At 64.5% G+C, this 56978-nt stretch carries 51 protein-coding genes, 1 other RNA gene and 1 pseudogene (1 of these 53 running past the window's edge); 37 read left to right on the forward strand and 16 right to left on the reverse strand.

Annotation, left to right across the window (positions count from 1 at the left end):
- Positions 1-82 precede the first annotated feature (82 nt).
- On the reverse strand, positions 83-595 hold the full coding sequence (locus tag AC5ZG1_RS33035; RefSeq protein WP_496135323.1) for a thioesterase family protein: 513 nt from the start codon (positions 593-595) through the stop codon (positions 83-85).
- 86 nt (positions 596-681) lie between these two features.
- On the opposite strand from AC5ZG1_RS33035, the gene AC5ZG1_RS33040 reads away from it, so the two are divergent.
- Positions 682-2097 (forward strand): FAD-binding oxidoreductase, encoded by a 1416-nt coding sequence (locus AC5ZG1_RS33040; RefSeq protein WP_496135324.1) that lies wholly within the window; start codon positions 682-684, stop codon positions 2095-2097.
- Positions 2098-2303: 206 nt separating this feature from the next.
- Here the strand turns inward: AC5ZG1_RS33040 and AC5ZG1_RS33045 are convergent, their stop codons facing one another.
- Both AC5ZG1_RS33045 and AC5ZG1_RS33050 read right to left on the reverse strand, forming a co-directional pair.
- Complete coding sequence (locus AC5ZG1_RS33045) at positions 2304-3992, reverse strand: SulP family inorganic anion transporter (protein ID WP_496135325.1); 1689 nt, start codon at positions 3990-3992, stop codon at positions 2304-2306.
- A gap of 94 nt (positions 3993-4086) precedes the next feature.
- Positions 4087-4818, reverse strand: a complete 732-nt coding sequence (locus AC5ZG1_RS33050; protein WP_496135326.1) for a cytochrome c biogenesis CcdA family protein — start codon at positions 4816-4818, stop codon at positions 4087-4089.
- Between the two features lie 294 nt (positions 4819-5112).
- On the opposite strand from AC5ZG1_RS33050, the gene AC5ZG1_RS33055 reads away from it, so the two are divergent.
- The 5 genes from AC5ZG1_RS33055 to AC5ZG1_RS33075 are packed head-to-tail and all read left to right on the forward strand — an operon-like array spanning position 5113 to position 11029.
- A complete protein-coding gene (locus tag AC5ZG1_RS33055; RefSeq protein WP_496135327.1) occupies positions 5113-6309 on the forward strand; it encodes an ABC transporter substrate-binding protein in 1197 nt (398 codons plus the stop codon).
- A gap of 23 nt (positions 6310-6332) precedes the next feature.
- The gene (locus AC5ZG1_RS33060; protein WP_035689052.1) at positions 6333-7190 is read left to right on the forward strand and encodes a branched-chain amino acid ABC transporter permease; all 858 of its coding nucleotides are present in this window, start codon (positions 6333-6335) and stop codon (positions 7188-7190) included.
- Positions 7190-8989, forward strand: coding sequence for a branched-chain amino acid ABC transporter ATP-binding protein/permease (locus tag AC5ZG1_RS33065; RefSeq protein ID WP_496135328.1), 1800 nt, complete (start codon positions 7190-7192; stop codon positions 8987-8989). Before AC5ZG1_RS33060 ends, AC5ZG1_RS33065 begins: the two co-directional genes overlap by 1 nt.
- Positions 8970-9719 carry an ABC transporter ATP-binding protein gene (locus AC5ZG1_RS33070; protein WP_496135329.1) on the forward strand — a complete coding sequence of 250 codons (750 nt, stop codon included), beginning with the start codon at positions 8970-8972 and terminating at the stop codon, positions 9717-9719. Before AC5ZG1_RS33065 ends, AC5ZG1_RS33070 begins: the two co-directional genes overlap by 20 nt.
- The gene (locus AC5ZG1_RS33075; protein WP_130230761.1) at positions 9719-11029 is read left to right on the forward strand and encodes an MFS transporter; all 1311 of its coding nucleotides are present in this window, start codon (positions 9719-9721) and stop codon (positions 11027-11029) included. Before AC5ZG1_RS33070 ends, AC5ZG1_RS33075 begins: the two co-directional genes overlap by 1 nt.
- A 41-nt stretch (positions 11030-11070) precedes the next feature.
- Here the strand turns inward: AC5ZG1_RS33075 and AC5ZG1_RS33080 are convergent, their stop codons facing one another.
- Positions 11071-11709 carry a TetR/AcrR family transcriptional regulator gene (locus tag AC5ZG1_RS33080; protein WP_028161781.1) on the reverse strand — a complete coding sequence of 213 codons (639 nt, stop codon included), beginning with the start codon at positions 11707-11709 and terminating at the stop codon, positions 11071-11073.
- A gap of 138 nt (positions 11710-11847) precedes the next feature.
- Between AC5ZG1_RS33080 and AC5ZG1_RS33085 the strand changes: the two genes are divergently transcribed.
- Together AC5ZG1_RS33085 and AC5ZG1_RS33090 are read left to right on the forward strand one after the other, a co-directional pair.
- On the forward strand, positions 11848-13077 hold the full coding sequence (locus tag AC5ZG1_RS33085) for a cytochrome P450 (RefSeq protein WP_456642471.1): 1230 nt from the start codon (positions 11848-11850) through the stop codon (positions 13075-13077).
- Between the two features lie 131 nt (positions 13078-13208).
- A complete protein-coding gene (locus AC5ZG1_RS33090; RefSeq protein ID WP_456642472.1) occupies positions 13209-16898 on the forward strand; it encodes an AsmA family protein in 3690 nt (1229 codons plus the stop codon).
- A gap of 213 nt (positions 16899-17111) precedes the next feature.
- Here the strand turns inward: AC5ZG1_RS33090 and AC5ZG1_RS33095 are convergent, their stop codons facing one another.
- The 6 genes from AC5ZG1_RS33095 to ssrA all read right to left on the reverse strand — a co-directional run bounded on the left by AC5ZG1_RS33095 (position 17112) and on the right by ssrA (position 22122).
- The gene (locus tag AC5ZG1_RS33095; protein ID WP_456642473.1) at positions 17112-18686 is read right to left on the reverse strand and encodes an ABC-F family ATP-binding cassette domain-containing protein; all 1575 of its coding nucleotides are present in this window, start codon (positions 18684-18686) and stop codon (positions 17112-17114) included.
- A gap of 117 nt (positions 18687-18803) precedes the next feature.
- The gene (locus AC5ZG1_RS33100) at positions 18804-19067 is read right to left on the reverse strand and encodes a ribbon-helix-helix domain-containing protein (RefSeq protein ID WP_035688975.1); all 264 of its coding nucleotides are present in this window, start codon (positions 19065-19067) and stop codon (positions 18804-18806) included.
- The gene (locus tag AC5ZG1_RS33105) at positions 19064-19252 is read right to left on the reverse strand and encodes a DUF4169 family protein (protein WP_028161785.1); all 189 of its coding nucleotides are present in this window, start codon (positions 19250-19252) and stop codon (positions 19064-19066) included. The genes AC5ZG1_RS33100 and AC5ZG1_RS33105 overlap by 4 nt, the downstream gene beginning before the upstream one ends.
- A gap of 327 nt (positions 19253-19579) precedes the next feature.
- Positions 19580-21001 carry a class II fumarate hydratase gene (fumC, locus tag AC5ZG1_RS33110; RefSeq protein WP_456642474.1) on the reverse strand — a complete coding sequence of 474 codons (1422 nt, stop codon included), beginning with the start codon at positions 20999-21001 and terminating at the stop codon, positions 19580-19582.
- A gap of 72 nt (positions 21002-21073) precedes the next feature.
- Positions 21074-21595: an SspB family protein gene (locus AC5ZG1_RS33115; RefSeq protein WP_456642512.1), complete on the reverse strand. Its 522-nt coding sequence runs from the start codon at positions 21593-21595 to the stop codon at positions 21074-21076.
- A gap of 164 nt (positions 21596-21759) precedes the next feature.
- Positions 21760-22122, reverse strand: a transfer-messenger RNA (tmRNA) gene (gene ssrA / locus AC5ZG1_RS33120).
- Between the two features lie 88 nt (positions 22123-22210).
- Between ssrA and AC5ZG1_RS33125 the strand changes: the two genes are divergently transcribed.
- From AC5ZG1_RS33125 to AC5ZG1_RS33180, 12 genes are all read left to right on the forward strand, one after another.
- Complete coding sequence (locus tag AC5ZG1_RS33125; protein ID WP_456642475.1) at positions 22211-22822, forward strand: chromate transporter; 612 nt, start codon at positions 22211-22213, stop codon at positions 22820-22822.
- On the forward strand, positions 22819-23352 hold the full coding sequence (locus AC5ZG1_RS33130) for a chromate transporter (protein WP_130227615.1): 534 nt from the start codon (positions 22819-22821) through the stop codon (positions 23350-23352). Before AC5ZG1_RS33125 ends, AC5ZG1_RS33130 begins: the two co-directional genes overlap by 4 nt.
- 87 nt (positions 23353-23439) lie before the next feature.
- Complete coding sequence (locus AC5ZG1_RS33135; protein ID WP_456642476.1) at positions 23440-24204, forward strand: tripartite tricarboxylate transporter TctB family protein; 765 nt, start codon at positions 23440-23442, stop codon at positions 24202-24204.
- A 7-nt stretch (positions 24205-24211) separates the two neighbouring features.
- Positions 24212-25729, forward strand: a complete 1518-nt coding sequence (locus AC5ZG1_RS33140) for a tripartite tricarboxylate transporter permease (RefSeq protein ID WP_028161791.1) — start codon at positions 24212-24214, stop codon at positions 25727-25729.
- Between the two features lie 125 nt (positions 25730-25854).
- On the forward strand, positions 25855-26838 hold the full coding sequence (locus AC5ZG1_RS33145) for a tripartite tricarboxylate transporter substrate binding protein BugD (RefSeq protein WP_130227617.1): 984 nt from the start codon (positions 25855-25857) through the stop codon (positions 26836-26838).
- 329 nt (positions 26839-27167) lie between these two features.
- The gene (locus AC5ZG1_RS33150; protein ID WP_456642478.1) at positions 27168-27962 is read left to right on the forward strand and encodes a thymidylate synthase; all 795 of its coding nucleotides are present in this window, start codon (positions 27168-27170) and stop codon (positions 27960-27962) included.
- A gap of 10 nt (positions 27963-27972) precedes the next feature.
- Positions 27973-28458, forward strand: coding sequence for a GNAT family N-acetyltransferase (locus AC5ZG1_RS33155; RefSeq protein WP_496135330.1), 486 nt, complete (start codon positions 27973-27975; stop codon positions 28456-28458).
- Positions 28458-28970, forward strand: a complete 513-nt coding sequence (locus AC5ZG1_RS33160) for a dihydrofolate reductase (RefSeq protein WP_496135360.1) — start codon at positions 28458-28460, stop codon at positions 28968-28970. The genes AC5ZG1_RS33155 and AC5ZG1_RS33160 overlap by 1 nt, the downstream gene beginning before the upstream one ends.
- Positions 28971-29131: 161 nt before the next feature.
- A complete protein-coding gene (hflK, locus tag AC5ZG1_RS33165; RefSeq protein WP_130227623.1) occupies positions 29132-30274 on the forward strand; it encodes an FtsH protease activity modulator HflK in 1143 nt (380 codons plus the stop codon).
- On the forward strand, positions 30271-31191 hold the full coding sequence (hflC, locus tag AC5ZG1_RS33170; protein ID WP_456642480.1) for a protease modulator HflC: 921 nt from the start codon (positions 30271-30273) through the stop codon (positions 31189-31191). Before hflK ends, hflC begins: the two co-directional genes overlap by 4 nt.
- A 74-nt stretch (positions 31192-31265) precedes the next feature.
- Entirely contained in the window at positions 31266-31466 is a 201-nt protein-coding gene (locus AC5ZG1_RS33175; protein ID WP_130227625.1) for a DUF2065 domain-containing protein, read from the forward strand.
- A gap of 263 nt (positions 31467-31729) precedes the next feature.
- A complete protein-coding gene (locus AC5ZG1_RS33180; RefSeq protein ID WP_130227626.1) occupies positions 31730-33235 on the forward strand; it encodes a Do family serine endopeptidase in 1506 nt (501 codons plus the stop codon).
- 105 nt (positions 33236-33340) lie between these two features.
- On the opposite strand, the gene serB is transcribed toward AC5ZG1_RS33180, so the two are convergent.
- Positions 33341-34234 carry a phosphoserine phosphatase SerB gene (gene serB, locus AC5ZG1_RS33185; protein WP_130227627.1) on the reverse strand — a complete coding sequence of 298 codons (894 nt, stop codon included), beginning with the start codon at positions 34232-34234 and terminating at the stop codon, positions 33341-33343.
- Between serB and miaA the strand changes: the two genes are divergently transcribed.
- The 8 genes from miaA to ilvC all read left to right on the forward strand — a co-directional run bounded on the left by miaA (position 34233) and on the right by ilvC (position 42278).
- The gene (gene miaA, locus AC5ZG1_RS33190; protein WP_456642514.1) at positions 34233-35171 is read left to right on the forward strand and encodes a tRNA (adenosine(37)-N6)-dimethylallyltransferase MiaA; all 939 of its coding nucleotides are present in this window, start codon (positions 34233-34235) and stop codon (positions 35169-35171) included. The genes serB and miaA overlap by 2 nt on opposite strands.
- Positions 35172-35555: 384 nt before the next feature.
- Positions 35556-37331 carry an acetolactate synthase 3 large subunit gene (locus tag AC5ZG1_RS33195; RefSeq protein WP_496135331.1) on the forward strand — a complete coding sequence of 592 codons (1776 nt, stop codon included), beginning with the start codon at positions 35556-35558 and terminating at the stop codon, positions 37329-37331.
- Positions 37332-37340: 9 nt separating this feature from the next.
- Positions 37341-38324 (forward strand): threonine dehydratase, encoded by a 984-nt coding sequence (locus AC5ZG1_RS33200; RefSeq protein WP_496135332.1) that lies wholly within the window; start codon positions 37341-37343, stop codon positions 38322-38324.
- 25 nt (positions 38325-38349) lie between these two features.
- Positions 38350-38892 carry an acetolactate synthase small subunit gene (gene ilvN, locus AC5ZG1_RS33205; protein ID WP_028161804.1) on the forward strand — a complete coding sequence of 181 codons (543 nt, stop codon included), beginning with the start codon at positions 38350-38352 and terminating at the stop codon, positions 38890-38892.
- A 3-nt stretch (positions 38893-38895) separates the two neighbouring features.
- Positions 38896-39591 carry a class I SAM-dependent methyltransferase gene (locus tag AC5ZG1_RS33210; protein WP_028161805.1) on the forward strand — a complete coding sequence of 232 codons (696 nt, stop codon included), beginning with the start codon at positions 38896-38898 and terminating at the stop codon, positions 39589-39591.
- A 28-nt stretch (positions 39592-39619) separates the two neighbouring features.
- The gene (locus AC5ZG1_RS33215; RefSeq protein ID WP_496135333.1) at positions 39620-40495 is read left to right on the forward strand and encodes an EamA family transporter; all 876 of its coding nucleotides are present in this window, start codon (positions 39620-39622) and stop codon (positions 40493-40495) included.
- A gap of 8 nt (positions 40496-40503) precedes the next feature.
- Complete coding sequence (locus tag AC5ZG1_RS33220) at positions 40504-41109, forward strand: LysE family translocator (RefSeq protein WP_496135334.1); 606 nt, start codon at positions 40504-40506, stop codon at positions 41107-41109.
- A 149-nt stretch (positions 41110-41258) separates the two neighbouring features.
- Positions 41259-42278, forward strand: a complete 1020-nt coding sequence (ilvC, locus tag AC5ZG1_RS33225) for a ketol-acid reductoisomerase (RefSeq protein ID WP_028161808.1) — start codon at positions 41259-41261, stop codon at positions 42276-42278.
- Between the two features lie 216 nt (positions 42279-42494).
- Here ilvC and AC5ZG1_RS33230 read toward each other — a convergent pair whose 3' ends face one another.
- Positions 42495-43607 carry a DUF2336 domain-containing protein gene (locus AC5ZG1_RS33230; RefSeq protein WP_245474853.1) on the reverse strand — a complete coding sequence of 371 codons (1113 nt, stop codon included), beginning with the start codon at positions 43605-43607 and terminating at the stop codon, positions 42495-42497.
- Positions 43608-43868: 261 nt separating this feature from the next.
- Between AC5ZG1_RS33230 and AC5ZG1_RS33235 the strand changes: the two are divergent.
- Both AC5ZG1_RS33235 and AC5ZG1_RS33240 read left to right on the forward strand, forming a co-directional pair.
- Positions 43869-44301, forward strand: a pseudogene (locus AC5ZG1_RS33235) (SDR family oxidoreductase).
- A gap of 49 nt (positions 44302-44350) precedes the next feature.
- Positions 44351-44596: a hypothetical protein gene (locus tag AC5ZG1_RS33240; RefSeq protein ID WP_028161811.1), complete on the forward strand. Its 246-nt coding sequence runs from the start codon at positions 44351-44353 to the stop codon at positions 44594-44596.
- A 140-nt stretch (positions 44597-44736) separates the two neighbouring features.
- On the opposite strand, the gene AC5ZG1_RS33245 is transcribed toward AC5ZG1_RS33240, so the two are convergent.
- Both AC5ZG1_RS33245 and AC5ZG1_RS33250 read right to left on the reverse strand, forming a co-directional pair.
- The gene (locus AC5ZG1_RS33245; protein ID WP_496135361.1) at positions 44737-46587 is read right to left on the reverse strand and encodes an ATP-binding protein; all 1851 of its coding nucleotides are present in this window, start codon (positions 46585-46587) and stop codon (positions 44737-44739) included.
- A gap of 288 nt (positions 46588-46875) precedes the next feature.
- Positions 46876-47493, reverse strand: coding sequence for a hypothetical protein (locus tag AC5ZG1_RS33250; RefSeq protein WP_496135335.1), 618 nt, complete (start codon positions 47491-47493; stop codon positions 46876-46878).
- A gap of 114 nt (positions 47494-47607) precedes the next feature.
- Here AC5ZG1_RS33250 and AC5ZG1_RS33255 point away from each other — a divergent pair, with 114 nt between their 5' ends.
- Together AC5ZG1_RS33255 and AC5ZG1_RS33260 are read left to right on the forward strand one after the other, a co-directional pair.
- On the forward strand, positions 47608-48279 hold the full coding sequence (locus tag AC5ZG1_RS33255; RefSeq protein ID WP_496135336.1) for a TetR/AcrR family transcriptional regulator: 672 nt from the start codon (positions 47608-47610) through the stop codon (positions 48277-48279).
- Positions 48280-48437: 158 nt separating this feature from the next.
- A complete protein-coding gene (locus AC5ZG1_RS33260) occupies positions 48438-50147 on the forward strand; it encodes a sulfatase-like hydrolase/transferase (protein WP_496135337.1) in 1710 nt (569 codons plus the stop codon).
- Between the two features lie 111 nt (positions 50148-50258).
- On the opposite strand, the gene AC5ZG1_RS33265 is transcribed toward AC5ZG1_RS33260, so the two are convergent.
- Both AC5ZG1_RS33265 and AC5ZG1_RS33270 read right to left on the reverse strand, forming a co-directional pair.
- A complete protein-coding gene (locus AC5ZG1_RS33265) occupies positions 50259-51818 on the reverse strand; it encodes an ABC transporter permease/substrate-binding protein (RefSeq protein ID WP_496135338.1) in 1560 nt (519 codons plus the stop codon).
- Complete coding sequence (locus tag AC5ZG1_RS33270; protein ID WP_496135339.1) at positions 51815-52603, reverse strand: ATP-binding cassette domain-containing protein; 789 nt, start codon at positions 52601-52603, stop codon at positions 51815-51817. The genes AC5ZG1_RS33265 and AC5ZG1_RS33270 overlap by 4 nt, the downstream gene beginning before the upstream one ends.
- A gap of 124 nt (positions 52604-52727) precedes the next feature.
- Between AC5ZG1_RS33270 and AC5ZG1_RS33275 the strand changes: the two genes are divergently transcribed.
- From AC5ZG1_RS33275 to AC5ZG1_RS33295, 5 genes are all read left to right on the forward strand, one after another.
- Positions 52728-53564: an ABC transporter ATP-binding protein gene (locus tag AC5ZG1_RS33275; protein WP_496135340.1), complete on the forward strand. Its 837-nt coding sequence runs from the start codon at positions 52728-52730 to the stop codon at positions 53562-53564.
- Positions 53564-54349 (forward strand): ABC transporter permease, encoded by a 786-nt coding sequence (locus tag AC5ZG1_RS33280; RefSeq protein WP_496135341.1) that lies wholly within the window; start codon positions 53564-53566, stop codon positions 54347-54349. Before AC5ZG1_RS33275 ends, AC5ZG1_RS33280 begins: the two co-directional genes overlap by 1 nt.
- 161 nt (positions 54350-54510) lie before the next feature.
- A complete protein-coding gene (locus AC5ZG1_RS33285; RefSeq protein ID WP_456642492.1) occupies positions 54511-55536 on the forward strand; it encodes an ABC transporter substrate-binding protein in 1026 nt (341 codons plus the stop codon).
- Between the two features lie 10 nt (positions 55537-55546).
- The gene (locus AC5ZG1_RS33290; protein WP_456642493.1) at positions 55547-56248 is read left to right on the forward strand and encodes an NUDIX hydrolase; all 702 of its coding nucleotides are present in this window, start codon (positions 55547-55549) and stop codon (positions 56246-56248) included.
- A 10-nt stretch (positions 56249-56258) separates the two neighbouring features.
- Positions 56259-56978, forward strand: the 5' portion of a protein-coding gene (locus AC5ZG1_RS33295; protein WP_496135342.1) for a polyphosphate kinase 2 family protein. The gene runs 228 nt beyond the window's last position; only the first 720 of its 948 coding nucleotides appear in the window; its start codon is at positions 56259-56261; the stop codon falls past the right edge of the window.

Below are 56978 nucleotides of genomic sequence, written 5' to 3' on the forward strand. Positions count from 1 at the left end.
CAGCATGGTGAATCAGAAACTCACTGATTTGGGAATCCCAAATCGATTCAACTTAACCCCATCCCGCTTTAGGCGGCCCGGCCTAACGTGCGGGCATCGCCACGCTGCGCCCGATGCCCTCGGGCCGGGGGATGGATGCATGGATATCCGCGATCGCCTTGATGCGGGCGCGGATATCGGATGGAAACGGGGCGACCTTGCGCGAGTTCATGTCGATATGCAGCGACATGTTTTCGGAGGTGGCTGAGATCCAGCCTTCGGTCGCGTGGCGCAGCTCCTCGAACGTGTGCAGCCGCTTGTCGTCGGCGCCGAGCAGATAGACCGTCACCTGGACGGGATCGCCGAGATGGACCTCGCGCAAATACCGCACATGGCACTCGGCGGTAAAGGTCGAGCCGTGGCGCTCTTTCTTGTAGGTGGGGCCGATGCCGAGCTGCAGCCAGATCTCGTCGATGGCGCGGTCGAACATCACGTTGTAATAGGCCATGTTGAGGTGGCCATTATAGTCGATCCATTGCGGCTCGATCTGCATCACCGAGGACAGAAACGGGGCTGAGGGCAACTTGATGTCCCTGGCGGCATTAATGGTCGTCATTATTCCATCCCTGTTAGTTCGATTGGCGGTCTTGACCCGTTATATAACGTTTGCCACGGTCGGCTGAAGCCGGGAGGATATTTCACGTGGCGACTACGATTTCGAACAATCCAGCGCGTCCGGAGCCGCCGGCCCTCAAGGCCGCGATCGACGCGCTGGCGGCGCGCTTCGGCAACCGCCTCATCACCTCGCAGGCGGTGCGCGACCAGCACGCCCACACCACGACATGGCTGCCGCCGCAGCCGCCGGACGCCGTGGTGATGGCGCAGGAAACTGCCGACATCCAGGATGTGGTGCGGATCTGCGCCAAACATCGCGTTCCCGTGATCGCCTTCGGCACCGGCACCTCGCTGGAGGGGCAGGTGAATGCGCCGGCCGGCGGCATCTGCATCGATCTGCGCGACATGAACCGGGTGCTCGCCGTCCACGCCGAAGACCTCGATTGCGTGATCGAGCCCGGCGTGACGCGGAAGGCGCTCAACGAGCATCTGCGCGACCAGGGCCTGTTCTTCCCGATCGACCCCGGCGCCGATGCCTCGCTCGGCGGCATGACCTCGACGCGCGCCTCCGGCACCAACGCGGTGCGTTACGGCACGATGCGGGAGAACGTGCTGGCGCTGAAGGTCGTGCGCGGCGACGGCGAGATCATCACGACCGGCACGCGGGCGAAGAAATCGTCCGCCGGCTACGACCTGACGCATCTGTTCATCGGTGCCGAGGGCACGCTCGGCATCATCTCCGAGCTCACGATCAAATTGCGCGGCATTCCTGAGACGATCGCGGCAGCCGCATGTTCGTTCGAGACCGTGCGCGGCGCCTGCCAGGCGACGATCCTGGCGATCCAGACCGGCATTCCCGTTGCCCGCATCGAGCTCTTGAATGCGGCGCAGGTCAAGGCGTGCAACGCCTATTCGAAACTGACGCTGCCGGAGACGCCGCTGCTGCTGCTTGAGTTCCACGGCAGCGAGGCCGAGGTCGCCGAGCAATCGAAGAACTTCAAGGAGATCGCCTCCGAATGCGGCGGCCTGGGTTTCACCTGGACCACCAGGCCCGAGGACCGCACAAAGCTCTGGCAGGCGCGGCATGACGCCTATTGGTCGGTGAAGGCGCTGCGGCCCGGCTCCGGCGTGGTGGCGACCGACGTTTGCGTGCCGATCTCGCGATTGGCCGATTGCGTCACCGAGACCGAAGAGGATCTGAAGCGGCTCAATCTGCTCTCGCCGATCGTCGGTCATGTCGGCGATGGCAATTTCCATTGCTCGCTGGTCTGCGACACCGACAATGCCGAGGAGATGGCGCGTGGCGAGGAATTCATGCATCGCCTGGTCGAGCGCGCGCAGGCGATGGGTGGCACCTGCACCGGCGAGCACGGCATCGGGCAAGGCAAGCAGAAATATCTCGAAGCCGAGCTTGGGCCCGAGGCGATCGACGCCATGCGGGCGCTGAAGAAGGCGCTCGATCCGCTGAACATCTTCAATCCAGGCAAGATCGTGCCGGCCTAGAGCGTGATGAGATATGGTCGAATTGTGTTCCCATGGGCGCTGCCTCTTCTCACCTCTGCCAGAGGGAGAGGTCGGCGCGTAGCGCCGGGTGAGGGGATCTGCTCTATCGAGGGACCGTAACCCCTCACCCGCGCCTCCGGCGCGACCTCTCCCTTCAGGAGAGGTGAACTTGCGGCCAAGCCGATTCAACCAAATGACATCGCGCTCTAGCCAGCCAGCGCGCGAACGGCCTCGGCGACGCTATGGAAGACGTGGTTCTGCGGCAGCGTGCGATAGAGGCCGAAGCGCTCAAATGCCTGTTGGGCGCGGGTCGATTCGAGGCGAGCGATCGCGACCGTCACGCCTTCCTCGCTGCATTCACGGAACAGCGCGAGCAGCGTTTGGGCGGCGGTGAAATCGATCTCCACGATGCCGCTGGCTTCGATCACCAGCAGCCTGGGCGTCGATGTTGCCGTCTTGATGATCTTCAGCGCGTCGGTACGAAAGCTCGAGGCATTGAGAAACGACAGCGGCGCCTGCAGGCCGACCACGGCAACTTTCGGGTCGCGCTCGCCCCTGATGTTCGGATTGGCCGGCCACCAGATCGTGGTGTCCGGTACGCGGTCGAATACGACGAGCCGCGCCTGCGTCGTGCTCCAGATGCCATGCAGCAGCGAGAGCGCGATGCCGACGGCGACGCCTTGCTCGATCGGCAGGATGATGATCGAAGCTGCCGTTGCCACCACAAGCAGAAACTCGCCGACCGACTGGTGAAAGATCGCTTCAATCTGCCTGAAGCGAATGATGCGCAACGCCACGAAAAGCAGGACGCCGCCCAGCGCAGCCTCCGGAACGTGATGGAGCAGCGCGGCGCCGAACGCCAGCAGCGCCAGCACGATCGATGCGGCGAACAGTCCCGATAGCTGCGTGCGTCCGCCGGTCGCGGCCACGATGCCGGTTCGCGGCGGGCTCGCGTCCACCGGAAAGGCACCGAACAGGCCTGCAAGAAGGCTGCCGGCCCCGGCGCCGAGAAAATCGCGATCGACATCGGCAGGCTGGTCCGGATCGGAAGGAAATGCCCGCGTCGTCGCCGCGGTCTGCACCATCACGACCATTGCGATCAGGAGAGCCAATGGCAACAGCTTGACCCATCGTTCCGGCGAGATTTCAGGAAACGTTGGCATCGGCAGCGTGCCCGGTACGGTGCCGACCACGCTGACCCCCTTGCTCTCCAATCCGCCCCAGATCACCGCAGCGGTCGCCGCCACCAGCGCGACGAGTGCGCCGGGAATCTTGGCGCTGATGGCCTCGGATCCGGCAACAAAGGCCAGCACGAAAAGCCCGATGCTGACGCTGTAGAGATTGGCGGCAGGAAGATGCTCCGCAATCTCGGCGATCCGCTCGATCATCGGTCCTTTCGGTGGCGGTGCGCCGAGCACGACGGGGAGTTGCGAAACCATGATGTGGATGGAGATGCCGGCAAGAAAGCCGACGGTGACCGGGGTCGACAGCAGATTTGCAATCCAGCCGAGGCGAAACAGGCTACCGACGACCAGGATCGCTCCGACCATCAGCGCCAGGGCCGCGGCAAGCGCGAGATTCTCCGGGGAGCCGGCGGCTGCCATCAGCGCAAGCCCGCCGGCGAAGATCGGCGTGATCGTGGAGTCGGCGCCGCACGACAGAAGACGGTTGCTGCCCAGTATGGCAAAACCGAGCGAACCTGCCATGAACGCGAAAAAGCCGATCTGGGGGGTGAAGCCGCCAAGGCGCGCAGTCGCCATCTGCTCCGGTATCGCGATCGCGGCCAGTGTCAGGCCCGCGATAAGGTCGCCGGGCAAATCGCCCGGCCGGAACGCGGCCAGCGAGCGGAAGATCGGCCAGGAGCGGCCTGCTGTCCCGGGCGTGTCCTCGGCCATCGGTCCTCGGTGCGATCAGCGCTAGCGTAAGGGCCGCCCACTATTCGACATCGTGATGCCAAAGGCCAGCCTTGCTTTGGCGCTGGCACAAGCCTCAGCCGATATTCTGCAGCGCCGGAAACGTCTCGAGCAGCCAGATGCTGACATTGGTGACGGCACCGGTGAGAAAGCCGATGCCGGTGATGATCATCAGCACGCCCATGACATGCTCGACCGTCCGCAGATGCCGCTTCATCCGCGTGAACAGTGACGAGAACTGTTCGACCGCAAATGCCGCGAGCAGAAAGGGGATGCCGAGCCCGGCGGAATAGATCGCAAGCAGCATGGCGCCCTTGGTCACAGTCGCCTCGGCTGCTGCGACCGAAAGGATGGCGGCGAGGATTGGGCCGATGCAGGGCGTCCAGCCGAAGGCAAAGGCGAGCCCCATCACATAGGCGCCCCACAGCCCGATCGGTTTCGGCATGCTCATCCGCCCCTCGCGCATCAAGATCCCGATCCGCGTCAGCCCGAGGAAGTGCAGCCCCATCACAATGATGACGATGCCGGCGACGATGGAGAGCTGCGCCGACCAGGCGCGGACCAGCCCGCCGATCAGGGAGGCGCTGGCGCCGAGCGCGACGAACACGGTGGAGAAGCCGAGCACGAACATCAAGGCCGCCGACATCACCGCGCGCCTCGAGGCCTTCATGCTCTCGTCATGGGCGACATGCTCGATGGTCGCGCCCGTCAGATACACCAGATAGGGCGGCACCAGCGGCAGCACGCAGGGCGACAGGAAACTGACTAGTCCGGCGATCAAGGCTGCCGGGATCGAGACATCGTGCATCAACTGACCTTCGAGAGCGACATCTGGCGTGGCAACCTATTGACGTGGACGGCGACAAGTTTCCAGAGATTTCATGCGCTCAAAGCCCAAGAGATCGGTCACAGGCCCGTGTCCGGGCAATGTTCGCGAATCGTCTCCGCAATTCTACGGGATAAACGCTGGACAAGCCGGTGCCGTCAGGCTCAAACTTCAATCCCGCGACAAGCCTCGGCCGCCAGCCGGGAAATAAAAATCATGCGGACGCCTGCGATTCAGAGATGGGCGCCGCAAAAAGGAAACGAACGGGAGCATCACATGGCTGTTTCACGCCGCAACCTGCTGTTGGGAAGCGCCGGCGCCTTGGGCGCCGCATCATTTTCATTCCCGAAGCCTGCCATTGCCCAATCCGAGCCGATCAAGATCGGGTGCCTCGCGGCGATCACCGGCCCGAGTTCCGCGCCGACCGTCGGTTTCAACCGCGGCATCAACTTTGCGGTGGACAGCATCAATGCGGGTGGCGGTGTCAAGGGCCGCAAGATCGAGCTCGTCATGCGCGACACGCAGGGTGATCCGACCAAGGCGGTGAACGCGACGCAGGAATTGATCAGCCAGGCCAAGGTCCACGCCATCTGGGGGCCGGTCAATTCCGGCGAAGCGCTCGCCACCACGCCGATCATGGCGCGAGCGAAGATTCCGGACATTCATCCTTGCGTGGTCGAAACCCTGATCGACACCACCAAATATCCGAACGCTTTCCGCATGGCGCCGTCCAACAGCCAGTGGGACGACGCCGTCCGCATTTACTGTCTCAACGTGCTGAAAGTGAAGAAAGTTGCCGTCATCGGCGATACCACGGGCTATGGCGTGACCGCCGTCGGCGCCTCAGTGGCGGCGTTCAAGAAGGACGGCGCCGACGTCGTCTACCAGGCCAATATCGATGCGACCCAGCCGGACATGACGCCGGACATGCTGCGCGCCAAGAATGCGGGCTCCGAGGCCATCGTGGTCTGGAGCGTCACCACCGGCATGGAGGCGCGGATGTTCAACACCCGTGCCGCTATGGGCTGGGACGTGCCGTTCGTCGGCCATCCCTCGCTGGCCTCGGGAGAGCTCGCCGGCCTCGTCGAGAAGCCGGAGAACTGGAAGAAGGTTTACGCGGTCGGTTACAAGAGCTGCAGCTACGATGCAGCCGGCAAGCTGCCGCCAAAGAGTGAGGAGTTGGTGGCGCGCCTGGCCAAGGCGAATATTGCGCTCAACGACACGCTGTTGTGGTGGGTCGCTGGTGGCATCGACGCGATCGAACTGATCGCCAAGGCGGTTGCCGAGAGCGGTTCGACCGAAAGCGCCGGACTCATCAAATACTGGAACACGCTGTCGAAATATCCCGGCTATTTCGGCACCTACACCTTCACGCCGACGCAGCATAACGGCTATCCGACCGAAGAGATCGTGATGTCGGAGGCCTCTACCGCCAAGAACGGCACCTTCGCACTCGCGCCGGGCTATACATAGGCCGGCGGCAGAGGGTGCATCCCATGCTCGCCTCGATCCTCGCATCCGGTCTCGCGGCGGGCGCGATCTACGCGCTCGTCGGCGTCACCTACAACACGATGTTCTCGACCTCGCGGGTGATGAGTTTCACCGCAGGTCAGCTTGCCATGCTGGGCGGCGTGCTCGGCTCGATGTTCACCTTGAAGATGGGCATGCCCATCATCGTGGGCTTCGTGCTGACGCTGGCCGCGTGCGCGATCGTCGGCATCATCACCGAATTCGTCGCGGTGCGGCCGGTTTTGAAGAGTCTCGACCAGCATCTCTATGTGCTTTCGACGCTGGCGCTGGCCTTGATGATCCAGCAGGTCGCGGCGATCAAATGGGGGACCGAGCCGCAGCCGTTCCCGCGCGTGATCGGGCTCGGCAGCGGCGTCTGGGACGAGAAGTTCTGGCTGCCGGTGGTTGCCTGCGCGGTGACGATCGTGGCGCTCGAATATCTTTACCGCCGCACGCTGGTCGGCCGCGCCTTCGTCGCGATCGCGGAGGATAATTTCGCGGCGAGGGCGCTCGGTCTTCCCGAACGCAATCTGCGGGTCGCAAGCTATGCGCTTGCCGGCGTGATCGGCGGCATCGCCGGTTTCTCCGGCGGCCAGCTTCTGCTGGCGTTCTTCGCCAACGGCGCGCTGCTCAATTTCTACGGCTTCGTGCCGGTGGCGCTCGGCGGCCTCGGCAACAACCGCGGCGCCATCTTCGGCGGGCTCGCGCTCGGCCTGTTCCAGCAGGCGGCGAATTTCCTGGTCGGCGGCATCTTCTCTTCCGTTGCCGTGTTCACTCTGTTCATCGTGGTCCTCTTGGCGGCGCCCCAAGGCCTGTTCGGCGGAACCACGGCGCGGAGGGTGTGATGACGGCTGTCACTGCAACCTCTGCCCAAACTGAAAGCGGCGCCTGGCGCGCCGCCTTGCCGCACGTCGCGCCGTTCCTCGGCATCCTCGCGCTCGCATTGCTGCTGCCGTTTGTCAGCAACGACTATTGGGCGCTGATCGGCACGCGCATGGCGATCTATTGGGTGCTGGTCTCCGGCCTCAACCTCGTGGTCGGCTTCGCGGGCCATCTTGCGATCGGCTATGTCGCGCTATTGACGCTAGGTGCCTACACGACGAGCGTGCTCGTCGCCGGCAATGTCACGCCGGCAGTGCCGGCTTTCCTCGCGCTGCCGATTGCCGGCTGCGTCGGTGCGCTGTTCGGCGTGATCGTCGGATTGCCGGCGTTGCGCCTGCGCACCTTCTATTTCGCGATGTCGACGCTCGGTTTCGCCACCATCGTGACGCAGATCGCGCTGGCCTGGCAGAGCGTGACCGGCGGCGGCATCGGCATCGCCGGTCCGGAATTCCCGCCGCCGTTCGATACGCCGTGGGGCTTCTACGCACTCTGCGTCGCGTTCGCGGCGGTCGCCACCTGGATGAGCGCCAACATCGCCCGCAGCCGATTCGGCCGCGCCCTGATCGCGGTGCGCGACGCCGAGGTGGCGGCGGAAGCGACCGGCATCTCCAAGCCGAAGATGCTGATTGCGATCTTCCTGTTTGCGGGCGCGCTGGCCGCGATCGCCGGCGGATTGTTCGCGACGCTGCAGACCTACATCACGCCCGATGCCTTCACCTTCGACCTGTCGGTCCTGTTCTTCATCGCGATCCTGATCGGCGGCCGCGGCTCGATCCTGGGGCCGATGCTCGGCACCATCATCCTGACCATCCTGCCCGAGATTGCCGCGCCGCTGGCGGCATGGTCGACATTCCTCTACGCCGTGCTGCTGCTCGTGATCGTGCTGGTGATGCCCGGCGGCATCGCGGCGCTGCTCGACTTCCGCAACCGCCGTCCGCTTGCCAGCAACCGCGCCATCGTGCCGCGTCCGGCCGTTCTCGCCGACATCGTCCGCCGTCGCACTGGCGGCAAGCACCTCGAGCTGCGCGACATCGCGCTGAGCTTCGGCAATGTGAAGGCGATCGACGGGCTCGACCTCGATGTAGCGCCAGGCAAGATCCACGGTCTGATCGGCCCGAACGGCAGCGGCAAGACCACGACGCTCAACGTCATCTCCGGCTATTACGCCGCCAAGGCCGGCACGATGACGCTGGGCGATGACATGCTGCCGCCGGGCCAGCCGGCATTGCGCGCAGCTTGCGGCATTGCGCGGACGTTCCAGACCCCGCGCGTGATCGGCGAGGCCTCGGTGCTGGAGAACGTGATGATCGGCGGCTCGGTGGAGGGCAGGGCGACCTTCGTCGAGGCGATGCTGTCGGCCCCGCGCAATCGCGAGGACGAGCGGATGCTCGCGGCGAAGGCGCGGGCGCTGCTCGGCGTGGTCGGGCTGGAGACGCTGGCGGAGGTGCGCGCCGACCGCCTGCAGCACAGCGAACTCCGCTTCATCGAGATCGCGCGTGCCTTGATGCTCGATCCCGATTTCCTGCTGCTAGACGAGCCCGCGGCCGGCCTCTCCAATGACGAGATTGAGCGGCTGGCTTCGCTGATCAAGGCGATCAGTGCGCGCGGCACCGGTGTGTTGCTGGTGGAACACCACGCCGATCTGATCTTCGACATCTGCCACCAGGTCACCGTGCTCAATCTCGGCCGCACGCTGGCGGCGGGCACGCCGGCCGAGATCCGCGTTCACAAGGAGGTGGTCAGTGCGTACCTCGGCGGCTGAATCCTTGCTTTCCGTGACCGCGCTGGAATCCGGTTACGGCAAGATCCGCGTGCTTCATGGCATCGATTTCCAGGTCGCCGCCGGCGAGGTGGTGGCGCTGCTCGGACCCAACGGCGCCGGCAAGACCACGATGCTGCGCGCGCTGTCCGGATTGCTGCCCGTAACCGCGGGACAGGTGCGCTTCGACGCCCGCGACATGACCAATGCGACGCCGCGGGATGCCGCGCGCGCCGGCCTCGTGCATGTGATCGAGGGGCATCGCGTGTTCACGCAGATCTCCGTCACCGACAATCTGCTGCTTGCCGGCTACGACGTGCCGCGCGCCGAGCGTGCGCAGCGCGTCGAGGAAGCGCTGGCGTATTTCCCCGAGATCGCCGAGAAGCGTCACGAGCGCGGCGGCGCGCTGTCGGGCGGACAACAGCAGATGCTCACCGTCGCGCAAGGCCTGGTACGCCGCCCGCGGCTGTTGATGCTCGACGAGCCCTCGGCCGGCCTGTCGCCGGTGCTGGTCGATCGGGTCCTCAACGTCATCGGCCGCTTGCGCGGACAGGGCACCGCGGTATTGCTGGTCGAGCAATTGCTGGAGAAGGCGCTGGCCACGGCGGACCGCGTCTACGCCCTGGTGCAGGGGAATATCGTGCTGGAAGCGTCGACCGAGGAAAGCAATCTGGCGCAGCGGCTGGAGCGCGCCTATTTCGGCCATGAGAGCCACGCGCTGGTGACCCCTTGATGCGGCTTCCCTTCTTCTACGGCTGGATCATCATCGCGGTGACCTTCGTCACCATGGCGATCGGCGTCAATGCGCGCACTGCGTTCTCGCTGTTCTATCCGCCTGTTCTCAGCGAGTTCGGCTGGGATCGCGGCGTCACCGCCGGCGCGTTCTCGTTCGGCTTCGTGGCCTCCGGCATCGCCAGTCCGTTGATCGGCCGCCTGATGGATCGCGCCGGCCCGCGCGCGGTGATGGAACTCGGCGTCGCGCTGATGGGCGCAGGGTTCCTGCTGGCGCCGCTGACGACGCAGCCCTGGCATCTCTATCTCAGCATCGGCGTTCTCGTCGGCGCGGGCAGCGTCTGCCTCGGCTATTCCGGTCAATCATTCTTTCTGCCGAACTGGTTCATCCGCCGTCGCGGTCTCGCGATCGGGATCGCCTTTGCCGGTGTCGGCATCGGCTCGGTGACCTTGCTGCCGTGGGTGCAGCACATGATCGAGGGTACCGGCTGGCGCACTGCCTGCACGGCGATCGGCATCCTCGTGCTGGTCGTGCTCGCGCCGATCAATCTATTGGTGCGAAAACGCCCTGAAGATATCGGGCTACTGCCGGACGGCGACGCCGCGCCGACCGCCACTTCGGCAAAGCCGGTGTCGAACATCGTCGATCCCGTCTGGGCCGGTACCGACTGGACGCTGTCCCGGGCGCTCCGCACCGCGCGCTTCTGGTGGATCGCGCTCGGCTATTTCTGCGGACTTTACATTTGGTACGCGGTGCAGGTGCATCAGACCAAATTCCTGCTCGACATCGGCTTCAGCCCGAATGTCGCCGTGTGGTCGCTTGGCGTCGTCAGCCTGCTCGGCATTCCCGGCCAGATCTGGCTTGGCCATCTCTCCGACCGGATCGGGCGCGAAACGGTGTGGGCGATCAGTTGCGCTGGCTTTGCGATCTGCTTTGCGAGCCTGATGGCGTTGAAATATGCGCCTGTGTTGCCGCTGGTCTATCTGATGGTGTTCACGCAAGGCGCGCTCGGCTACGGCCTGACCTCGGTGATGGGGCCGGTCGTGGTCGAGATCTTCCAGGGCAGGCATTACGGCAGCATCTTCGGAACCATCATGCTGGCCGCGCTTGCGGGGGGCGCCGCCGGCCCGTGGGCGACGGGACTATTGTATGATTTCACCGGCAGCTACACGGCGGCCTTTGCGATCAGCATTGCCGTGAGCGCGTTGTCCGCCTTCGCGATCTGGCAGGCTTCGCCGGGAAAGGTCCGTGCCGTGGCGGGCCGTTTGCACACGTTGCAAAGCCGTAGCCCGGGTGAAGCGTCAGCGTAACCCGGGGCCGCTCGCGCGCTGACGCAGGGTCCCGGGTTACGCTAGCGCTCCACCCGGGCTACAGCTACGGCGCGGTCGGCGCTCCCGATCGTGCGCTGCAGATCGCCGATCGCGCGCAGGAAGCTGTCGGCGGGCGTGGTCTCCGGATCGATCAGGCGGTGCAGGCGAAAGCCGTCCTCGAGCGCCAGCACGATTGCGGCGGTCCACGCCGCATCCAGCCGGCCGTTCCTGCCGCTATCCTTCCGCGCGGTCTCGATGATGTCGGTGACCAGCTTGCGCCGGGCGCGCAGGCGCTTCGCAAGTTCGGGCCGGCGCTTCTCCGCGCGTGCGACGAACAGGATCATCTCCATGTGCAGAAGCGGCGAGCGGCCGAGCGGATCCTGCCTGGTGCGGTCCATGTGCTTCAGCGCGTCGATGAAGTCGGCGAGGTTGGTGTGTTGAGCAAGCAGGTCGAGGTTGCGCCGGATCGATTGCTCGACATGGTCCTCGAGCATCGCGATGATGAGTTCTTCCTTGCTCTTGAAGTTCGAATAGAACGCCCCGCGCGTGAAACCGGCGGCGGCCGCGATCGCCTCGATGCTGGCGCCGCCGATCCCCTGTTCCTCGAACACGCGCGCCGCCGCCTCGAACAGCTTTTCGCAGGTATCGTCCCTGGTCGGTCTGGTCCTGACTCTTGACATCGGCCCTGTTTAGGCCACAATGCAACTCGATACAAGAGTGTATCGAGTTTCAGGGGGAAACGCTTGGCTCCGCACGAAGCGGCGGCCGGTAGCGTTCAATGTGAAATCGTCGCAACGCGGCAACCGATTGAGGTCACCATGAACGAGCAAGCTCGGCCGGCGAACAGCGATCCGCTGTTCAATCCCCTGGCGCCGGAATTCATCCGCAATCCCTATCCCCATTACGAGCGGCTGCGCACCGAGGACCCGATGCATGTCACGCCGTTCGGCGCTTTCGTCGCGAGCCGTCACGCGGAGGTGAGCTTCGTGTTGCGCGACAAGCACTTTGGCAAGGACTATGCCGGCCGTGCCATACGCCGCTACGGGCCAAAGGCCATGGAGGACCCGGTCTTCCGCAGCATGAGCCAGATGATGCTGCAGCAGGATCCGCCCGATCACACCCGTCTGCGCGGCCTTGTGGTGAAGGCATTCACGGCGCGCCGGGTCGAGGACATGCGGCCGCGGATTCAGGAGATCGTCGATCAGACGCTCGATCGTGTCATCCCGCAGGGCAGGATGGACCTGATCGAGGACTTTGCGTTCCGCCTGCCGGTGACGGTGATCTGCGACATGCTCGGAATCCCCGAGGAGCATCGCGAAACGTTTTATACCGGCGCGCGCGACAGCGGGCGCATCCTCGAACCGGTGCCGTTGTCGCCTGAGGAGATCAAGCAGGGCAACGCCAGGACCAAGATGTCGGAGATGTATTTCCAGCAGCTCTTCGAGCTGCGGCGGAAGCAGCCCGGCGACGACCTGACGACGCAGCTCGTGCAGGCGGAGGAGGATGGCCACAAGCTCAGCAACGAAGAGCTGACCGCCAACATCATCCTTCTGTTCGGGGCCGGGCACGAGACGACCGTCAACCTGATCGGCAACGGCCTCTTGGCGCTGCACCGCAATCCCGATCAGCTCGCGCTGCTCAAGGCCAATCCCGGCCTGATCACCAACGCGATCGAGGAATTCCTGCGCTATGATTCCTCCGTGCAAATGACCGGGCGCGCGGCTCTGGAGGACATCGATCTCTGCGGCAAGCGCATACCCAAGGGCGAGGCCGTGCTGTGCCTGCTGGGCTCGGCCAACCACGATCCGGCTGTCTATCCCGACCGCCCGGAACGGCTCGATATCACCAGGCCCAACGTGAAACCGCTGTCCTTCGGCGGCGGCATCCATTTCTGTCTCGGCGCCCAATTGGCGCGGATCGAGGCCGAGATCGCGATCTCGACGCTGCTCCGCCGCCTGCCGGAGCTGCGGCTGGATGACGCGGAAAATCCACAGTGGCGGCCGACCTTCGTGCTGCGGGGGCTACGGCGCCTGCCGGCGAGCTGGTAACCTTCTCGACCCTCGCCAGCGGGTGCAGCGCGATACCGCTGTGACTTCGCCATACTTCTCTCTATATACTGGGCTGCTCCGGCGCTGTATTGGCCACGTGCGCCGCGGGGCGGGGCTCAAAGGGAGACACCGTGCAGACGACGCTGCTCGGCCTGGCAATCGCGTTCATTCTTGCGCTGATCGCCGCGCTGGTCGGACCGTACTTCATTGACTGGAACCAGTTCCGTCCGCAATTCGAGGCAGAGGCGACGCGAATCATCGGCGCGCCCGTGCGCATCGGCGGCGAGCTTGACGCGCGGCTGCTGCCGGCGCCGCAGCTTCGGCTGCGTTCGGCCGTGGTCGGCGGCGGCAATGATCGCGGCAAGATCCGGGCCGACAAGCTCGACGTCGAATTCAGCCTGGGTTCGCTGATGCGCGGCGAATGGCGCGCTACGCAGCTCACCGTCAATGGCATGTCGGTGGATCTCGGTCTGGACCAGAAGGGACGGATCGACTGGCCGGCCTCGCAGGGCACGTTCGACTTCGCCTCGCTGGCGATCGATCGCGTCAACCTCACCGGCCGCATCGCCCTGCATGACGCCGCGAGCCGTGGCACGCTGGAATTGAGCGACATCGCGTTCAGCGGCGATGTCCGGTCGCTTGCCGGCGCGATCCGCGGCGACGGCAATTTCACGTTCGACGGCTCCCGCTATCCGTTCCGGATCTCCTCCGGCCAGAGCGCCGACGGCAATGGCACCCGCGTGCATGTCAACATCGACCCCGGCCAGCGCCCGCTCTCGGCCGATCTCGACGGCATACTCACCTTCGAGGCCCGCGCGCCGCGCTTCGAAGGCGTGCTGGCGCTGGCCTCTCCGCCCGCATCAAAGAACGACGCGGCCGCGCCGACGCCCTGGCGTGTCGGAGCCCGGATCAAAGCCGATTATTCGGCCGCGCGGCTCGACCAGATCGAGGTCAGCTATGGAAATGACGAGCGCGCGCTGAAGCTCGCGGGCGCAGGCGACATCCGTTTCGGCGCTTCGCCGCTGCTGCGCGCCTCACTCTCGGCGCGACAACTCGATGTCGACCGCTTTGCCTCGAAGGACAACAATGCTGAGCCGATTCATGCGCTGCCGGCGCTGCGCGCTCTGCTGTCGGGCGTTCCGCACATCGCGCTGCCGTCGCAGATCGAATTCTCGTCCGAGCAGATCATGCTCGGCGGGCGGCCCTTGCAGGATATCGCCGCCGAGCTTCACGGCGACGACAAGGGCTGGACAGTGCGGCGGCTCGACTTCCGCGCACCGGGCGCCACGCGCGTCTCGCTCAGCGGTGCTGGCCCGCAAAGCGCCCAGTCGGACAGCTTCAAGGCGGCGCTCAATGTCGAGTCGTCCGATCCCGATGCGCTGATGGTATGGCTGCAGGGCCGTAGCGATCCGCCGTCTCGCAATCAAAAACCGCTCAAGCTGCGTGGCGACGTCACGCTCGCCGCAACCGGCTTTGCGGTCGATGCCATGAAGGCCGAGATCGACGGCGGTGCGATCGCCGGACGTGTCGCGGTGTCGTATCCCACCGGCAATCGTGGCGCGAAGGTCGACGCCACCGTGAAGGCCGACCGGCTGGATCTCGATGCGGCCACCGCGGTCATACGCTCGCTGGCGGGACCGCAGGCCGAATGGCCGGAGGAAGCGCAGCTCTCGCTTGACATCGCTCGCGCGACGTCGGCCGGGCAGGAGCTGCGTCCGCTGCAGGCCAAGCTTGCCTTTGGACCGAAGATGGTCTCGCTCGAGCGACTTAAGATCGGGCAGCCGGACAGCGTGACGATCGAGGGCACCGGCAATTTCGATCGCATCAACGCGACCGGAAAGCTCGCGCTCGACGCAAACGCGGCCTCGTTCAGCCAGTTGACCGGTCTGGTCTCATCGTTCGCACCGTCAGCCGCATCGCGCTTCAACACGCTGGCTGCGATCCCCGGTCCGGCGCGGCTGAAGCTCGCGCTTGATCTCGACAAGGGACAGGCCGATCGCGGCAGCCTTCGCGCCGCGTTGGAGCTCGACGCGGTGCAGCTCAAGGGCACCGCTACGGTGACAGCGAAGCCGCAGGTCGCAGCGATCCGCAGCACCGATCTCGATGCCCTCAGCCGCAGCGATCTCGGCGTCGACGCCAGATTTTCAGCGGGGCAGGGGCGTGCAATGCTCGCGCTGCTCAACCTCGATCGAGTCATCGCCATCGGCGACGGCCCCGCGCAATTCGAAGGCTCGATCAACGGCGCCTGGCGCGCGCCGTTGCGGCTGAAGGCGAGGATCTGGGGCGCGGGGCTTGATGCGGACGCCGAAGGCGCAGCCGAGCCATGGGACGAGGCGAAGAAAGCCAGCATCAACCTGCGGGTCAGGAGCGCCGACATCAGTCCGCTGCTCGATCTCAAGCCGTCGGACACCCCGGTGAACGGCGTCCGCCTGTCGTCGCGCGTCTCACTCGCCGGCAATAAGCTCTCGTTCGACGATCTCGACAGCATCATCGGCGGCTCGCGACTGCGTGGCCGGGTTGCGCTCGCCATGGGGGAGGAGAAGGACATCGAGGGTGAGATCGGGCTCGACCAGGTCGCGCTTGCACCGGTGTTTGCGTTTGCGATCGGTGCCGGCGGACATGATTCGACCGAGCCGCTCGGCGGGGGCATCATCAAGGGCTGGCGCGGCAACATCGTCTTCCAGGCGTTGCGCGGCGAGCTGCCGGGCGGCAGCGAAGTGCAGCCGGTGAGCGGCACGATCAAGAGCGATGGCCAGGCGCTGACCTTTGAGGCCCTCAAGGGCAAGATCGGCGGCGGCGATCTCAGCGCCGCCATCGATGCAAGGCCGAGTGCGAATGGCATCACCGTCAATGCGAGCGTGCAGCTTAGCGGCGTTGACGGAACGGCGTTGCGCTACCGAAATCTCAACATGCCCAAGGGGCGCGCCTCCTTGCAGATGACATTGATGAGCCAGGGCCGCAGCGCGTCGGCGCTGGCTGGCGCGCTGTCCGGCAGCGGCACGGTCACGCTTGAAAGTGCGCGCATTGCCGGGCTCGATCCGCGCGCCTTCGACGTTGCGATCCGCGCCAGCGAGAACGGGCAGGTTTCGGATGACGCTAGGCTGAAGCAGATCGTCGAGCAGGCGCTCGCAAACGGCGTGCTGTCGGTCGCCTCAGCCCAGCTTCCGTTCAACATTCGCGACGGGCGGATCCGCGTTGGCGCCAGCACGCTGGCGGCCAATGGCGTCAACGCCACGATCTCCGGCGGCTACGACATTCCGGCCGATCAGGCCGACATCCGCGCGGTGCTGGTGCCGACCGCGATCACCGCGGCGAGCCGGCCGGAAATCCAGTTGCTCGCGGTGGGCACGCCCGACGGGCTCACCCGTAGCGTCGATGTCGCGGCGTTATCGTCGTGGCTCGCGGTACGCGCGATCGACCGCGAGACCAGGCGATTGGATGCGATTGAGCGCGGCGAGCCGCCTCCAACGTTCCAGCCGACGCCGCCGCTGATCCCGCCGCAGGAGCCGGCGGAAGCTCCCGATGCAAGCGCGACGATCCCACCGACAGCAACTGACGTGCCGATCCCGGGCCGCGATCCGCGCAAGGGAGCCCAAAAGCCGAAAACGAGCGCACCGCGTCCGCCGCAGGTCCAACCTCCGGCCAGCGCGCCAGCCGCCAATCCGCCCGCGTCAGTCGCGAGCCAACCGCAGCTCGCGCCATTGCCGCCGCCGATCGACGTCAAGCCGCCGCCGGGCGCTGCGAAACCAAAGCCCCGTCCGCCGCTCGCACTGACGCCCCAGGTCGCCAACCCACCATCGCGTCCGGCGGCGCAGAATTAGAGCGCGATTAAGGTCAGGGTCGAACTGCGTCCGCGACCGGGGCTGCGCTTCCTCTCCCCGTTCTTACGGGGAGAGAGTTGGGGTGAGGGGCTCTCTCCGCGAGCACGGTGACAGAAGGACTCGCGGAGGCTCCCTCTCACCCGAAATTCAAGCTGTGCTCGAATTTCGACCTCTCCCCGCAAGCGGGGCGAGGTGAACCCGGGGTTCGCCGCCTCAGAGCGTAATCTCCCGTTCGATCCCGATCGCCTGCAGGAACGCCCGGTCATGGCTGACGACGACCAGCGCGCCATCGAAGTCGCGCAGTGCGCCTTCCAGTTCTTCGATCGCGGCGAGGTCGAGATGGTTGGTGGGTTCGTCCAACAGCAGCAATAGCGGCGGCTCCGGCCGCGCAAACACGCAAGCCATACCTGCGCGAAGGCGCTCGCCGCCGCTCAACGTATCCACGATCTGCAATGCGGCCCTGTTGCGGAAGGCAAATCGCGCCAGCGCGGCATGCGCTTCATTGGCTGACAATTCCGGGTTGAGCCGGCGCAGATTGTCCAAGATGCCGGTGCCGGCATCGAGCAGGCCGACATGCTGGTCGAGCATCGCGATCCGCTCGGTGCGACGATGGATCATGCCGGCGGTCGGCTGCGCCTCTCCGGTGATCAGGCGCAGCAATGTGCTCTTGCCCGTGCCATTGGCGCCGTCGATCGCAACGCGCTCGGGGCCGCGCAGTTCGAACGACAGCGGCCCGAACAGGCGGCGGTTGGCAAAGGCCATCGCCACGCCGTCGAAGGCGACGAGCTCGCGATTGGAGGGAAGGGCGGTCTTCGGCAAGTCGATCGACAGCGGCGTCACGATCTCCACCCGCGCGCGGGCCTCCTCGAAGGCATCCGCGCGCTCGCCCATCAGGCGCTCGGCGAGATGGCCTTCGCGGGCGGCGCTGGCCTCCGCGCGTTCCTTCTCGCGGTCCATGAACATCTTGTCTTCGATGCCCTTGGCGCGCCAGGCTCGGCCGGCCTTGTCGCGGCGCGACTTTCTTTCGCGCGCCTTCTGCGTCGCGCGCTCGGCGCTGCGCAGCGCGTCAGTCGCCCGCTCCAGTTCGGTTTCCGCACGCGAGCGCGCCGCGTCGCGCTGCTCGGCGAAATCAGGCCACGCGCCGCCGAAAATCGTGACGCCAACCGGCGTCAGTTCGACGATGCGGTCGACATGCTCGAGCAGCGTACGGTCGTGGCTTGCGACCACGATGCCGCCTTGCCATCGCCCGAGCAATTGCGCCACCGCCTCGCGGCCGTCGGCGTCGAGATTGTTGGTGGGCTCGTCCAGCAGCAGCACGTCAGGTGCCTGGATCAACAGGCGCGCCAGCGCGACGCGCGTTCGCTCGCCGCCGCTGAGCGATGCCACCGCGCGATCGAGCGATAGCGCGGGCAGGCCCGCTTCCGTCAGCGCGGTCTGTAGTCGTGCTTCCAGTGTCCAGTCAGCCGCGGCGGCATCCTCGAGTGTGCCGTCGCCGCGCTCGAGCCGGCGCAGGCACGCGAGCTCGCTATCGACGCCGACGGCTTGCGCCACCGTCGCCCGTTCGTCGGCGATCTGCGCGAGCATGCCGATCGATCCGGCACGGTAAACCGATCCGGCTGCCGGTTCGATCTCGCCCGCGATCAGGCGCAGCAGTGTCGATTTGCCGCAGCCGTTCCGTCCGACGATGCCGGTGCGCTCGCGTCCAATCGCGAGCGTCAGCTCATCGAACAGTGAGCGGCCGTCAGGCGCGTGAAGCGAGATGGAATCCAGGACGACAAAGGCAGGCATGGAGAGCTTCCGAAATGGACAGGTTTCGCGGCGCGGTTAGCTTGGCGATATCCATTTCGCTCTCCACTCAGGTTTGTCGGTGAAGCCGGTGCCTGAGCACCGGCTATCTGCAACGGATCAGGCTTGCGGCCTGTTGTCCGGTGCCTGGACCGTCGTCGCGGCGACCGCGCGCGAACGGAAATACTCCAGCACGAAAAGCCGGATCGCCGACGACAGATTGCCCTGCTGGCGATTGCTGTCGATTTCGCCGACCAGCTCCGACAGCGTCATGTTCCGGAGGCCCGAGATTTCCTTCATGCCATTCCAGAACGCTTCTTCCAGGCTGACGCTGGTTTTGTGGCCTGCGACCACGATCGAACGTTTGACGACGGGCGATTTCATGATGCGTCTCCGCCGTCGATACGATGCTGATCCAACAGCTTCTCGTCGCGCGCTTTGCGAAGCTCGTCCGCTTTCCGTTCGGACTTGGTGCGACCAAATCGTGCGCGGTTGGTTTCGGCCTGCTTCGCAGCTTCTTTGCGCTGCTCTTGTTTTCTTGCTCGGTTCAAGTTGATCACGTCCCCCATGCTCGCCCCATCATCCAGCGATCCGAAGGCGCAAATGCCTGTTGGCGAAACAGGCCGCAGCCAAGTTGCGCGCAAGCACTGCACATGCCCATCCGAAATCCCTATATAGCGCCTAGTGATAAGCATCAAAAGGTCAGCTTCGCCCCACGAAAACCTATATTTCGCTGCTGTCCCATGCGTCAACGCAACGCCCGCTGCAACCGATCTTATTCTTTAGGCGTTATGATCCATAATTATATCACGCGCGGGGCTAGCGCTAATTCGTAGCGAGTCAGCGCAACGCATCACCGTTTTTTCCCGGGAAAATTATGCAATTTGCAGTTTCACTTAACCCGGATGTGTCATTTTGTCCGGCTGCACCAGGGAGTCGAATTCACGTTCCGATACATAGCCGAGCCGCAGCGCCTCTTCCTTGAGCGTCGTGCCGCGCGCATGTGCTGCTTTCGCGACTTTCGCGGCGTTGTCGTATCCGATCTTCGGCGCAAGCGCAGTGACGAGCATCAGCGATCGCTGCATCAACTCACCGATGCGTTTCTCGTCGGCACGTATCCCGACCACGCAATGCTCGGTGAAGGAGCGGATAACATCCGACAGGAGCTGAACGGAACTCATCATGCAATACGCCAACACCGGCTTGTAGACGTTCAGCTCGAAGTGTCCCTGGCTGCCCGCGATGGTGACGGCGGTTTCGTTCCCGAAGACGTACGTGCATACCATCGTCATCGCCTCGCATTGCGTCGGGTTCACCTTGCCCGGCATGATCGATGAGCCCGGCTCGTTCTCCGGCAGGATCAGTTCGCCGAGGCCTGAGCGCGGACCCGAGCCGAGGAAGCGGATGTCGTTGGCGATCTTGAACAGCCCGGTCGCCACCGAATTGATCGCGCCGTGTACCAGCACATAGGCGTCGTTGGAGGCCAGCGCCTCGAACTTGTTCGGCGCACTGATGAACGGCAGCTTCGTGATCTTGGCGACGTGCCTTGCGAACAGTCTCGCAAAGCGTGGCTTGGAGTTGAGGCCGGTGCCGACGGCGGTGCCGCCTTGCGCGAGCGGCAACAGATCCTTCGCCGCCGTGCGCAGCCGCGCGATGCCACTCTCGACCTGCGCGGCATAGCCGGAGAATTCCTGACCCAGCGTCAGCGGCGTCGCATCCTGAGTGTGGGTGCGGCCGATCTTGACGATCTTCGCGAACGCTTTCTCCTTGCGGCGCAGCTCGCGATGCAATTCGCCGAGCGCAGGAATCAGCCTCTCCAAAATTCCCTGCGCCGCCGCGATGTGCATCGCCGTCGGAAACGAGTCGTTCGACGACTGGCTCATGTTGACGTGATCGTTGGGATGAACCGGTTTCTTCGCGCCGAGTTCAAAGCCGAGCAGTTCGTTGGCGCGGTTGGCGATCACCTCGTTGAGGTTCATGTTGGTCTGCGTGCCCGAGCCTGTCTGCCACACCACCAGCGGGAAATGATCGTCGAGCTTGCCTTCGATCACTTCTTTCGCGGCACGCGTGATCGCATTGGCGCGGCGCGCGTCGATCAGGCCAAGCTCGCGGTTGGTGAGCGCTGCCGCCAATTTCACGATGCCGAGCGCATGCACGATCTCGATCGGCATGCGGTCGCGGCCGATGCGGAAGTTCTGCCGGGAGCGTTCGGTCTGCGCGCCCCAATAGCGATCGGAGGCGACGTCGATCGGACCGAAACTGTCGGTCTCGACGCGGATGGTTTTGTTTTTTTGTGAAGAGGATGTTGATCGAGCCATTGCCAATGTCCGTTGCGCCGTGAAGCGGCGTAACGTTCATTCTACAGCGTCGATGATTGGTGCGTGTTTAGATTATTTCTTGCGGAAGCGGTCGAGCCGAACCACCTCGGCGCCTTCGCTCGGCTTGTCCGAGTCTTCCTTTTCTTGCGAATCAGTCTCGGCCGCCGGAGCAGGCGGCGGTGGCGCAGGCGAAGCCGCAGGCAGCTTGGGCTCGGGCTTCTCGGGCGCAACGTCCTCCTCGGACGGTTCGAAATGCAGGCCGAACTTCACGGAGGGATCGAGGAAGCTCTTGATGGCGGCGAAGGGCACGACGAGCCGTTCCGGAATGCCGCCGAACGAAAGTCCGACCTCGAAACGATCGTCCGTCACCACGAGGTCCCAGAACTGGTGCTGCAGGATGATCGTCATCTCCTGCGGATATTGCGCGAGCAGCCGCGGCGATATCTTCACGCCGTCGGCGTTGGAGATGAAGGTGATGTAGAAATGATGCTCGCCGGGAAGTCCGTGCTCCGCGGCGTCCGCCAGCACGTGGCGTACCACCCCGCGCAGCGCGTCGCGCGCCAGCACGTCATATCGGATGTGATCGGTCGCCATGATGGTCCTGTCGCGTTCAAAAATGGCCGGCCGCATGCCGGTCGCCCGACTCGCCTTTAGCTCTATGCTATCCCGGCCACAAGCCAAGGTCAGCAGGCCTTCCGGATCGAATTTGCGGCACAAGCACCCGCTTGGGATGCACGCACTTTACCATGCGAATGTGAAGTGGAGGCTTCTGTTGCCAGGTGCCTCCGAACCCCGCCTAGCGGAGCTTAACCCGCTAGGGCTTTAAAGTGGTCTTTCAAACTGCGTTACGCAGCCTGAGCAACCGGAGCATAGTTGTCGTTGGCAACTATTGCATTGGCCCGATATCGGCGGAACCATACCGAGAAAAAACACGCCCTTTACGCCCTCGTCGATCCTATTTCGCCCCCGCCGGAACCCACGGCTTGCGTTCCGCATGGGCTCTGGTGGAGGCGCCGGGTACCGCCCCCGGGTCCGAATGGTTTATTTCGACGGTCGTTTATTTCCATAGCCGGCAAGCCGGCACCCCCAATATAGGCTGCAAAGCGACGGAAAAACAGACCCTTGGCGGCCCCATCCCGGCGTTTCGTGCATGGAACGGCTTCGGTTTATCGCCTTGGCCGGCAGGATGCGGCATTTTAGGCTCTTGCCATGTCCTCCGATTCTCCGCCGGCCGCCGCTCCCGTGGCGGACCTTCCTGCCTCGACCCCGCCCATCCAGCCCAGCCTGGGGGAACTGTTCGTGGCTTTTGCAAAAATGTCCCTGGCCGGGTTCGGCGGGGTTCTGGTCTGGGCGCGCCGGGGCATTGTCGAGCAGCACCGCTGGATGACCGCGGACGAGTTCAACGAGACCTTCGCGCTGTGCCATTTCCTGCCGGGGCCGAATATCGTCAATCTGTCGTTCGTGTTCGGCTCCCGCTTCCGGGGGCTTGCCGGCGGGATCGCGGCCTTTGCCGGGCTGGTCGGCCCGCCGATGTTGATCGCGATCGTGCTCGCGGCGCTCTACAAGAACTATGGCGAGATCGAAGCGCTGCGGCGGACGCTCGCCGGCGTAGCCTGCGTCGCCGTCGGCCTTCTGCTGTCCGTGATGCTCAAGATGACGATGCCACTGGTCAAGCGGCGCGATATCGCCGGCCTCGTGGTCCTCGTCGCGGTCTTCGTCGCCATCGGGGTGTTGCGGCTGCCGTTGGCAGAGGTGCTGCTGGTCGCCGTTCCCACAAGCCTGGCCGTGACACTGCTGATTCGCCAGCGGGGGCGGCCATGAACGAGCATACGAACCCGATTGCGACGCTGATCTGGACGTTCGGCCTGATGTCGCTGTTTGCCGTCGGCGGTGCCAATGCGGCCATCCCCGAAATGCACCGGATCGCCGTCGAGGTCCGGCACTGGATGACCGACAAGGAGTTCGCCGACGTCTTTGCGATCTCGCAATTGTCGCCGGGGCCGAACGTGCTGATCGTGACCCTGATCGGCTACTCCGTCGCCGGTATCGCCGGTGCGCTGGCGGCGACGCTTGCGATGTGCGGGCCGACCGCGCTGCTTGCCTATTATGTGAGCGGGCTGCTTACGCGCTCGCGCCATTCGCGCTGGCCGGCGATCATCCAGGCGGCACTGGTTCCGCTTTCGATCGGGCTGATGGCCGCGAGCGGGTTCATTTTGGCCCGGACCTCCGACCAAAGTTGGATTGCCGCTCTGACGACGGTGATAACGGCCATTGTTGCCTTTGCGACGCGGCTTAACCCTTTTTGGCTGCTACTGGCCGGGGGCGTTCTCGGTTTCGCTGGCGTTATCTGACGAAAATCGCTAGGCAAGGCCGGGGCAGGTCGCAAATCCAGCCGATAGAATAACAGGGCCCGCGGTGCGGGCACGGAGGAGACATGCATGGCCGAAACGATGGGCCAAACCGCATCAAGCACACGTAACACGAACGCCGCCGTCGGCATTTTGGTGCTGGCACTGGCGCCGCAGCTTTTCGAGCTGGTGTGGTCGTTCGGCACGATCTTCGGACTGGGTACCGGCCGCGGGCCGGCGCAGGTGCTGCTCGCCCATGGCGGGGCGCTACTATCCGCCGCACCCAACGCGGTGTTCGGATCGATCGCCGCCGACGCCAAGAAGGGCTTTTCCTCGGATGTGCTGCTGGCGCTGATTTATTCCTATCCGTTGTTTGCGGTTGCGATCGTCACGCTGTTCGTCAAGATCCGCGCGCCGCAGGATTATATCGGCGGCATCGTGCTGATGGCGCTTGCGCTGCTGGCGCTATGGGCTTCAAGCGACCTGCAGGGCATGCGCGGCTTCTCCTTCGGCGCCGGCACCGCACCGCGGATGTTCGGCGTGCTGCTGGTTGCGCTCGGCGCCGGCATTGCGGTGACGGGGCTGTTCAGCGAGGGACCGGGATTGGCGCATTATTCCTGGCGCGGACCCCTGTTCGTAATGGCCGCAATCCTCTTTTTCGCTCTCGCGATCCGGCCACTCGGTTTGGTGGTGTCGGCGTTTGCAAGCTTCATGATCGCGGCGACCGGATCGCATGAGACGCGATGGGTCGAGGCCATCATCGTCGGCGCCTGCCTGACGCTCGCTTGCGCGCTCCTGTTCCCCTATGTGCTCGGACTGCCGATGCCGATGTTCCCGCGTTTCCTGATCCAGTGAGGGCGTGATGGTCGATCTTTTTGCTAATCTCGCCCACGGTTTTGCCGTCGCCTTCTCGCCGATCAATCTGTTGATGTGTCTGATCGGTGCGCTTGTCGGCACGCTGGTCGGCGTGTTGCCGGGCATCGGCACCATCGCCACGGTGGCGATGCTGCTCCCGATCACGTTCGGCTTGCCGCCGGTCGGCGCGCTGATCATGCTCGCGGGCATCTATTACGGCGCCCAATATGGCGGCTCGACCACCTCGATCCTGGTCAATATCCCGGGCGAGGCGACCTCGGTCGTCACTGCCCTTGACGGCCACCAGATGGCAAAACAGGGCCGCGCCGGCCCGGCGCTGGCGATCGCCGCGATCGGCTCGTTTTTCGCCGGCTGCGTCGCCACCGTCCTGATTGCCATCCTGGGAGCGCCGTTGACGAAACTCGCGCTGGCGTTCGGGCCGGCCGAATATTTCTCGCTGATGGTGCTCGGCCTGATCTTCGCGGTGGTGCTCGCAAAGGGCTCGGTGCTGAAGGCGATCGCGATGATCGTGTTCGGGCTGCTGCTGTCGATGGTCGGCTCCGACATCGAGACGGGCGCGTCCCGCATGGCCTTCAACATCCCCGAGCTCGCCGACGGCCTCGGCTTCGCCACCGTGGCGATGGGCGTGTTCGGCTTCGCGGAGATCATCCGCAACCTCGACCACGGCGCCGAGATGAGCCGCGATCTGGTGCAGCAGAAGATCACCGGCCTGATGCCGACGAGAAAGGACCTCATCGACTCCGCGCCCGCGATCGGCCGCGGCACGGTGCTGGGATCGATCCTCGGCATCCTGCCGGGCGGCGGCGCCGTCATTGCCTCCTTCGCCGCCTATACGCTGGAGAAGAAGCTCGCCAAGAATCCGTCGCGGTTCGGCCGCGGCGCGATCGAGGGCGTGGCGGCGCCGGAGAGCGCCAACAATGCCGCGGCGCAGACCTCCTTCATCCCGCTGCTCACGCTCGGCATCCCGCCCAACGCGGTGATGGCGCTGATGGTCGGCGCGATGACCATCCACGGCATCGTGCCGGGACCGCAGGTGATGCAGAAGCAGCCGGATCTGGTCTGGGGCATGATCGCCTCGATGTGGATCGGCAATCTGATGCTGGTCATCATCAACCTGCCGCTGGTCGGCATCTGGGTGCGGCTGTTGCGCGTGCCGTACCGGCTGATGTTCCCCTCGATCGTGATCTTCTGCGCGATCGGCATCTACTCCGTGAACAACGCCCCGGTCGACGTCATCCTGGCCGGTGTGTTCGGCCTGGTCGGCTATTGGCTGATCAAGCACGATTTCGAGCCGGCGCCGCTGCTGCTCGGAATGGTGCTCGGACCGCTGATGGAGGAGAATCTGCGCCGGGCGCTCCTGATCTCGCGCGGCGACTGGAGCGTGTTCGTCAGCCGCCCGCTGTCGGCGGTGCTGCTGGCGATCGCCGCCGGCCTGCTGGTGCTGGCGGTGTTGCCGACCCTGCGCGCCAAGCGCGACGAGGTGTTCGTGGAGTCCGAGGGGTGATCTGAGACCCAGCCTGCGTCGGCGTGTCGCAGGCGGAAGTCGTATCGACTCCCAGAAGTTGGGTATGAAAAGAAATGCCGGCCGTTTGGCCGGCATTTTCGTTTAACGGACCTCAGGGGATATTGATGAATTGGTATGGTCGCTCGCTTGCGGGTGCTTCTCTCGCGCTGGCAGCCTTGCTGTCGGCTGTTGTCGCGCCGGCGCGCGCGCAGGACTATCCGACGCGCAGCATCACCATGATCGTGCCGTTCGCGGCTGGCGGCCCGACCGACGTCATCGCGCGCATTGTCACCGGCCATATGGCGCAAACGCTCGGCCAGAGCATCATCATCGAGAACGTGGTTGGAGCTGGCGGCACCACGGCGAGCGCACGCGCGGCGCGCGCCGCCAATGACGGCTATACGCTGATCACGGGGCACATGGGGACGCACGCGGCCTCGGTGCCCCTCTATCCCAATCTGGCCTACCATCCGGAGAAGAGCTTCGAGCCGGTGGGGCTCCTGGCCGGCACGCCGATCCTGATCCTGGCGCGCAAGGACTTTCCGCCGAAGGACCTGAAGGAATTCGTGACTTACGTGAAGGCCAACGCCGAGAAGGTCAACGCGGCGCATGCCGGCGTCGGATCGGTCTCCCACGTCTCCTGCCAACTCCTGAACTCGGTCCTCGGCATCGAGCCGGTCGGCGTGCCCTTCAATGGCACGGGCCCGGCGATGAACGCGCTGGTGGCCGGGCAGGTGGACTATATGTGCGACCAGATCGTCAACGCCGTGCCACAGATCAATGCCGGCACCATCAAGGCCTATGCGATTGCGACCCCCGAGCGGAACCCGTCGCTGCCGAACGTCCCGACCACGGCCGAGGCCGGCCTCCCGGCCTTCCAGGCCCAGGCCTGGAACGCGATCTTCGCGCCCAAGGGCACGCCGGCGCCGATCATCGCCAAATTGAACGCCGCAGCCGTCAAGGCGCTGGACGACGAGACCGTCCGCAAGCGCCTGCTCGAGCTCGGCAGCGTCATCCCGCAGCCAGCCGACCGCACGCCGGAGGCGCTGGGGACGCTGGTCAACAACGAGATCAAGAAGTGGACCCCGGTGCTCAAGCCGGCCGGCTAATCGCGTAGCCCCGGGTGGAGCGCAGCGCAACCCGGGACATCTCGCCGTCATTCCGGGGCGTCCGAAGGACGAGCCCGGAATCCATCGGGCGGCATGCGCCGGCGGCGAAATGGATTCTCTGATGTGCAATTGCACATCATAGCTCGCGCTCCGCACGCCCCGGAATGACGGCGAGAAAAGCAAGTGGCGGAACGCGGGTTCCGCCCTTGTCGTTTAAGAATGGGCCATCATTTTTCGGGGTATAATCGCCAGGGAAGGCCGAATCGCCGTGTCGACGGCCGTTTGCGGCCGGTACATTCGCCGTTCCCGAAAGGCCCGAAGCTCACGCCATGAACCAGTATCACGACCTGCTCGAACGCATCCTCGCCGATGGCGCGGAGAAGCACGACCGTACCGGCACCGGGACGCTGTCGATCTTCGGCCACCAGATGCGCTTCAACCTGTCGGCCGGCTTCCCGATGCTGACGACCAAGCGGTTGCCGCTGAAGGCGATCGTGCATGAACTGCTCTGGTTCCTGGCTGGCGACACCAACATCAAATATCTGCGCGACAACGGCGTCACCATCTGGGATGAATGGGCCGACGCCAATGGCGATCTCGGCCCGGTCTACGGTTCGCAATGGCGCTCCTGGCCGGCGCCCGACGGCCGCAGCATCGACCAGATCGCGAACGTGATCGACATGATCAAGCGCAATCCGGATTCGCGCCGCCTAATCGTCAGCGCCTGGAATCCGGCCGACGTCGACAAGATGGCGCTGCCGCCCTGCCACTGCCTGTTCCAGTTCTATGTCGCAGGCGGCAAACTATCCTGCCAGCTCTACCAGCGCTCCGCCGATGTTTTCCTCGGCGTGCCCTTCAACATCGCGTCCTATGCGCTCCTCACCATGATGGTGGCGCAGGTGACGGGACTGAAGCTCGGCGATTTCGTGCACTCGCTCGGCGACACGCATCTCTATTCCAACCATATCGAGCAGGCGCGGCTGCAGCTCACGCGTCCGACCCGGCCGCTGCCGGTGATGAAGATCAATCCCGAGGTGAAGGACATCTTCGCCTTCCGCTACGAGGATTTCAAACTCGAGGGCTACGACCCGCACCCGCATATCAAAGCGGAAGTCGCGGTATGAGCGCTTAAGGATGTCGCTGACAATCCGCCGCGCGCGCGCCGATGAAGCCGGGCTCGTCCATTCGTTGGTTCGCGAGCTTGCCGAATACGAGAAGCTGCTGCACGAGATGAAGGCCAGTGAAGCCGATATCGCCGGCGCGCTGTTCGGCGATAATCCGCGGCTCATTTGCGATATCGCGGAGTGGGACGGCGAACCTGCGGGCTTTGCCGTCTGGTTCGTCAATTTCTCCACCTTCGCTGGAAGCCACGGTATTTATCTCGAGGATCTGTTCGTCCGCCCGGCGCTGCGCGGCAAGGGCATCGGCAAGGCGCTGCTGGTGCATCTTGCCAGCGAATGCGTCGCCAACGGCTGGTCGCAATTGCAGTGGGCGGTGCTCGACTGGAACACGCCCTCGATCGAATTCTACAAATCGCTCGGCGCCGTGATGATGGACGAATGGACGCTGTGCCGCGTCACCGGCCCGGCGCTGCAGGCCCTGGCGGACGGGGCGCGCTGATGGAGATCGTGCTGATCGCAGCGGTTGCCGAGAACGGCGCAATCGGGCGCGACAATGCGATCCCGTGGCGCTTGAAGAGCGACCAGCAGCGCTTCAAGGCCATCACCATGAACAGGCCGGTGGTGATGGGACGCAAGACCTTCGACTCCCTGCGCAGGCCGCTCCCCGGCCGGACCAACATCGTGGTGACGCGCGACGCGAACTATCGCGCTCCCGGCGCGATCGTCACCCAGTCGTTCGAGAACGCCCGCGCGATCGCGCTTGGCGATGCGCTGCGGCGTTTCGCCACCGAGATCGCCGTCATCGGGGGCGCCGAGATCTACGCGCAGTGGATCGAAAGTGCCGATCGGCTCGAAATCACCGAAGTGCATGCGCGGCCGGAAGGTGATACGTATTTCGCCACAATTGACACGGCGAAATGGGAAGAAGTGGCGCGGGTGCGAAATCCGGCCGGGCCGCATGACAGCGTCGATTTTTCCTATGTGACATATCGCCGGCGGATCAAGCGTTAACCCCGCTAGCCAATGTTTGCATTGACAATTATGTCCGCAGGCATAGCTCGTTCAGCTTGGAAGCTTGCGTTGTAAGGGGCCATCCGGTCCCCTATAAAGCCGGGCGACTGACGAGGCCGGGCGTCCATCATCCATCCCGGGCTTGCCGAGGAGAAGCGTTAATGCCGTGGAAGAATCAAGGCGGGGGGCCGTGGGGCTCGGGTCCGAAGGGACCATGGGGCACCGGACCGCAATCGCCCGGACCGCGCCCGCCGGATCTTGAGGACCTCCTGCGCCGCGGCCAGGACCGCCTGCAGCAGCTCCTGCCCGGCGGTCATTTCAGCAGCATGGGGATCGCGCTTGTCGTCGTCGGCGCGCTCGCGATCTGGGGCCTGTCCGGCTTCTTCCGGGTGCAGTCGGAAGAACTCGGCGTCGTCCTGCGCTTCGGCAAGCATGTGCGCACGGTGCAGCCGGGCCTGAACTATCATTTGCCTTATCCGATTGAGACAGTGCTGCTGCCGAAGGCGCTGCGCGTCTCCACCATTTCGATCGGCATGACCCTGATCGACGACCCGGCGCGGCGCGGCCGCACCATGCGCGACGTTCCGGAAGAGAGCCTGATGCTGACCGGCGACGAGAACATCGTCGACGTCGATTTCACCGTGCTGTGGCGGATCAAGCCCGACGGCGTCGGCGACTTCCTGTTCAACATCCAGAATCCCGAGGGCACCGTGAAGGCGGTGGCGGAGAGCGCCATGCGCGAGGTGATCGGCCGGTCGCAGATCCAGCCGATCCTCACCGGCGCGCGCACCACCACCGAGCAGAACGTGCAGGAACTGATGCAGAAGACGCTCGATACCTACGGCGCCGGCGTCATGATCACCCAGGTGCAAATGCAGAAGGTCGATCCGCCGCAGCAGGTGATCGACTCGTTCCGCGACGTGCAGGCCGCGCGGGCCGACCTCGAGCGGTTGCAGAACGAGGCACAGACCTATGCCAACCGTGTGATCCCGGAGGCGCGCGGCCGCGCCGCCCAGATCGTGCAGGCGGCCGAAGGCTACAAGGAGCAGGCGGTGGCGGAGGCCAAGGGCCAGAGTGCGCGCTTCCTGAAGGTCTATGACGAGTACAAGAAGGCCCCCGACGTGACGCGGCAACGCATTTATCTGGAGACCATGGAACGCATCCTCGGTGGCTCCGAGAAACTGGTCTATGACGGCGGCGCGTCGGGCCAGAACAGCATCGTGCCTTATTTGCCGCTGAGCGAGCTGACGCCGCGGCGTCCGTCCGCCACCACTGGTCAGCAGCAGGGCGGAGGCACGCGATGAGGTCCCCCGTCACCGGCATTGCCGCGCTGATCATTCTGCTGGTGCTGGTCATCATCGGCTACAGCTCGGTCTTCACCGTGCAGCAGACCGAGCAGGTCCTGGTGGTCCGGCTCGGCGAGCCCGTCCGCGTCGTCACCGAGCCCGGCCTCAACTTCAAGGCGCCGTTCATCGATTCCGTGATCTCGATCGACAAGCGCATCCTCGACCTGGAAAACCCGTCGCAGGAAGTGATCGCCTCCGACCAGAAGCGACTGGTGGTTGACGCCTTCGCTCGCTACCGCATCAAGAACGCGCTGCGCTTCTATCAGAGCGTCGGCACGATCCAGGCGGCCAACGTGCAGTTGACGACGCTGCTCAACGCGGCGCTGCGCCGCGTGCTCGGCGAGGTCACCTTCATCAACGTCGTCCGCGACGAGCGCGAGAGATTGATGGCGCGGATCCGCGACCAGCTCGACCACGAGGCCGACGGCTACGGCATCCAGGTCGTCGACGTCCGCATCCGCCGCGCCGACCTCCCGGAGCAGAACAGCCAGGCGGTCTACCAGCGGATGCAGACCGAGCGTCAGCGCGAGGCCGCCGAATTCCGCGCCCAAGGCGGTCAGAAGGCGCAGGAGATCCGCTCCAAGGCGGATCGTGAGGCAACCGTCATCGTCGCAGAGGCCAATTCGTCCGCCGAGCAGGTGCGCGGCGAGGGCGACGCCGAGCGTAACCGGCTGTTCGCCGAGGCCTATGGCAAGGACGCGGATTTCTTCAGCTTCTACCGCTCGATGACTGCCTATGAGAACGGTCTGCGCGCCAACGACACCCGTTTCCTGTTGCGCCCGGACTCCGATTTCTTCAAATATTTCGGCAGCGCGGCCGGCCGTCCGCCGTCCGTCGGTCCGTCGGCAGCGGCCGCCGCGCCGAGGCAGCAGTAACCGCATCACGAGGGCGAAGCATCCGCTTCGCCCTTTAGCCAAGAAGAAACGCCCGGACGAGAGGTCGCCATCCGATGAGGTCCATAGCGTTCGCCGACTTCCTCATCGGTGTGGGAATTCTGTTCGTGCTCGAGGGCCTGATGTTCGCGGCAAGCCCGAGCTGGATGCGGCGCGCGATGAAAAGCGCGCTGGCAACCCCGGACAATGTCTTGCGCGTGGTCGGGATCGGATCGGCAGTGGCTGGCTTGATCCTGATCTGGCTGGTGCGGCGGTAGCGGTCGCTGCGAACGCAGGCATCGTCATGCCCGGGCTTGTCCCGGGCATCCACGTTCTTGGCCGCCACAAGGAAAGCGCGTGGATGGCCGGGACAAGCCCGGGCATGACGAAAAAAATCGGCCGCCCGGAACTTGTCGGTCCAACGCGATCGTGAGCCGCAAGGCGCCGGTTTTTCGCCGAAATGGTTGTCTCAAATGCTTGCGCGGCCACCCCGTTCGGGCGCACTGTGGCCCTATATCATACTTCCTGGAGAGAAGCTGACATGACCGGTGCCAGACCCGCCTTGAGCCGTCGCCTGCGCCTGATGGGAGCCGCGATCGCCATCGGCGCCGCCGGCATGCTTGCCTCGGTGCCGGCGGCCTTCGCGCGAGGACCCGACGGCATCGCCGACGTTGCCGAAAAGGTGATCGATGCGGTCGTGAACATCTCGACGTCGCAGACAGTGGAGGCCAAGGGCGGCGGCGCCATGCCGCAACTGCCGCCGGGCTCGCCCTTCGAGGAGTTCTTCGACGACTTCTTCAAGAACCGCCGTGGCCCCGGTGGCGGCAAGGGCGGGGACAAGAACGGCGAGTTTCAGCCGCGCAAGACCAACTCGCTCGGCTCCGGCTTCATCGTCGACACCGCAGGCATCGTGGTGACCAACAACCACGTGATTGCCGATGCCGACGAGATCAACATCATCATGAACGACGGCACCAAGGTGAAGGCGGAGCTGGTCGGCGTCGACAAGAAGACGGATCTTGCCGTCCTGAAGTTCAAGCCGCCGAAGCCGCTGACCGCGGTGAAGTTCGGCGATTCCGACAAGCTCAGGCTCGGCGAATGGGTGATCGCGATCGGTAACCCCTTCAGCCTCGGCGGCTCGGTGACCGCCGGCATCGTGTCGGCGCGCAATCGCGACATCAGCCAGGGTCCCTATGATAGCTACATCCAGACCGACGCCGCCATCAACCGCGGCAATTCGGGCGGACCGCTGTTCAACCTCGAAGGCGAAGTGGTCGGCGTCAACACGCTGATCATCTCACCGACCGGCGGCTCGATCGGCCTCGGCTTTGCCGTGCCGTCGAAGACGGTCGCTGCCGTCGTGGATCAACTGCAGAAATTTGGCGAGCTGCGCCGCGGCTGGCTCGGCGTGCGAATCCAGCAGGTCACCGACGAGATCGCCGACAGCCTCAACATCAAGCCGGCGCGTGGTGCGCTGGTTGCCGGCGTCGACGACAAGGGGCCGGCGAAACCCGCGGGCATCGAGCCTGGCGACGTCGTGGTCAAGTTCGACGGTAAGGACGTCAAGGATCCCAAGGATCTCTCGCGCGTCGTCGCCGACACCGCCGTCGGCAAGGAAGTCGACGTTGTCGTCATCCGCAAGGGCAATGAGGAGACCAAGCGGGTCACGCTCGGCCGGCTCGAGGACACCGACAAGGTGCAGCAGGCCAATGCCAAGACCAAGGATGAGCCGGCGGAGAAGCCGGTGACGCAGAAGGCGCTCGGGCTCGATCTTGCGGCGCTGAACAAGGATCTCCGCACCAAGTACAAGATCAAGGACAGCGTGAAGGGCGTGATCATCACCGGCGTCGATGGCTCCTCCGATGCCGCCGAAAAGCGCCTGTCCGCCGGCGACGTCATCGTCGAGGTCGCGCAGGAAGCGGTCGCCAACGCCGCCGACATCAAGAAGCGTGTCGACCAGTTGAAGAAGGACGGCAAGAAGTCGGTCCTTCTGCTCGTCTCCAACGGCGACGGCGAACTGCGCTTCGTGGCGCTGAGCGTGCAGTAGGAGTTGTCATTGCCGGGCTTGACCCGGCAATCTATCGCTACGCAAAGACTTTTTTCGAAGCTTGATGGATGCCCGGGTCAAGCCCGGGCATGACGGTCGAGGAGCCTACCCCTCCACGAATTCATCCCGCCGATAGCCCTGTGCGTAGAGCAGCGCGGTGAGGTCGCCGTAGTCGATCCGCGCCGCCGCGGCGGCTGCGACCGCGGGCTTGGCGTGGTAGGCGACGCCGAGGCCGGCGGCCTCGATCATGCCGAGGTCGTTGGCGCCGTCGCCGACGACCAGCGTGTCGATGGCATCGAGGTCGAAGGCCTCGCGCAGCTCGATCAGCGTGGCGAGCTTGGCGGCGCGGCCGACGATCGGCTCCTTCACTTCGCCCACGAGCTTGCCGCCTTGCGCGATCAGCTCGTTGGCGCGGTTCTCCTGGAAGCCGATCTTGGCGGCGATGGCGCTCGTGAACAGCGTGAAGCCGCCCGAGATCAGGCAGGTCCAAGCGCCATTGGCGCGCATGGTCATCACCAGTTCGCGGCCGCCCGGCGTCGGCGTGATGCGCTTCTCCAGGACCTCGTCGACCACGCTGACCGGCAGGTCCTTCAATAGCGCGACGCGCTCGCGCAGCGCCGGCTCGAAGGCGATCTCGCCGCGCATCGCGCGTTCGGTGATTTTTGAGACGTGCTCCTTCATCCCGGCGAAATCGGCGAGCTCGTCGACGCATTCCTGGCCGATCATGGTGGAATCCATGTCGGCGAGAAAAAGTTTCTTGCGCCTGAAGGCGCGAGGCTGCACCACAATATCGATCGGCAGGTCGCCGCGCGCCTCTTGCAGGCGGGCTTCGATCGCCTTGATATCCTCGCTGCCGTCAAAGGGGATGTCGATGGCGACTTCGTCGAACAGCCACTCTGCCGCGCCGGGCGACGGCAGGACGGCCAGCGCGCCGTCGACAATGGTGGAGTCGAGCGCCGGATTGGCGGGATTGCAGATGAGGGTGGCGACAAGCGACATGGCGGCGGCTTCGAAAGCTGGGACAAGAGCGGTGCTTATCGCAGGGCCGACCGCCAGCGGCAAGTCGGCGCTGGCGCTCGATCTCGCGCAAAAAGCCGGCGGCGTCGTGATCAACACCGACTCAATGCAGGTCTATCGCGACCTCCGCATCATCACGGCGCGGCCGACGGTCGAGGAGGAGGCGCTGGTCGCGCACCGGCTCTACGGCCATGTCGACGCAGCTACGAATTTCTCCGCCGGCGCCTGGGTCGCGGATGCCGCGAAGGTGCTTTCCGAGGTGCGCGCCGAGAACCGGCTGCCGATCTTCATCGGCGGATCGGGCCTGTATTTCAAGGCGCTCACCCGCGGGCTGTCGGCGGTGCCGCCGATCGCTGCCGAGGTGCGCGAGGTTGTGCGCGAGCGGCTTGAGCGTGACGGCGTCGAGGCGCTGCATGCGGAACTTTCCCGGCGCGATCCCGCCTATGCCGAGCGCCTGAAGCCGCGGGACCGCACCCGCATCGCCCGCGCGCTCGAAGTCGTAGAGGCGACCGGCCGCTCGCTGACCGATTGGCATCGCGACGGCCTGCCCCCGCTATTGCCGCCGGGCGAGTTCTCCGCGCTGTTCCTCGCGCCCGAGCGCGACAAGCTCTATGCCCGGATCGATGCCCGGTTCGAGGCGATGCTGAACGCTGGCGCGCTGGACGAGGTCGCAAAGCTCGCGGCGCGCGATCTCGATCCCTTGCTGCCGGCGATGAAGGCCCACGGCGTGCCGGCCGTGATCCGGCACCTCAAGGGCGAGATCAGCCGCGAGGAGGCATCCGAGATCGGCCGCGCCGACACCCGCCATTACGCCAAGCGCCAATTCACCTGGTTCCGCCACCAATTGCCGGAATTCGAATGGGTGGCGCCGGAAGCGGCGAGGGGATGGGTGGACAGCGTCGTTCCGGGGCGCGAGTGAAAGGAGCGAACCCGGAACCTCCAGATTCCGGGTTCGCGCTGCGCGCACCCGCGTTGTGGGGCCAATCTCGCATGGCTGGGAACAACAATTTCACACTCGCCGAACGCCAGGAACCCCGCTACATTACGAAAAGTCGCGCTGAACGCGTCCCTGCCTTGACATTCGGGCATTGGTCGGTATGGTCGCGCAACCTTTGGGAAGCCTGAGCCGGTCCATGCGTAACATTATTACCAAACTCATCGTCGTCGTACCCAGGCACACCGCCGGGGATGGCTAGCGGCCATCTGACAGACAGGCGGTGTGCATGGGGCCTCTCGGGCCCTTTTTTATTTCCCAAATCAAAGACCTAACGCCGCGCAAGAAACCGCGCATCCGGAGCCAGCCATGAAAGACAAGAGCCACGATCCGAACCAGATGACGGGAGCCGCGATGATCGTCCGCGCGCTGATCGATCATGGCGTGCAGCACCTTTTCGGCTATCCCGGTGGCGCGGTGCTGCCGATCTACGACGAGATCTTCCAGCAGAGCGAGGTCGAGCACATCCTGGTGCGGCACGAGCAGGGCGCCGGCCACGCGGCCGAGGGCTATGCGCGCTCGACCGGCAAGCCCGGCGTGGTGCTGGTGACCTCCGGCCCCGGCGCCACCAACATGGTGACGGCGCTCACCGACGCGCTGATGGATTCGATCCCGCTGGTCTGCATCACCGGCCAGGTGCCGACCCATCTGATCGGCAACGACGCGTTCCAGGAATGCGACACGGTCGGCATCACGCGCCCCTGCACCAAGCACAATTGGCTGGTGCGCAACGTCAACGACCTCGCAAAGGTCCTGCATGAGGCGTTCTACGTGGCGACCTCCGGCCGCCCGGGGCCGGTCGTGGTTGACGTGCCGAAAGACGTGCAGTTCGCGGTCGGCACCTATCATCCGCCGCGCAAGTCCGACGTTCACATCTCCTACGCGCCGCGCGTCAAGGGCGATGCGACCCAGATCCGCAAAGCGGTGGAACTGCTCGCCTCCGCCAAGCGGCCGGTGATCTATTCCGGTGGCGGCGTCATCAATTCCGGCCCTGAGGCCTCCAAGCTGCTGCGCGATCTCGTCGAGTTCACCGGCTTCCCGATCACGTCAACCTTGATGGGCCTCGGCGCCTATCCGGCATCGGGCAAGAACTGGCTCGGCATGCTCGGCATGCACGGCACCTACGAAGCCAACATGACCATGCATGATTGCGACGTCATGCTGTGCGTCGGCGCGCGCTTCGACGACCGCATCACCGGCCGCATCGATGCGTTCTCGCCGGGCTCGAAGAAGATCCACATCGACATCGACCCGTCCTCGATCAACAAGAACATCCGTGTCGACGTGCCGATCATAGGCGATTGCGGCAACGTGCTCGGCGACCTCTTGCAGGTGTTCAAGGCGGAAGCGAAGCGGCCGGACATCAAGGCGTGGTGGCAGCAGATCGCGCAATGGCGCGCGCGCAACTCGCTGTCCTACCGCAAGAACAACGACATCATCCTGCCGCAATATGCGATCCAGCGCCTGTTCGAGCTGACGCGCGGGAAGGATACCTACATCACGACCGAAGTCGGCCAGCACCAGATGTGGGCGGCGCAATTCTACGGCTTCGAGGAGCCGCACCGCTGGATGACCTCCGGCGGTCTCGGCACCATGGGCTATGGCCTGCCGGCCGCGGTCGGCGTGCAGGTGGCGCATCCCGACAGTCTCGTCATCGATATCGCAGGCGACGCCTCGGTGCAGATGACGATCCAGGAGATGTCGACGGCGGTCCAGTACGAGCTGCCGATCAAGATCTTCATCCTGAACAACCAGTACATGGGCATGGTGCGGCAGTGGCAGCAGCTTCTGCACGGCAACCGCCTGTCGCATTCCTATACCGAGGCGCTGCCTGACTTCGTCAAGCTCGCGGAGGCCTATGGCGGCGTCGGCCTGCAGGTGATCAAGCCGGCCGATCTCGACGGCGCGATCAAGGAGATGATCGCGATCAAGCGTCCGGTGCTGTTCGACTGCCGCGTCGCCGCGCTCGAGAATTGCTTCCCGATGATCCCCTCCGGCAAGGCGCACAACGAGATGTTGTTGCCGGAGGAGGCGACCGACGAGGCAACCGCGACCGCCTTCGCCGGCGGCAAGGCGCTGGTGTGAGATGGACTGATGTTCGACCTCGGACAGCTCGAGCGCGCGCAGGCGATTGTCGGCACGGTGGTGCCGCCGACGCCGGTGTATGCCTGGCCGCTGCTAGCTGAGCGGCTGGGTACGAATGTCCTGGTCAAGCATGAGAACCACACGCCGACCGGCGCCTTCAAGGTGCGCGGCGGGCTCGTCTATCTCGATCGGCTGAAGCGCGAGCAGCCCGATACGCGAGGGATCATCTCGGCGACGCGCGGCAATCACGGCCAGAGTCTCGCCTTCGCCGCGCGTCGTAATAATGTCCCTGCGACGATCTACGTGCCGCATGGCAATTCGGTCGAGAAGAACCGCGCCATGCGCGCCTTCGGCGCCGAGTTGGTCGAACACGGCGAGGATTTTCAGGCGGCGCGGGAGGAGGCGGTGCGGCGCGCCGAGAGCGCGGGCCTGCACATGGTGCCGGCGTTCCATTCCGACCTGGTGCTGGGCGTTGCGACCTATGCGTTGGAGCTGTTCAAGGCCGCACCGGACCTCGACCTGCTCTATGTGCCGATCGGGCAGGGCTCCGGCATCTGCGGCTGCATCCGTGTCCGCGATCTCCTCGGCCTGAAGACCGAGATCGTCGGCGTGCAGTCGACGGAGGCGCCGTCCTATGCGCTGTCGTTCGCCGCCGGCGCCCTCGTCACCACCGAGACCGCCAACACCCGCGCCGACGGCATGGCGACGCGCATTCCCGAGGCCGATGCGCTCGCGATGATCCGCAAGGGCGCCTCCCGCATCGTGCAGGTGACTGACGACGAGGTCGGCGCTGCCATCCGCTGCTACTGGACCGATACGCACAACCTCGCCGAAGGCGCCGGCGCCGCGCCGCTCGCGGCCGCGCTGCAGGAGCGGGACAGGATTCAAGGCAAGCGCGTCGGCCTGGTCCTGAGCGGCGGCAATATCGATTTCGACCTGTTCCGCCAGTGGGTCGGGACGGACGCCGCCATCGCCGAGCGGGCGTTGGCGTGACAGAGCAATCCTTGAGGGGACGACCATGAACCAGCCCGCATCCGCCTACTTCCTCGAAGAGCGCCACGATCCGAACGAGTCGCACACGCTTTCGGTGCTCGTGCAGAACGAGCCGGGCGTGCTCGCGCGCGTGATCGGGCTGTTCTCCGGCCGCGGCTACAACATCGAAAGCCTCACCGTCTCCGAGACCGAGAGCCAGAAACATCTCTCGCGCATCACCATCGTGACCACGGGCACGCCGATGGTGATCGAGCAGATCAAGCATCAGCTCGACCGCATGATCCCGGTCTACCGCGTCGTCGACATGACGCTGTCGGGACGCTCGATCGAGCGGGAGCTCGCAATGGTGAAGGTGCGCGGTACCGGCGACCACCGCGTCGAGGCGCTGCGGCTCGCGGATGCGTTCCGGGCACGGGTCATTGATGCCACCACCGAGAGTTTTGTGTTCGAGATCACAGGCAATACCGCCAAGATCAATCAGTTCATCGACCTGATGCGCCCGCTCGGCCTGGTCGAGGTGTCACGCACGGGCGTCGCCGCGATCGGACGCGGGCCGGAAGGGATGTGAACCATGTTGGCGCGCGACTGGTACTACACGCAAAGACGCCGGGTCGGCATCGATACCGCGGTCGCCTCGATCTATGGCCGCGATGACGACAGCGACGTCCGCGCCCGCCAGACGCTCAACATGCTCGGCGTCAAGCCGGGCTGGCGCGTCGCCGATATCGGTTGCGGCAACGGTGTGCTCGCCTGCGAAGCGGCGCTGATGGGCGCCGACGTCGATGCGATCGACATCTCGCCGGCGATGCTGACGCTCGCCAATATCTATGCACGCGACCGCAGGGCGCGCATCCGCACCCAGCCGGCGGGACTTCTCAGCTTCGCCTATCAGCCGAATTCCTATGACCTGATCGTCAGCGAATTCACGCTGCATCATTTGCCGGATTTCTGGAAAGCGGTGGCGCTGTCGCGGATCTTCAACGCGCTGAAGCCGGGCTGCGAGTTCTATCTGCGCGACATCGTGTTCGTCAGCATGCCCGACGGCGTCGAGCGCGACGTCGAGGGCTGGGCCGATTTTTCCATCAAGAACCACGATTTCGAGCGCGAGGGCGTGGTGACGCACATGCGCGACGAATATTCGACCTTCGGTTGGGTCATGGAACGCATGCTGACGGAGGTCGGCTTCACCCTGGTCTCCGCCGACTATCACGCGCCGCTGCACGGCACCTATCTCCTGCGCAAGCCGAAGCCGGAACAGAAGAGCTAGAACCTAACGAGCTGGAAAAGACGAGCCAATGAAACCGGCCGACGTCTGCATCGCCGTCTTGGTCGCGGTGATCTGGGGGCTTGCCTTCGTCGCCAGCCGGATCGCGCTTGACGAATTGCCGCCGGAATTGATGACGGCGCTGCGTTTTGGGATCGCGGCGGTGCCGTGCCTGTTCTTGCACAAGCCGAAAGTGTCCTGGCCGCTTCTGATCGCGATCAGCCTGAACCTGTTCCTCGGCCAGTTCCTGGCGCAGTCGATCGCCATTGCGCATGGCATGCCGGTCGGGCTCACCAGCGTGATCGTGCAGAGCCAGGCGCTGTTCACGATCGCCTTCGCCGCCATCATTTTCGGCGAATGGCCGAGCCGGATGCAGATGGTCGGCATCGGCATTGCCGCGATTGGCCTCTTGATGATCTCCGGCACCGTCGGCCATGATTTCAGTGCCGGCGCGTTCGCGATCCTGATGATCTCCCCGGTCTGTTTCGCGGTCGGCAATCTCCTGCTGCGGCCCGCGCAGGGTGCGCGCATGTTCGATCTGTTCGCATGGCTGTGCCTCTGCGCCGCCGTTCCCCTGTTCGCGCTGTCGCTGGTCACCCTCGGGGTGAAGCCGACCTGGCAGGCGCTGTCGCAGATGTCGATGACCGGCATCGTCTGCATGCTGTTCATCGGCGCCGTCTCAACCAGCATCGCCTATTGGCTGTGGGGTCGGCTCTTGCGCGACTATCCGGCGGCGCAGGTGGTGCCGTTCGCGCTCCTGGTGCCGTTCGTCGGCTCCGCCGCCTCCAGCATCGTGTTCGGCGAACGGTTCGGGCCGCTGCGGCTTGCGGGCATGGCCGCCGTCATCGGCGGCATCGCCATCATGCTGTTTTCGAGACGTCCGCAACCCCAGACGAAGATCGCATGAGTGGTGTCATGTCGCAGTCGGTTCTGATCGCCTTCGTGATGTTCGCGGTGGTGATGTTCTTCACGCCGGGGCCGAACAACATCATGCTGCTGTCCTCGGGATTGACTTACGGCTTCCGCCGCACGGTGCCGCATATGGCGGGCATCACGGTCGGATTTGCGTTCATGATCGGTGCCGTCGGGCTTGGCCTCGGCACCGTCTTCATCGCCTATCCCGTGCTGCAGACCATCCTCAAATATATCGGCGTCGCCTATTTGATCTATCTTGCCGCCGCGATCGCGATGGCCGAGCCATCCTCGCCGGAGTCCGGTGACGGAAGCGGCCGCCCGATGACCTTCTGGGGCGCGGCCATGTTCCAATGGGTCAACGCCAAAGGCTGGGTGATGGTGATCGGTACCATCACCGCCTATGCGGCGATTGCCGCATTCCCCTGGAATATTGCGATCCAGGTCGGCTTGAGCCTGATCCTCGGCACCTTGTCCTGCATCGCCTGGGCGCTGTTCGGCACCGCGCTGCGGCCGATCCTGACCTCGCGCCAGGCGGTCCGCGCTTTCAATATCGTGATGGCGATCCTGTTGCTCGCCTCGCTCTACCCGGTCTTCATGGACGCATGATGCCGCACCGCGCCATGCGAGAACAGGGTTTCCCCTGAGCCGGAAAATGCTCTAGACCACGCCGGAAATTCGCGGGCGCCGGCGGTCTTGATCCACCTGCAAGCCCAAATCCATCGGCCGATGTTCGGCCCCCTCAAGAGGAAACTACGATGCGAGTTTATTACGATCGCGATGCCGACCTGAACCTGATCAAGGGCAAGAAGGTCGCCATCGTCGGCTATGGCAGCCAGGGCCACGCCCATGCGCTCAACCTGAAGGATTCCGGCGTCAAGGAAGTGTCGATCGCGCTGCGTCCGGGCTCGGCCTCGGCCAAGAAGGCTGAGGCTGCCGGCTTCAAGGTGCTGAGCGTTGCGGATGCCGCCAAATGGGCCGACCTCGTGATGATGCTCACCCCCGACGAATTGCAGGGCGACATCTATCGCGAGCACCTGCACGACAACATGAAGAAGGGCGCCGCGCTGGTGTTCGCGCACGGCCTCAACGTCCACTTCAACCTGCTCGACCCGCGTGCCGATCTCGACGTCCTGATGATTGCCCCCAAGGGCCCCGGCCACACCGTGCGCTCCGAATATCAGCGTGGCGGCGGCGTGCCCTGCCTGATCGCGATCGCCAAGGACGTCTCCGGCAACGCGCATGATCTCGGCCTCAGCTACGCCTCCGCGATCGGCGGCGGCCGCGCCGGCATCATCGAGACCACATTCAAAGAGGAATGCGAGACCGATTTGTTCGGCGAGCAGGTGGTGCTCTGCGGCGGCCTGGTCGAGCTGATCAAGGGCGGCTACGAGACGCTGGTCGAAGCCGGCTATGCGCCGGAGATGGCCTATTTCGAGTGCCTGCACGAAGTGAAGCTGATCGTCGACCTGATCTATGAAGGCGGCATCGCCAACATGAACTACTCGATCTCAAACACTGCCGAATACGGCGAATACGTCACCGGTCCGCGCATCGTGACGGCCGAGACCAAGGCCGAGATGAAGCGCGTTCTCGCCGACATCCAGGGCGGCAAGTTCGCCCGCGACTGGATGCTGGAGAACAAGGTCAACCAGACCTCGTTCAAGGCCACCCGCGCCAAGCTCGCGCAGCACCCGATCGAGGAAGTCGGCGCCAAGCTGCGCGACATGATGCCCTGGATCAAGAAGGGCGCGCTGGTCGACAAGACGAAGAACTAAGGCGCGATCAAGAAGTAAGGTGGGCAGAACGCAAGTATGCCCACCTTCAGCACTCCGCTTGTGATGGTGGGCACGCTGTGCTTTGCCCACCCTACGGCTTCTGCGAGTGCTCTGTGCCCTCTCCAAGTCATTGCGAGCGCAGCGAAGCAATCCATGCCTCCACAAGCGGTGAGATGGATTGCTTCGCTGCGGTCGCAATGACGGCACTGTTGCGGTTTACGGCGCCGCACGCCCTTCCGCCGGCTTCTCGATCCGGTTGTGGAGCTGCCAGAAGCGCACGGTGCGCTGGGCGGTCTCGATCGACAGACGGCGGAAATCGCGCTGGGCCTGCTCCATGGTTTGTGCCGAGATCGGTTGCGCGGCCGGCCGGTTGCTCAGGATCGTCTCCACCGTCGGCCAGTTCAGCCTGGCTGCGCGGCAGGGGATCAGGATCAGGTCGGAGCGGTGCCCCTCCATCAGCCGCGCGATCATCTCGGGCTCGACGTCGTTGAGCAGGGCGATCGCGACGATCACCTCGTCGAACTTGCCCGCTTCGGCGAACTTGAACACCGCCGCGTCGTCCAGCTCGTTCAGCTCCTTCATCAGCTTGACGAGCTGTTCGGCAATGCCGAAGCCGCGTCGCACCGCAGGCTCCTCGCGCGCGATCTCGTCGAGCACCTCGCGGATCTCCTCCTGCAGCGCCGGCGGTGCGATCGAGAGCAGGCGGGCGCGCACGGCATCCTTGGCGCGGTGCAAGAGCTCGCGCAGGAACTTGGTCGGAAGATCGATGCGCAGTCCCAGGATTTCGACCAGCTCGTCGTCGCTTTCCGCGCGCGCGACGATGCCGGAATAGCCGGCCTCCGAGAAGCGCGCGCCGGCATTGTTGGCGAGCCGGCGGATCACGCGCACCTCGCCGCGATCGACGATCACGTCGGTGACCTCCTCGGGGAGGCTCGCGCGGCCGGAGATCGCAAGCAGGTGGTCCTGCCCCTTGGTGCTGGCAACCTCGACCAGGGTCTCCGTCGAGACGCGGATCGAATGCGCCAGCACTTCGCCGGCGACCTCGATCTTGTCGTCCTTTGCCAGGTGCTGGATGACCTCGAACGGCGCGTAGTCGATCGGCGCGAGGCGCTTGCTGAGCTCGGCTTTGGCCCGGCTCTCGACGCGCGTGATCAGGAGGCACAGGACGTCGTCGAACACTTTGACCTGTTCGTCGCTCAAGCGTTCGCCGTCGTGCAGGAAGAGATCGGTCACCCGCCGAAGGGTCTTGATCCGCTTCGCCGACGAGCCGTCTCTCACGGCTTCCTCGAGTTCGGCGATGATCGAGTGGGCCGGCTGTTGCGCCATCATTGGAATTGTTCTTGTTGCAGGTTCTCTGATTGGTCCGGAAGATGGCAAGCGCGACCTTACGCCTGCGTTAAGCTGGAACCCGGTCCTGGGCGGAGCTCGCGGGGAAGGTTAGCAGGACGTAACCAATTCAACTCAAGATCGCCGGATCGTGCCAGCCGCTCGGCTGGATCAAGCATGCAGCGTTTTCTTCACGCGAAGCCGGTATCCACTTCGCTCGAAAACGCTGTAGATGTCCCCGGGAACATCAGGGGAGACCAGGTCATGAGATCGGTCGTGATCACCGGCGTGTCTACCGGCATCGGCTGCGCGACGGCCAGGTTTCTGCGCGACCGCGGCTTCCGCGTGTTCGGCAGCGTGCGCAAGCAGGCCGATGCCGACCGGCTCACAGCCGAGTTCGGGGCCAATTTCACGCCGTTGATCTTCGACGTCACCGATGAGGCTGCGGTATTTGCTTCCGCGCGCCAGGTTCGCGACGCGCTGAATGGCGAGACGCTTGCGGGCCTCGTCAACAATGCCGGCATTGCCGCCGGCGAAGATCGCTGAGACCATCTTCAATGCGCTGACGGCGCCGAACCCAAAGGTGCGTTACCAGATCGCGCCGGATCGGATGCAGCATATCGTGGCGTCAATCCTGCCGAAGCGTACGCTCGACCGGATCATCGCCAAGCGCCTCGGCCTCATGCCATCAACGTGAGCATGCTGGCGACATGCCCTTGCCGCATTCACCCGTCACGAGAGCTTGCATGTCCACCATCGGCAAGACCCCTGCGGAACTGACCGCAATCGCCAATGATGCGCTGCGCAGCCAGCCCGGCTGCGAGACAGCGCAGGTTGTCGCCGTCTCCAATCGGCCGCATGCGAGTGCAGGCCGCAATTGGGAAATTCCGAACGTCGTCCTCGGCGACAGCCTGATCAGCGACGTCGACCGCGCCGTCATCACCGTGCATCACCAACTCGGCCGCAGATTCCATCTCGTTGGGGGCGAGTGAATCCCGGAGGGGACATCAGCCAGCAGACTACCCCCGCTCAATCGGTCGAAAATGCCCCCAAAGCTGCCTAACCGACGAGTCGGCTCTCCGAGCTAGTTTGGAGAGCCATGCTTTGGCGGATAGCCATCGCCGCACCGGGATTAGGTTGCACTCACGACAGCTGGTTGCTTGGCAACGTCTGGCGCGGCGGGAAGGCTGAACTCAAAAATCGCGCCGCGAGGCACATTGGCCTTTGCTGATAATCGGCCCCCATGCGCTTCGATGATCGAGCGACAAATCGACAGTCCCAGTCCAAGACCGCCGGGCTTCGTCGTGTAGAAGGCGTCGAAAAGCTGATTGAGAGTCGCTGGTGCCAGCCCTGGTCCCGTATCTCGCACCTCGACGAGAACGACGTCACGTTCCGTTTGTCGGGTGCTGATGAGCAACTCTCTCGCGTCCTCGCTGGTAGCATTCATAGCTTCGACTGCATTCATCACGAGATTCAGCATTACTTGTTGGAGTTGCACCCGGTCGCCTTCCAACGGTGGTGTGCCTTCTGCTAGAAACGTGTGCACCGAAATGCCATTCTTCATCGTCTCGCCGCGAACGAGCTCAATGACCTCGCGCACTGCATCATTGATGTTCAGGAGTTGCTTCCTCGGTTGCGCTTTCTTGATCATGTCCCGGATCCGGTCGACGACATCGCGCGCCCGCATACCATCGCTAACGATATAACCGAACGTCTGCCAGGCTTTTTCCAGATTTGGCGGTTGAGCGCTCAGCCAGCTCAGTCCGGCCTGCGCGTTGGTCACCATCGCGGCGACCGGTTGCTTCACTTCATGGGCGATAGAAGCTGCGAGTTGGCCCATGGTGGCGACGCGATTGGCGTGCGCCAACTCTGTCTGCATCTCGCGGTATTTCTGTTCACTTTGTCGCGCTTCTGCTTCGGCCTGCTTGCGCTCGGTCAGATCGAGTACGAAAGCGACGCCATGGCCTCGTTGTTCGTCGAACGCGGCCGAGCCAATCAGTATCGGCACTCGGCTGCCGTCCTTGCGGAAATACTCCCTCTCGTACGGTTGGACCGTTCCGGTCTTCTTTAGCTCGGTCACCGCCCGCTCATCGCGGTCGCGCCATTCCGGTGGGGTGAGGTCCGCCCAGCGAACGCTACCCGCGACGAAATCCTCCTGATCGTATCCCACCATCTGTAGGAATGCGTCGTTGGCCTCCACAATGCGACCCTCAAGATCAAAAATGAAGATGCCAATGATGTTGGCGTCGACCAGACGCCGTACCTTCGCTTCGCGTTGTGCGAGATCGCGGTTGGCGTGCGCAAGCGCCTGTGCGCGTTGCTTCTCGGCTTCGAGCAGGCGCACGTTTTCGATCGCGATCGCCGCCTGGTCGGCAAAGGTCTCGAGAAGCGCGATCTGGTTGTCGGAGAATGGTCGGACCTCCCATCGCCGGAACAGAATTACTCCAATGGGGGTGCGCTCGCGCAGCAACGGTGTTCCGAGTGTGGTGCGATGGCCCTGGCGTTTTGCGTCACTGCTGCCCATCGGGTACTCGCTATCCTCGGCGGCGAGATCGTGGACATGGACCGACCGCCGATCACATACAGCTCGTCCTATCACCCTGTCGCGATTTGCGGGAAATCCCCCACGGGCTTGAATATGCACCGGAAGTTCTCCGTATGAAGCCACCAAGCGGAGAACGTTGTTATCCAGGCGATAGATCTCGGCATTATTCGAGTCGCACAGGCGTGCGGCATGTTCGGCCACCGCGTCCAGCACCGACTGAAGCGGCGAATCCGAGATGATGCGCAGCATCTCGGAGGTGGCAGTTTGCTGCTTCGTAGCCTCGACTAGGCGCTCCCGCGCGTTAGCGATCTCCTGTTTGCATGTTTTAAGCTGTCGTTCGAGATCGGCGCGGCTTTTGCTAGCTCGACCAGCGCGCGCCTTCGCGCCGGTCGAATGAAGCTTGCGACCTCGCGTTCGACTCTTTGCCCAGTTGCGCACCAAGATCACCTCCCGTGCCAGACGCCGTCCAATGCTGGTCGTCGCAGCCGGGGACGGGCCTGCGCTGAGAATATCAGATAGCCCAGAGTGCGCATCACTATATATGACCGCCTTCGACAAACGGTGTCACCGCCCTTCTGGTGGCGCAGCTAAGAAGGCCAGCCCTCAGGGCCATGTCGCGTTCCGGCCCATCGCGTCATTTCGCTGTTGCGCAGCAACTGCGTCGCTTTTAGTGGCAAGCGGACATTAGCTTCGTTGCGTCACGCTTTATGAGCGTGGTTTAAGCCATCAGGCCTCGATGGCGCGCGGCGTCCGCCTTGATGCCATCGCGATCATTCGCAAGCCGAACACCGCTATGAGCGGGATCAGGAACAGCGCATAAAGCGGCATCTCCGGAATCCGCTTGCCGAATGAGACCGTGAACTGCACCAGAAGATAATAGCCGCCGACCAGGTGCAGCGTCCGCCAGGCGCGTGCGCCGAGTGCAGCCGCGGTGCGGTCGAATGAGGTTGCCGTCATCGCGATGATGAAGGCGTAAGCGATGCCGCCGAAGATGTAGGACGCGGCCGAGGTCGCAGCCGCATAGCCGGCTGGGTCCATCAGCGCGAAGCAGCCGATCGCTGCAGCATGGATGGCGTGTGATGCCGCGAAGCTGACGCCGAGTGCACGGCGGTTGCGGCGCTGCCAGCGCGTCCAGGCGTTCGGCCAGAACTGCGCCAGCGCGGACGCCGAGAAGGCAAGGCAGAACAACAACAGCGAAGTCCGCGCCGTGAAGCGGATCACCATCCTGACGCCGTCGACCTCGAACTGTCGCATGCCAGCGATCCAGAGGCTGAGCGCGACCAGGATCGATGTGAGGATGGCGAACAGCCGCCACCCTTCGAACCAGCGTGGCCCCATCGGCATGTTTCGCCTCCCTGCTGTTGTTGTATGTAATCACTGGTTACATTGCCTGCCGAGATGTGGTCAATCCGTGTAATCACCGCTTACATTCGCGACCCGGTGATGTTAGGGAAAGACATGCGTCGCGCCACGAAATCCTCAGCCGCAAAGCCGCGCCGCCGCAATCCGTCCGCGGCCGTCGCGAAGCCCTATCACCACGGCGACCTCCGGCACGCGCTGGTCCACGCCGCGCTGCAATTGGTGGACGAGGGCGGGCCGGACGCCGTCAGCGTGCGCGAGGCGGCGCGCCGCGCCGGGGTCTCGCCGGGCGCTCCGTTCCGTCATTTTCCGAGCCGCGACGCGCTGATGAACGCGGTGGCGGAAGAGGCGCAGCGGCGTTTTCGGGCCGAGATCCAGGCGGCGCTGGATACTGCTTCGGCCGGCGACCCCTTAGCGCGGTTTCGCGCGCTCGGATTGGCCTATGTGCGCTGGGCGATGAAGAACCCAGCCCATTTCGAGATCATCTCCAGCCGCCGCTTTTTTGATCATGACCGGTCGGGCGGGGTTTCGCGCGACAATGCCGAGCTGATTGCGCTGACTGAACGGACGCTGGCGGAAGCCTTTGTCCAAGGCCAGCTCCGCGCGTCCGACCTGAAGCAGGTTCAGATCGCCGGCCGCGCGCTGGTCTATGGCTTTGCCCGCATGAACATCGACGGTCATTTCCCGCGCTGGGGCGTCGCGGATGACGATGCCGAACGTACCGCGGAGGCGATCATCGATCTCTTCATCGACGGGATCGCGAAGCGCTGAACCGCGCGGCGTCACGCCGTCGCCGCAAATTCATTGCGCATTCATGACGCTTACATTACGGTTTTGTGACGCGACGCGGGTTCCGGCTGCGTCGTCCGCCTCCTGGTCACCTCCAGCCAAGGCGAACTACCGCGCCGGGGAATGTTGCGTCGTCACCCATGGCGCCCGCGCCAAATCAAGGCTCTTCGATTGCTGCGATCGCGGGCGGCTTGGCCGCGATCGGCATCTGGCGGCTGCTCGCCGTCGCTGCGCCACAGATGGCGGCGCTCGGGATCATGGTGCAGACCGAGACCGATTTCGGCTCGCGACTCTGCTTCCTGTTGTCCTGGGGCATCCTGAACTTCTTCTTCATCGCGCTGCTGCGGCGGCCGGCGCTATCGGGGGCGCTGTCGCTGACGCTGGTGGTGGCGCTGGTGCTGCTCTCGCGGTTCAAGCACGAAGTCGTGCAGATGACTGCGAACTTCGTCGACCTGATGGTGGTCGACCACGACACCGCGTCCTTCCTGCTGACAATCTTCCCGAACCTGCGCTGGTCGCTGATCGGCGCAGGCGCCGTCACGCTGCCCTTGATGTATGCGCTGTGGTGGCTCGATCCGTTCCGCGTCCGCCGCCTGCCGGCGCTGGCCTGCAAATTGGCGTGCCTTGCCGCACTGGCAGGATATGCCGTCACCTGGCCGGACGAGGATTGGCGCGGCTATTACGACGACGGCTATCTCTCGAAATTCGCCCGCTCCGCCGTCACGGCGGCTTCCGATTTCATCAACTATGGCTTCATGGAGTCGGACGCGGTCGCGAGCGAGCACCTCAAGATTCCGCTGGTGGACTCCTGCCATCCGGCCGGCCGCCGGCCGAACATCATCCTGATCCACGATGAATCGAGCTTTGATATCCGCGCGGCCGAAGGCGTCAAGGTGCCGCCGGGCTACGGCGCGCAGTTCAGGTCCTATGACGGCGTCGAGCGAAAATTCCTGGCCGAGAGCAATGGCGGGCCGAGCTGGTTCACCGAATACAACGTGCTCGCCGGGCTCTCCTCGCGCTCCTTCGGCCGTTTCGCCTATTTCGTCACCCGCATCGCCTCCGGCCGCGTCGAGCGCGGGCTGCCGCTTGCGCTCCGCCGCTGCGGCTACAACACGCTTTCGCTCTATCCGGCGTTCGGCGCGTTCATGAGCGCGCGCAGCTTCCAGGCCACGACCGGCATCCAGCGCTTCTACGATGCGCGCGATCTCCGCGCCAAGGATGTCGAGCCCGACCGCTTTTTCTACGACAAGGCGCTGCGGCTGATGGCCGAGCAGCCGCCCGACGCGCCGCAGTTCACCTTCGTCTATCTCGCCGCCAACCATTTCCCGTGGAAGACGCCGTTGCGCCCCGACCTGACGCCGTCCTGGCGCCCGCTCGGCAACGCGCCCGTCATCGATGAATATCTGCGCCGGCAGGCGATGAGCGCGACTGACTACGCCGCCTTTGTCGCGGGACTGAAGAAGAAGTTTCCGGCGCAGCCGTTCCTGATCGTTCGCTACGGCGATCACCAGCCGGAATTCGCGCCGCATCTTCTCGACCCGAGCCTCGATGCGGCCGGCATCGGCAAGAAGCTCGAGACGTATGACCCGCGCTATTTCGCGACCTATTACGCGATCGACGCCATCAATTTCGAACCGGTGAAATCAGCGGCCGTGATGGACACGATCGATGCGGCCTATCTGCCGCTGGTGATCCAGGAAGCCGCCGGCATTCCGCTCGATCCCTCGTTCGAGGAGCAGAAGCACATCATGCTCCGCTGCAACGGCCTGTTCTATGCCTGCAAGGACGGCGCCGAGGCCCGCCGCTTCAACCGCCTCCTGATCGACGCGGGTGTGATCAAGGGGCTATGAGAGTCCAGCGTGGAGCGGCGTAGGATGGGTAGAGCGAAGCGAAACCCATCAGCTTCTCGACAAGCCGCCCGAATGATAGGTTTCGCTTCGCTCTACCCATCCTACAGATCCTCACTTCCCCCCGATCCGCTCCCACAGCCAGCGCGCGACGGCGTCCGGCGAGGACGAGCCATCATTGCCGGCGGCGCGCAGATTCGCTTCCCGCATCGTCGCGATGTCGATCCGCCCGAGCAATGGCTGCAATGCCGCGCGCAGCTTGGTGTCATCCTTGCGCTTGGGCGCCAGCAGCATCACTGCGTCATAGGGCGGGATCGCGTGCTTGGGATCGCCGAGCACCATGAGATCATATTTCGCGATCAGCCCGTCGCTGGTATAGCCCGCGATCACGTCGACCTCGCCGGAGGCGACGGCGGCATACATGAAATCCGGCTGCATCTGTCGTAGCGTGCGGAACGATAATCCATAGGCCGCTTTGATACCGGCCCATTCCGGCCGCGAGAAGAATTCGTAATCGCCGGCGATCGACAGTGACGGCGCAAGCGCGGCGAGATCGGCGATGGTATGGATGCCGAGCGCTTCCGCGCGCTGCTTCGGCATGATGAGGGCGTAGGCGTTCGCAAAGCCGAGGTCGCCGAGCAGGGTGACGTCCTGTTTCGCCAGGATCGACTTCAAGTCGGCGAGCAGCTCTTCGCGCGGCCGGATGTCGGTGTGGTGGAACTGGTTGGCCCATAGCGTGCCGGAATAGTCGACATAGACGTCGATATCGCCGGCTTTCAGCGCATCGAAGATCACGCTGGAGCCGAGGCCTGCGCGCGTGGTGGCGGTGAGGCCGTCCGCGTTTAGCCGCTGCGCGATCAGGGCTGCCAGCACATATTGCTCGGTGAAGGTTTTCGCGCCGACGACATAGCTCGATGCCGAGCGCGCCATCGCAGGCACCAGCGTCGCAGCGACCAGCGCCGCGATGCCGACGCCGCCGAGCGCGGCACGCAGCCGGCTGCGGTGGCGCAGGCCGTTCTCGATCAGCGCCAGCAGCTGGTCGACGGCGAGCGCGAGCGCGGCGGCGGCGAGGCAGCCGAACACGACGAACACCCAGTTTTGGGTCTGCAGTCCCGCAAAGATATAATTGCCGAGGCTGGTCTGCCCGATCGGCGTCGACAGCGTCGCGGTGCCGATCACCCACACCGCCGCGGTGCGGATGCCCGCCATCATCACCGGCAGCGCCAGCGGCAGCTCCACCATGAACAGCGATTGCCGTTCCGTCATGCCGACGCCCTGCGCCGCCTCCGCCAGCGCCGGGTCGACGCCCGACAGGCCGGTGATGGTGTTGCGGAGCACCGGCAGCATCGAATAGAGCGCGAGCGCCAGCACCGCCGGCAGAAATCCGAAGGCGGAGAAATCGAAGCCGAACCAGGACCGCGTCAGCGCCGCGAGCACCAATAGCAGCGGATAGAACAGCGCCAGCAGCGCCAGCCCCGGCACGGTCTGCACGATAGAAGCAAAGCCGAGCAGCGCGCCGCGCAGTACTGGCCGGTTGCGTGCGAGGATCGCCAGCGGCAGGCTGACGATCAGCCCGAGCGCGAGCGCGGCGAGGCTTACGCGCACATGGTTGCCGAGATAATCGGGCAGATGCGCGAGCGCTTCGCTCCAGCGCGGATCGGAAAACAGGTTCATGTGGCGCCGTCCCGTGGCAGCAATTTGCCGAGCCGTTCCGCCTGCCGCCGCGGCGTGTGCAGGAGTTTTTCGACGTAAGGATCGTTGCTTTCGGAAAGCTCCGCTGGGGTGCCCTGCGCCAGCAGCCTGCCTTCGTGCATGACAGCGACGCGGTCGGCGAGCAGCAGCGCTTCCGTCATGTCATGGGTGATCATGATCGTGGTCAATTTGAGCCTGCGATGCAATTCGCGGAAATCATCGCCGAGCGCGTCGCGGGTGAGGGGATCGAGCGCCCCGAACGGTTCGTCCATCAGCACGATGCGGGGTCGTGCGGCCAGCGCCCGCGCGACGCCGACGCGCTGCCGCTGCCCGCCGGAGAGCTCGCTCGGCAGCCGCTCCCGATATTGCCCGCCGTCGAGTTGCACCAGTTCGAGCAGTTCGTCGATGCGTGCTGCGATCTCCGCCGCCGGCCAGCCGAGCAGCTTCGGCGTGATGCCGATATTGGCGCCGACGGAAAGATGCGGAAACAGGCCGCCGCTCTGGAAGACATAGCCGATGCGCCGCCGCAGGCCGATCGGATCGACATTGCGCACGTCCTCGCCCTCGACCGTGACGCTGCCGCTGTCGGCCTCGATCAGCCGGTTGGCGAGCCGCAGCAAGGTGGTCTTGCCCGAGCCGGAGCCGCCGACGATGGCAAGGAACTCGCCCTCGGCGACATCAAGCGAGACGTCGTCGACCGCGACCACGCCGCCATTGGCGAAGGTCTTGCCGACCTTGGTGTAGGCAATGAGTGGTCCGTTGGACAATGCCGTTCAAACCTCGCGCTGGCCCTGCCTTAAGAGATCACAGTTCAACTAGCACGTCGCGATGCTGCGTTGAACTTGTCCGCGCGAGAGGCTAAGGCATCCTCCCGAACAGGGAGGGAACGTGGTGGACAAGGCCAAGCCCACAGCCAGGCCCACAGCGGTGGCGCTCGAGGATGCGACGGTGGCGTTTCGCCTCGCCAATGCCCGCGTCTATACCGCCGTCGAGAAGGCGCGCCTTGCGGTCGCGCATGGCGAATTCGTCGCGATCGTAGGTCCCACCGGCTGCGGCAAGTCGACCTTGCTGAACGTGGCCGCCGGCCTGCTCAAGCCGGCCGCGGGCGCGGTCAGGATCTTCGACCAGCCGCTCACAGGGTTGAACCGCGACGCCGGCTACCTGTTCCAGGCCGATGCGCTATTCCCCTGGAAGACCGCGATCGACAATGTCGCGATCGGGCTCGAGATCAAGGGCACGCCGCGGGCGAAGGCGCTGGAACAGGCGCAGGCCTGGCTGACCTCGGTCGGGCTTGGCGCATTCGCAAACCGCTATCCACACATGCTCTCGGGCGGCCAGCGCAAGCGCGTCGGCCTTGCGCAGGTGCTGATCCGCGATCCAAAGATCCTCCTGATGGACGAGCCGTTCGGCCCGCTCGATGCCCAGACCCGGCAGGTGATGGGCAATCTGCTGCTCGAACTCTGGACTGCCGACCGCAAGGCGGTGCTGTTCGTCACCCATGACCTGGAGGAGGCGATCGCGCTCGCCGACCGGGTCGTCATCATGTCGGCCGGCCCTTCCTCGCGCATCATCGGCGACTGGCGCGTGGAACTGCCGCGCCCGCGCGACATCTTCGAGGTGCGGTTGGACAAGCAGTTTCACGAATTGCATCGCGAAATCTGGGGCGTGCTGAAGGAAGAGGTGATGAAGGGTTACGCGCAATCATCGCAAGCCGCGGGAGCCGAGTGATGTCCCGCGCTGCGCTCTTGCTCTGCCAGGTCCTGGTCGCCGTCGTCGCGCTGGCGCTGTGGCAGGTCTTTACCACAGTCCCGCTGTTCGGCCGCATCCTGCTGCCGCCGTTCTTCTTCTCCAATCCCATCGACGTCTTCGACCAGATCGTCAAATGGTTCTCGACCGGCGTGATCTGGAAGCATCTTGCGATCACGCTGTGGGAATCGATCCTCGCTTTCGTGATCGGCTCGTCCCTCGGCGTTCTGGTTGGCTTCTGGTTCGCGCGCCAGCCGCGCGTCGCGGCCGTGTTCGATCCTTACGTGAAGATGACGAACGCGCTGCCGCGCGTCGTGCTGGCGCCGATCTTCGCGCTATGGTTCGGCCTCGGCATCTGGTCCAAGGTCGCGCTCGGCGTCACCCTCGTCTTCTTCATCGTGTTCTTCAACGTCTATCAGGGCGTCAAGGAAGTGAGCACGACCGTGCTCGACAATGGCCGCATGCTGGGCATGAGCGAGCGGCAATTGATGCGGCATGTCTATTGGCCCTCGGCGCTGTCGTGGATGTTCTCCTCGCTGCATACGTCCGTCGGCTTTGCGGTGGTCGGCGCCGTCGTCGGCGAATATCTCGGCGCCGCCGCCGGCCTCGGCTATCTGATCCAGCAGGCCGAGGGCGTGTTCGACGTCGCCGGCGTCTTCGCGGGCATGTTCGTGCTGTCGGCTTTCGTGATCCTGATCGACATGGCCGTGACGCTGGTCGAACGACGCCTGCTGGTTTGGCGACCGACGGCGGCGCGCGAAGCGTAGGGTGGGCAAAGCGCAGCGTGCCCACCCTTTCTTGCACCGACCGTAGATGGTGGGCACGCTGCGCTTTGCCCACCCTACGGGACCGCGTTTCGCAATGACGGCGGAGCCTTCTCAACGCCCGCGTGCTGCTTTATCTTGCTCCCAACGGAACGGAGACGATCATGAGGAAACTGTTCGGCCACCTGGCCGGCGTGCTGCTGGCGCTGGTGCTGACGTCATCTCTTGCCGCAGCGCAAAGCAAGGTCACGATCGCGGTCGGCGGCGGCGCCTGCCTGTGCTATCTGCCGACGGTGCTGGCCAAGCAGCTCGGCGAATATGAGAAGGCGGGGCTTGCGGTCGAACTGGTCGATCTCAAGGGCGGTTCGGATGCGCTGAAAGCCGTGCTCGGCGGCAGCGCCGATGTCGTCTCCGGCTATTTCGATCACTGCGTCAACCTCGCCGCCAAGCGGCAGGAATTGCAGGCTTTCGTGGTCTATGACCGCTATCCCGGCCTGGTGCTGGTGGTGTCGCCCAAGCACACGTCAGAGATCAATTCGATCAAGGATCTCGCCGGCAAGAAGATCGGCGTCAGCGCGCCCGGCTCCTCGACTGATTTCTTCCTGAAATATCTGCTCAAGAAGAACGGGCTTGATCCCACCAGCGCCTCCGTGATCGGCGTCGGCCTGGGCGCGACGGCGGTCGCGGCGATGGAGCAGGGCCAGATCGATGCCGCCGTGATGCTCGATCCCTCCGTCACCGTGCTGCAGGGCAGCCATGCCGACCTGAAGATCCTGAGCGACACCCGCACCCAGCACGATACGCTCGCGGTGTTCGGCGGCGAATATCCGGGCGGCGCGCTCTACTCGACCGCGGCCTGGGTCAAGTCGCATGAGAAGGAAGCGCAGGCGCTCACCAACGCGATCCTTGCCACGCTCGCCTGGATCCATTCGCATTCGGCGGAAGACATCATGGCCAAGATGCCCGACGAGATCGTCGGCAAGAACAAGGCGCTCTATCTCGCCGCGCTGAAGAACACGATCCCGATGTATTCGGAGACCGGCAAGATGGATCCGAAGGGCGCCGACGCGGTGCTGGCGGTGTTCAGCGAGGGTTCGCCGGAAGTCGCCAAGGCCAATATCGACGTCAGCAAGACCTACACCAACCGACTGGTCGAGCAGGCGAAGACCACAGGGCAGGGTGCGAAGTAAGCCCTCGTCAATGACGCCACCTTCCATTCATCGCGTTACCGCGCTCGATCTCAAGGTGCAGCCATGGGCGTGGCCGTTCGCACAAGAACGCCGCGCCGAGATCGATGCGCATTTCGCCGAGGCGCAGCGCGAGCGGCCAAACCTCTGGAACGGCCGTGTTCTGCTGGGCCGCAGTGCCACGTTCGAAGGCGAGCGCCTGAGCGCGAGCTATTTCGAGACCGATTTTGCGAGCTTCCTCGCCTGGCGCGACTGGGGCTTTCCCGATAGGGGCGTGTTCAACGGCTTTGGCATGGGCGCGCTGCTGGCAAGCGACGGCGCGTTCGTGCTTGGCGAAATGGGCCATCACACCTCCAACCCCGGACGGGTCTACTTCCCGTCGGGCACGCCTGATCTCGATGACATCAGGGGCGAGGCGCTCGATATTGCCAGCAGCGTCGCACGCGAGGTGGAGGAGGAGACCGGGCTCACTGCTGCCGACTATCGTCCCGATGCGCATTGGGATTGCGTCTTCACCGGCGTCGCCATCGCCATGATGCGGGTCCTCTATGTCGACATGTCCGGCGATGCCTTGCGCGCGCGGATCGAAAACAATCTCGCCTCGCAGGAAGACCCCGAATTGGCGGCGATCCATCTGGTGCGGGATTTTAGCGACCTCACTGCCGCGATGCCGCGCTTCGTCACCGCTTTCATCGAGATGCATCTGAGCAGGTAAGAAAGGGCCCATGGGCAAGAAATCGAAGCTGCTGGCTGACGAGCTGAAACCTTTTGTGTCACCGTTCCGCATCGACGGGTCGGAGCAGTTTCACCTCAAATCGCTCAAGACCAATGAGAAGGGCGGCATCGACAAGACAGCGGGTGAAGAGATCATCGAGGCCAATCGCAGGCGGCTGAACGATTTCCAGGAGAAGCTCTACGCCCAGGACCGCTGGTCGCTGCTTCTGATCTTCCAGGGTATGGATGCCGCGGGCAAGGATTCCGCGATCAAGAGTGTGTTCGAGGGCGTCAATCCGCAGGGCTGCGAGGTCACCTCGTTCAAGGAGCCGTCGTCCAAGGAGCTCGACCACGATTTCATGTGGCGTTCGATGATCGCGTTGCCCGAGCGCGGCCGCATCGGCATCTTCAACCGCTCCTATTATGAGGAATGCCTGGTGGTGCGTGTGCATTCCGAAATCCTCGCCAAGCAGAAGATTCCGTCGCGGCTGGTGACCAAGAACATCTGGCGCGAACGCTTCGAGGACATCTCGGCGATCGAGCGCTACCTCTCGCGCAACGGCATCGTGGTCCTGAAGTTCTTCCTCAACGTCTCCCGGCAGGAGCAGCGCGCGCGCTTCCTGGAGCGGCTGGAGGAGCCGTCGAAGAACTGGAAGTTCTCGATGGCCGACATCAATGAGCGCGCGCTGTGGCCGCGCTACATGGCCGCCTACCAGGACATGATCCGCCAC

The organism is Bradyrhizobium sp. Leo78 (assembly GCF_059512425.1).

Bases quoted from the DNA above. Each gene is read 5' to 3' on its own strand.
- AC5ZG1_RS33035 (WP_496135323.1), bottom strand. From the start codon at position 595: ATGACGACCATTAATGCCGCCAGGGACATCAAGTTGCCCTCAGCCCCG.
- AC5ZG1_RS33045 (WP_496135325.1), bottom strand. From the start codon at position 3,992: ATGGCCGAGGACACGCCCGGGACAGCAGGCCGCTCCTGGCCGATCTTC.
- AC5ZG1_RS33050 (WP_496135326.1), bottom strand. From the start codon at position 4,818: ATGCACGATGTCTCGATCCCGGCAGCCTTGATCGCCGGACTAGTCAGT.
- AC5ZG1_RS33055 (WP_496135327.1), top strand. From the start codon at position 5,113: ATGGCTGTTTCACGCCGCAACCTGCTGTTGGGAAGCGCCGGCGCCTTG.
- AC5ZG1_RS33060 (WP_035689052.1), top strand. From the start codon at position 6,333: ATGCTCGCCTCGATCCTCGCATCCGGTCTCGCGGCGGGCGCGATCTAC.
- AC5ZG1_RS33065 (WP_496135328.1), top strand. From the start codon at position 7,190: ATGACGGCTGTCACTGCAACCTCTGCCCAAACTGAAAGCGGCGCCTGG.
- AC5ZG1_RS33075 (WP_130230761.1), top strand. From the start codon at position 9,719: ATGCGGCTTCCCTTCTTCTACGGCTGGATCATCATCGCGGTGACCTTC.
- AC5ZG1_RS33080 (WP_028161781.1), bottom strand. From the start codon at position 11,709: ATGTCAAGAGTCAGGACCAGACCGACCAGGGACGATACCTGCGAAAAG.
- AC5ZG1_RS33085 (WP_456642471.1), top strand. From the start codon at position 11,848: ATGAACGAGCAAGCTCGGCCGGCGAACAGCGATCCGCTGTTCAATCCC.
- AC5ZG1_RS33095 (WP_456642473.1), bottom strand. From the start codon at position 18,686: ATGCCTGCCTTTGTCGTCCTGGATTCCATCTCGCTTCACGCGCCTGAC.
- AC5ZG1_RS33100 (WP_035688975.1), bottom strand. From the start codon at position 19,067: ATGAAATCGCCCGTCGTCAAACGTTCGATCGTGGTCGCAGGCCACAAA.
- AC5ZG1_RS33105 (WP_028161785.1), bottom strand. From the start codon at position 19,252: ATGGGGGACGTGATCAACTTGAACCGAGCAAGAAAACAAGAGCAGCGC.
- fumC (WP_456642474.1), bottom strand. From the start codon at position 21,001: ATGGCTCGATCAACATCCTCTTCACAAAAAAACAAAACCATCCGCGTC.
- AC5ZG1_RS33115 (WP_456642512.1), bottom strand. From the start codon at position 21,595: ATGGCGACCGATCACATCCGATATGACGTGCTGGCGCGCGACGCGCTG.
- AC5ZG1_RS33125 (WP_456642475.1), top strand. From the start codon at position 22,211: ATGTCCTCCGATTCTCCGCCGGCCGCCGCTCCCGTGGCGGACCTTCCT.
- AC5ZG1_RS33130 (WP_130227615.1), top strand. From the start codon at position 22,819: ATGAACGAGCATACGAACCCGATTGCGACGCTGATCTGGACGTTCGGC.
- AC5ZG1_RS33135 (WP_456642476.1), top strand. From the start codon at position 23,440: ATGGCCGAAACGATGGGCCAAACCGCATCAAGCACACGTAACACGAAC.
- AC5ZG1_RS33140 (WP_028161791.1), top strand. From the start codon at position 24,212: ATGGTCGATCTTTTTGCTAATCTCGCCCACGGTTTTGCCGTCGCCTTC.
- AC5ZG1_RS33145 (WP_130227617.1), top strand. From the start codon at position 25,855: ATGAATTGGTATGGTCGCTCGCTTGCGGGTGCTTCTCTCGCGCTGGCA.
- AC5ZG1_RS33150 (WP_456642478.1), top strand. From the start codon at position 27,168: ATGAACCAGTATCACGACCTGCTCGAACGCATCCTCGCCGATGGCGCG.
- AC5ZG1_RS33155 (WP_496135330.1), top strand. From the start codon at position 27,973: ATGTCGCTGACAATCCGCCGCGCGCGCGCCGATGAAGCCGGGCTCGTC.
- AC5ZG1_RS33160 (WP_496135360.1), top strand. From the start codon at position 28,458: ATGGAGATCGTGCTGATCGCAGCGGTTGCCGAGAACGGCGCAATCGGG.
- hflK (WP_130227623.1), top strand. From the start codon at position 29,132: ATGCCGTGGAAGAATCAAGGCGGGGGGCCGTGGGGCTCGGGTCCGAAG.
- hflC (WP_456642480.1), top strand. From the start codon at position 30,271: ATGAGGTCCCCCGTCACCGGCATTGCCGCGCTGATCATTCTGCTGGTG.
- AC5ZG1_RS33175 (WP_130227625.1), top strand. From the start codon at position 31,266: ATGAGGTCCATAGCGTTCGCCGACTTCCTCATCGGTGTGGGAATTCTG.
- AC5ZG1_RS33180 (WP_130227626.1), top strand. From the start codon at position 31,730: ATGACCGGTGCCAGACCCGCCTTGAGCCGTCGCCTGCGCCTGATGGGA.
- miaA (WP_456642514.1), top strand. From the start codon at position 34,233: ATGGCGGCGGCTTCGAAAGCTGGGACAAGAGCGGTGCTTATCGCAGGG.
- serB (WP_130227627.1), bottom strand. From the start codon at position 34,234: ATGTCGCTTGTCGCCACCCTCATCTGCAATCCCGCCAATCCGGCGCTC.
- AC5ZG1_RS33195 (WP_496135331.1), top strand. From the start codon at position 35,556: ATGAAAGACAAGAGCCACGATCCGAACCAGATGACGGGAGCCGCGATG.
- AC5ZG1_RS33200 (WP_496135332.1), top strand. From the start codon at position 37,341: ATGTTCGACCTCGGACAGCTCGAGCGCGCGCAGGCGATTGTCGGCACG.
- ilvN (WP_028161804.1), top strand. From the start codon at position 38,350: ATGAACCAGCCCGCATCCGCCTACTTCCTCGAAGAGCGCCACGATCCG.
- AC5ZG1_RS33210 (WP_028161805.1), top strand. From the start codon at position 38,896: ATGTTGGCGCGCGACTGGTACTACACGCAAAGACGCCGGGTCGGCATC.
- AC5ZG1_RS33215 (WP_496135333.1), top strand. From the start codon at position 39,620: ATGAAACCGGCCGACGTCTGCATCGCCGTCTTGGTCGCGGTGATCTGG.
- AC5ZG1_RS33220 (WP_496135334.1), top strand. From the start codon at position 40,504: ATGTCGCAGTCGGTTCTGATCGCCTTCGTGATGTTCGCGGTGGTGATG.
- ilvC (WP_028161808.1), top strand. From the start codon at position 41,259: ATGCGAGTTTATTACGATCGCGATGCCGACCTGAACCTGATCAAGGGC.
- AC5ZG1_RS33230 (WP_245474853.1), bottom strand. From the start codon at position 43,607: ATGATGGCGCAACAGCCGGCCCACTCGATCATCGCCGAACTCGAGGAA.
- AC5ZG1_RS33240 (WP_028161811.1), top strand. From the start codon at position 44,351: ATGTCCACCATCGGCAAGACCCCTGCGGAACTGACCGCAATCGCCAAT.
- AC5ZG1_RS33250 (WP_496135335.1), bottom strand. From the start codon at position 47,493: ATGCCGATGGGGCCACGCTGGTTCGAAGGGTGGCGGCTGTTCGCCATC.
- AC5ZG1_RS33255 (WP_496135336.1), top strand. From the start codon at position 47,608: ATGCGTCGCGCCACGAAATCCTCAGCCGCAAAGCCGCGCCGCCGCAAT.
- AC5ZG1_RS33260 (WP_496135337.1), top strand. From the start codon at position 48,438: ATGGCGCCCGCGCCAAATCAAGGCTCTTCGATTGCTGCGATCGCGGGC.
- AC5ZG1_RS33265 (WP_496135338.1), bottom strand. From the start codon at position 51,818: ATGAACCTGTTTTCCGATCCGCGCTGGAGCGAAGCGCTCGCGCATCTG.
- AC5ZG1_RS33280 (WP_496135341.1), top strand. From the start codon at position 53,564: ATGTCCCGCGCTGCGCTCTTGCTCTGCCAGGTCCTGGTCGCCGTCGTC.
- AC5ZG1_RS33285 (WP_456642492.1), top strand. From the start codon at position 54,511: ATGAGGAAACTGTTCGGCCACCTGGCCGGCGTGCTGCTGGCGCTGGTG.
- AC5ZG1_RS33290 (WP_456642493.1), top strand. From the start codon at position 55,547: ATGACGCCACCTTCCATTCATCGCGTTACCGCGCTCGATCTCAAGGTG.